The following is a 51,534-nucleotide window of genomic DNA, read 5'->3' as shown; positions in this document are numbered from 1 at the left end:
CATGGTAGTTGGTGAAAGCTACGTACTTACGTTTCAAGAAGCCGATGGTGATGTTTTTGATGAATTGCGAGAGCGTATCTCTAACGCTAAAGGTCGTATTAGGTCTCAGGGTTCCGATTATTTAATGTATGCAATTTTAGATGCTGTTGTGGATAACTATATGTCGGTTATTGAAGATTTTGGTGATAGGATAGAGGATTTGGAGACAGATGTTTTTGCTTCGGAATCAAATGGAAGTACACCAAGTCAAATACAAGGGTTAAAACGAGAAATTCTAAAAATTAGACGGTCTATATTTCCGTTTAGGGAAATCATTAACCGTTTAGAAAAATCTGAATGTAAAATCATAGACATTAAAACCCGAAGCTACCTTAGAGATTTGTATGACCATACCATTCAGGTGAGTGAAACCATTGATTTGTATCGCGAAATGATATGGAGTATTATGGATATGTACATGACGCTTATTAGCAATAAGATGAACGAAGTTATGAAAGTGCTTACCATTATTGCTACTATCTTTATTCCGTTAACCTTTATAGCTGGTGTGTATGGTATGAATTTCAATAATATGCCAGAACTACATTACAAATATGGCTACTATGTTGTGTGGGCTGTTATGATTGTTCTGTTTATTTTAATGTTAATTTATTTTAGAAGAAAACGTTGGCTTTAACATAATTTGTGTTAAATATGTCTCTATTCAGTTAACATCTGTTAAAAACTATGGTAATTCGCTCACTGTTTGTAATTTAGAGGTAAATGTTGTTGGTATTATCCGCTTAGCTAACAGTAATTACTTATTCAAGTATTTTCCCCTTTTAAGCTTTATTTTACGTATTTAAAATCTCTAAACGTTAGAGTAGCTTTTTGTATTCACAAAGCTTTTAGTGTAATCATAAAACAATAAAATTATGTTACGTTGGACAATTGCCTTTATTATTATTGCGCTTATCGCTGGATTCTTAGGATTTGGTGGAATTGCAGGTGCATCAGCTGGAATAGCTAAAATATGTTTCTTTATCTTTTTAATACTCTTTGTAGTATCACTACTTAGAGGGCTTATGAAGAAAAGCTAATCAGTACCAAAACAATAAAACAATTAATAACCATTAAAAACCATATCATGAAAAAAATAGTTTTAGCATTAACATTAATGTTCGCATTATCTACAGTATTCACAAGCTGTAGAGAAAAGAAATCAGCAGACGAAACCGTAGAAGAAGCCATTGAGGATGTAGGAGACGAGGTAGAAGATGCTGTTGACGAAGTAACTGATGATAATTAATAACTAAATTGAATTCTCTTATGATCAGTTCAATTAAAGTCCTGCGTTATGCAGGACTTTTTTTGTACTTTTAAATAAAATTTAAGCAATACTAATGAGTTCGATTTCTAAAGACACTTTCGATTTTTTAAACAGATTAGAGCAAAACAATAATAGAGATTGGTTTAACGACCATAAAAAAGAATTTAAAACCATTGAAGCCAATACCAAAAAGGTGTACAACGAATTGTTTGAAGCTTTAAAAACACATGATGAAATTGACCGTCTTAAACTATTTCGCATTTATCGCGATGTGCGTTTTTCAAAAAACAAAACTCCTTACAAAACGCATTTTGGTGGATCATTTCATAGAAAAAAGCCTGAGCTACGTGGTGGTTATTATTTGCATATTGCACCAAACAACCAATCGTTTATTGCTACAGGATTTTGGGAACCTAATAAAGAAGACTTATTGCGTATTAGAAAAGAATTTGAGGCTGACGATACCGAAATTCGCGAAATCATAAACAACAAGTCATTTAAAGCAGTTTGGGGAGATTTTGTTGGCGACGAACTTAAAACTGCGCCTAAAGGCTTTGATAAAGAACATCCTGCAATAGACTTAATACGAAAAAAGCAATACATTTTCACCAAAAACTACACTGATAAAGAGGTGTTAAGCAATAATTTTATAGACGAAGTCAATATAGCTTTTAAAGCCATAAGACCCTATTTTGATTACATGAGCGATGTGTTAACAACCAACATAAATGGAGAGTCTATTATTTAAAAATAAATGTAAAAGGTAAGTATAGGTTTAGAAGAGTTCAGTAGTAAGTATTAGAGTTGTAAATTTTGTGTATAGTGCTCTTATTTCCATTCCCAATTAGATTCATTAATATAATCTAAATCAATGTCAGAAAATAGTTTCTTAAATTTTTCTTGTTCAGATATTGCTCGCTTAGGTATTATTAATGATAATTCGGATTTAAGTCTTAGAAAATAATGGTTTTTTAATTCAATTAGTTTGTCAAATTCTGAATCTTGTATTTTCGTTTGTGTTCCAAAATCAGAAGTCTCTATAAAATCAACTTCTTTATCAAAATTCAGTACTATTTTTTTTCCAATCCTATTTTTATAATTCTCTTTTATATGTTTTTCAAAGTGCTTTTTATATTTCCATTTAGAATATAAAGGATAAAATGAATACCAAAGAATGGCAAATGCAAAAAATGCTATTGCAGATGCACTTTTCGTTATGTATAAAATAAAAAAACCAAGAATGATATATAATATTGGGATTACAATTCTTGATTTATTTCTATTCTTTTTATGCAGTTCAGACTTAGAAGAAGCATAAAGTTGATATTCTAAAAAATCTACAAAGTTTAGTGTGTATTCTATCTTCATTATATATTATACTAACAGTTTAGGCTATGATTTAGTTGCTTGAATTGTAATTATGATTATACATTTTTATAACTAATTTTTTTAAGAATAGAATGTATCATAGGTTATAAAATTAATTTTATCCCCTTTCAAAATCTGATATTCAACCTCAAAATAACATACTTCTTCTAAACCCTCAAAATAGTCCGTTTTAGGTTTTTCTCCCCAGCTAATCACAAAATCAACAGAAGTATTGTTTTCGTCAATTTCATAAACTCTTATATTATAGTAAACAATATTTATAGGTTTATTTGTATTTACTAAATATTCTTTTGTTTCATCATTACTAATTCTACTTGACGCATATACTTTAAAAACACCATCATGTAATTCTTCACAATGAGATTTTAATTCTGAAATTAATTCTTGAGAGACTTTTTCAATAGGTATTTTGGAAAAAATCAAATCCTTAAGTTCTTTATTAAAATTGTTCATTTTCTCATTCTTAATTGTCAAAATTATCTACAAACTCAAGTTCAAATAAAAGGCAAACACCATCTGTTCCATCTAAAAATTTTATTCCAACAATGTTTTGATCACCAACTTGTTCGCCTTGTATTACAACTACAGGTAATTTTTCATTAGTTTCTTGATTGATATGATATGCTAATGCAGGAATTTTTATATCTAAGACTTTGTGTTCTTGTTCTATATTTTCGATTCTAAAAGTTGCACTCCCACTTTTTACATCTTCATCTGTAGCTAATCTTCCAGATACGTGCGGAATGTCCTTCCAGTTTTTCAAATCAACTGGATTTATTTTATTCAATTTGGTTACTTGGCTTTGTTCAGGAGCAACTCTCTTTTTTGTCTGATTACATCCAGTGGAAATCATGAAAATAAGTACGTAAAATATCTTATGTTTTATTGTATTCAAATTCACTTTCTCAAATATCAACTAACCTCAGTAATGGTATATGTGGTTCCGTTAAAGCTAATAACATCGCCTTTGGTTTTTCCCATCAAGAGTTCACCAATGGGTGAAGACTTAGAAATCACAAAAAAGCTATCATTGGCAAGTTCAACCTTACCAACGCTTACAGCAATAAAAAAAGAAGTGCTTGAGGTTTTCACTAAGCTGCCTAAAACCACATAGTCATTTACCGTTTTTGGGTTAATAAGTTTTAAGATGTCTAGCATTTTGGTAGCATCACTAAGGTACTGAGCATTTTTTTCTAAGTCGTTAAAAAGCTTTCCGTTACCTGAGTCGTCATCCTCATCATTGCTTTTGTCATTATTTTCAATAGACTCTTTTATGGTCTCTATCTCGTCTTTATAACTCGATATTCGCTTGTTAACGTAGCTAAAACAAGCGTCTAGTAATTCGTGTTTAATCATTATATAGCCTTAGCAATAGGATGCTGAAAAAGTTGAATATTATTTATAAAACCTTCTTTTACAATGTTCATCATGCGCTTGTTTAAAGCTGAAGAGTTTTGAATATAAATACGGTACTCTTCAATTGTAAACTGTCCTATAATCATACCCTTTAAGGAGTTTCTAAACTTCATATCCTTGTGTATGGCATTTTCTATATAGTCCAATTGTTTAGTATGCGACAAGTCGTAAAACACATTTTTGTGTTTTGAAACATAGTTTTTAAACACTTCAATAAACAAGTCACTTTGCAATTTTATTACTGGTCGTAAAGTGTTGTTTTGGAAGCGTTCATCGCTACTCATATTATCATGTACTAAAGCCGAAGAAATAACAGGACGAATCTGTTCTAATTGTGTAGATCTGTTTGACATGGAACTTTTGTTTTATTAAAAATATAAATTAAGACTCTGCATAAGAGTGTCTTTGAAATATGTTGTTAACTGCGTTATTAACAATATTGATTCTACTGATAATAATATAAGTCTTTGATATGGATTGTAATAAGCGGTATGCCTGCTTTTACGTATCTTTGAATGCATTTAAAAAAAGAGTTCAATAATGAAATTTGGAAGTGTTAGCAACCCTCAAGATATAGACTTTACCTTTCCTAACGACCACATAGATACACTAAGAGTACTAAACGCAGTAAAGGATGATAATTTTCCAAGCGTTTATGTAGGTTGCGCAAAATGGAATAGAGCAGACCTTAAAGGTTTTTACCCAAGAGGTACAAAAGATGAACTGGCGTATTATTCTACACAGTTTAACTCTATAGAGCTTAATGCAACATTCTATCGTATTTTTCCTGCGGAACAGTTTGAAACTTGGTATGAGAAAACACCTAAAAACTTTAAATTCTTTCCAAAACTAAATCAAGAAATTAGCCATTGGAAACGTTTAAACGAGGTTAAAACTGTTGTAGAAAACTATTTGTATAATGCGTCTAACTTAAAAGAGAAGTTAGGAACTATCTTTTTACAAATGCATAATAATTTTGCACCAAAAGATTTTGACCGAGTAGTTCATTTTGTTGAAAGTTGGCCTAAAGAAGTCCCTTTGGCTATTGAGTTTAGACACACCAATTGGTACAACGACGAAGTGGTGGCAAATCAATTATACGATTTGTTGGAATCCAATAATATTTCAAATGTAATTGTCGATACTGCTGGTCGTCGCGATCTTATGCACATGCGATTAACCAACGCTACAGCTTTTGTACGTTATGTAGGAGCCAACCATGAAAGCGATTACACACGATTAGACGATTGGGTAAAACGTCTCAACGAATGGAAATCACAAGGCATTAAGGAAATAGACTTTTTTGTGCATCAAAACATTGAAAAAGCATCCCCTTTATTATCAGCATATTTTATAAAACAATTAAACGCCACATTAGGAACCGATTTAGTCGTTCCGCAAATGGGTAATCAAAGTACAAACACATTATTTTAATAGATGAGATTTCACACACGCAAATGGGTTAAACCCGAAGACCTAAACCCAAACCAAACCTTATTTGGAGGACAGTTACTAGCTTGGATTGACGAAGAAGCCGCATTGTATACTATCATTCAGTTAGAAAACTCTAAAATTGTAACTAAATACATTTCTGAAATCAATTTTATGTCATCAGCAAAACAGGGTGATATTATCGAAATTGGTATCGAAGTCCTAAAATTTGGTAGAACTTCTTTAACAATGAAATGCGAAGTGCGTAACAAAATGACTAGAGAAACCATTTTAACGGTTGATAACATCATTATGGTAAACCTTGGTGAAGACGGTAAACCTGCTCCTCATGGTAAAACCAAAGTAGAGTTTGTAAAAGATAGGCTAGAAGAGTAGTGTTTACTCGTTAATAATCCCTGTTGTTAGTTCAAACAGTTCTAAGTCAAAATAAGGTACTGCTGCTAAAGCATGGTCAAAAATATCAGACATGATATACTCATAGTTTTGCCAGCGTTTATCACTACTAAAACAATAGATTTCTAATGGTAAACCTTGTGGTGTTGGCGCTAATTGGCGTACCATAATAAACATGTCTTTATTAATTGCCGAGTGACCTTCAATATACGATTGTAAATACTTTCTAAATACACCTAGGTTTGTTAAGTTTCTACCATTAATTAAAACCGATTTATCTGCTCCACGTTCTTCATTAGACTTTAAAATATCATTTTGACGCTGGTTTAGGTAGTCCGTAATCAATTGTATTTTTTTAAAACGTTCTATTTGCTCATCAGTAAGATAGCTAACGCTTTTTCCTTTTAGTAGTATAGAGCGCTTTATACGTCTACCACCTGAAGCTTGCATACCTCTCCAGTTTTTAAACGAATCAGAGATTAGTGCATAGGTTGGAATATTAGTGATGGTCATGTCAAAGTTCTGCACTTGTACAGTAGACAGGTTAATTTCAATCACATCACCATCAGCGCCATATTTTTCCATAGTAATCCAGTCACCAATACGTACAGTATCGTTTATGGCTACTTGTATACTAGCTACAAAACCTAAAATAGTATCCTTAAAAATTAAAAGCAATACTGCCGAAGCTGCTCCTAATGTGGTAAAGAACTTAATAAACGACAGGTTGATTAATATTGCAAGAATAGAAGCTACACCTATAATCCAAATAAACAGCATAGCTACTTGTATGTAGCTGTCAATAGGCTTGTCTTTTAGTCTTGGTAATGTTTTAAAGTATGATTCAAAAGTTTTTAATACACTTCTTATAATCCAGATGGTAAGTAAAATACCATACACCTTAAGAATCATTATGATGTATTTTTCAAAATGTGGAAAATCTTGAAAAACAATAGGAAACAAATTAATGGTAAGCACTAACGGAACAAGGTGTGCAATGCGTCTTGGTGCACGATGACTTACTAAAAGGTTGTCAAAATCGGTTTTAGTTCTTTCTGAAAAAGCAGTAGAAAACCGAATAATAATTCTGCGTGCTATTCTATCAGCAATAAACAAGAGTATTGATAATATAATCAATAAACATAACATGTTTAAATACTTCGCAGCAGTTTCTGAAACTCCAGAGGCTACAAAAAGATCATAAAAAAAGCACTGAATGTCTTGCATTACTTAGCAGTCTTTAAATATTTTTTTTCAATGTAAAAAGTACCAAATGGTATAATTGAAGCTACGAGTACTATTGCTGATGTTTTCTTGCTCCAGTTCATTTCACTTCCTACCATTATCGCTAGGATAATATAAGCAATAAATAATAAACCATGAGGCATACCCAATAGTTTTACATACTGTGGGTCGTCAGCAAGATACTTTATAGGAGTTGCAATAAATAATAATAAAATGTAAGAAAGCCCTTCTAAAAAGGCGACAATTCTAAAGGTGTTAAACAATGAAAACATAAGGTACTTTATTTTACTACAAAAGTACCTTATGTAAAGTGTTTTATCTAGTTTTTAACAATTTTTTTAACGTCTACAATGTGGTTGTTGGCATCAATAAACTTTGCTACATACACACCAGTTGATAAATTGTTTAAGGATAGGGAAGTACGACCATTATTAGTAACGGTAGTATCTAGTATTTGCTTACCATCTAAGCTATACAATGACAACTGTAAAGCACCACTAAAATTATGAGATACGTGTAATTCTTCTTTGAAAGGAACAGGATAAAGCTTAATACTACTAGTCTCAAATTCCTGTTCTTGAGTGTTAAGCGTTCCGTTAAAATACTGAGTAGCTAAATTGTAAGCTTCTATGCCAATTTTATTACCTATAATTCGTCCTCTAATATCATCAATAGGTGGATGAATTCCACCCCAAATACGAGACAAACTACATTGGTCTGATGCATCTTTATAGGTTGCCCACTGTAGCTCAATGTTTTGTGACGGACCTTCTTCGAACACTAAAAATTGGTTTTGGTCAGCATCAAAAATCCCCATTCCTCCAGGAAAATAAGCGTCACCAGTAAATAAAGTCAAAGTTTCTGCTGCAGCTCTTGAAAATGTGGAGTGACCAGATAAATACCCAGCAAATGGAGGAGATACAAAACTAGGTCTTTGATAGGGCCACCAACGTGTACCTAATATCCAATCTACATGTGCAATATCAGTTTCAGGATCACTAATATAATCAGGTCCTTTCCAAGCATATATTTTAATCTTTCCTACGTTCTCATCTCCCGAACCAGCTAGCGGATCTCCAGCTTCAATAAGTTCAATGCGTCCAGGTATTAATGGTAAGCCATGTGGATCGTAACTTGGTAACGACATATCACTACTTTGTCCTTTCCAAGCCATATAACGAATAGCAGATACTGGTCGTACATAGTCATAATAACCTTTAATTCCCCAAATATTTACTGCGCAATCGTGTACTGCACCACCAAGAGCTAAATAACTCTTTACATCCCATTCTAGGTCATCTACAATTGGGCCTACACCTCCTATACGTTTTTCTAATTCAGGATGGTCACTTACATAATTTAATATTGTAAACCAGTGTCCTGGTGGTGTTTCAGAGTCTGGTCCATCTGCCCAAAACTCAGCAAGTATACGTCCATAATCACCTCGTTTTACCATTTGTGGTGTATAGGGTAATCCTGTTGACGGATTTACGGTATATCCTGGGCTTGGGTCACCACCTTCCATAAAGTCATAAAATACTTTATATTCTTCAAAAGTAGTTGGTAAGCTTGCAAAATCAATATTACCTATAGATGCTGGTGATATATCAATTAGTGTTGGGTCGTCAGGGTCTAAATGAGAAGACCATGAAGCTACTAATGAAAAGTTCCATTTGTAAGGGTCATCAAATCCATCTTCATTAGAATTTTGAATATAAGCTGGTGGTCCTGGGTCGTTATATACATAACAATCAAAACCATCGTTTAAAATATCAAGATCGGTTGGTTTTAAGCAAAATGGTGTAACTGCTCCCCATTCAGGACTTAAAAACGAAGGTGTATCTACAGGATACACATTACCACTTTGGTCTATAAACGTGTCAAACGATAAAGGTTGCCAGCGGTTTGGGTCTTGCATATCGTTCATGTCATCATAATAACCAGACTGCATAATTAATGGTGTGTTGCTAGGTGTGTAATATACATTTGCATAGCCACCTTGCTCATTGGCACCATCTTGCAATCCAAAAGCTATAAGTTCTTGTGCTAAATAATTACCAAGTGCAGCATAAGAACCTGTTGAATAGTCAGTAGAAGTAAAGCTGCTATCATATCCTAAACTAGAAAAATGATCATCAAACAATTGTTGTGTTGTTCCTGGGTTAGGTGAATTGGCAAATCTATGGGTTAACAATCGGTACATAGCATAACTCATCATTTCATGGCGTGCAGCAGCAACGTCTGTTGGTGTTGTTATGCCATTAAAAGCACAGTTATAGCCACCAAAGACTTTTCCTAAAAATACTGTTTCAGCAGTAGTATCAAAAATAGCCCAAGAGTCATACATAGCTATTGAAGTATGAAATAAGTTACGAGCATGTACAGTAGGTCTTGCAAAATCTAGTCGTATAGCGCTAAGTAAAGTCTCGTTCCATTCTCTAGCAACAGATTCTTGAGCACGAGTTGTGCTAAATGATAATACAAAAACTAATAAGAGTAAAGTAATGTTCTTCATAAGCAAATACGTTAGGGTTTGGTAGTGAAAGTAAACCAAATGTAAAAAGTTTTTTAACAAAACCCTAACATTTAAGAAGAACTAACAAAAAAGACCGTTAAACTAATAACGGTCCTTTTATTAAATGGAATAATTAACGTGGTTAAGTTTTAATATGGTTTGAGCTATTAGTTGCTAGCCATAAGTGCAAAAAACTTATCAAGATTAGGTAAAATCACAATACGTGTTCTACGGTTTTTAGCTCTATTTTCTTTGGTGTCGTTAGCAGCAATAGGTTGGTAAAAACTTCTACCTGCAGCAATAAGCTTCTCAGGTGCAATATTAAAGTCGTTTTGTAATTTTTTTACTACCGATGTAGCACGCAATACACTTAAGTCCCAATTATCTTTTACCGATGCGTTTTGTACCATTGCTTTATCATCAGTATGTCCTTCAACCATAACGTCTAAGCTCTCTTCAGAGTTTATCACATCAGCAATCTGTTGTAAAATAGCATCAGCTTTATCGCTAACTTTATAACTTCCCGATTTAAATAACATCTTGTCCGAAATAGAAATCATCACTACAGTTTCTTCTATATTAATGGCAATATCATCACTTTCATCAATAGTATCTACCGAGTTTTTAAGGTTATAGGATATTGCAGCATTCATAGAGTCCTTTAAAGTTTTTGAACCCATTAAGTAAGCAGGAGGGACGCTCTTTAGTGTTTCGCGCATTTGCGCTTTAGTGTTTTCAGACATTACTACGCCATCTACATTCACTAGTTTAGAGTCGTTGTCTTTGGTAAGGGAGTTTATTTTTGAGTTATACTGGTCTACACGTGCTTGTATTGCTGCAAACTTTGCTTCCAGTTCTTCATTCTCTACTTTGGTTTTGGTCAGTTCGCTTTTTAGTTCGCCATTGTCTTGCTCTAGAGCTAAATATTTTTTCTTCGATACACAAGAAGCTAATACTAAAGCGCTAAAACAAATAATTGCTGTTTTTTTCATAATTGAATTGTTTATCGTTTTTGGTTTATATGTATATGTACGCACAAACTCAGGATATAGACTTTAGGCATCCCAATTTTATATTTTTATGAAGATAATTTGTGAGTCCTAGTGTACAAAAATTAGTTAACAAAAAAGCTGTTAATTGATTGATAAATATGAAGTTGATAAAAGGTGGGAAAATGAAAACCTGTTACTACAAATAGTTTTCGCGTAAGGCTTCGTCTTTAAGCGCCTTGGTGTTTGTTAAAAACTTGGTAAGTAAGTATAATGACAATGAATGACAAATAATAATCAATACTGTAAAGGTGGAGTCGAAATAAAGAAATTCATTAATAATACTTAGTGCTACTTGAAATAAAGAAAAAATACCTGAAGCTAACAGTATTGTACCTGTGTCATAGTAATCACTCAAATAAATTTTTCCAATAGGGAATAAAAATAAAAGCATACTTAGCTCACATAAAACAGCAAAATACACCTCTATACCATACACTTCAGTAATAATTAAATTAAAAACAGTATATAAAATGTAAACAACAAAAGCGATACTTATAAATACTGAAATAGTCATCGAAGCTCTTGTTTTTCCATATTTTACATAAGGCTTTAATACTAGTGCAGAGCATATTAAAAAAAATGTATTAAGTAACGAAATCCATAAAAGATAATCTTTAAAAGAAGTAAAGACCAACACATCAGAAACAAGAATACACAATAATGCAATTAAAAATAAGACCTTAAACTTCCGTTTAGTTTCATACATATATTTCCCTATTATACTTAATACAACAAGCGGCATAGTATATATTAAATCTTGCATTTCTGCAACTATACCAATAACAACCGACACAACAAGTAGCAATAAAAAAAGCAGGTCAAAAAGCTTCAACCTGCTTGCGAAATGTGTATGTTCGTTGGTGTTTTTCATTTACAAAACTACATGTACATAAATGTAGGAAAAATTTTATAAAATTACCTAACAATTACTTCTATTCATAGTCATTATAAATACGAAAACAGCAATTCTAAAGTTCTGTAATTCTGAATATAACATAACATTTATCTTTATTATAATACGTCTTGTCACCCTGAACCTGTCGAAGGGTAGAACTAGGTAGCAATCTGATAAGCATCATAATACGTCTATAAATATCACTGATTTGGTGGGAATATATACCGTTTTTTTCTTTAGCTTTGGAAGCCATAACTATTAACCTAATTATTTTATGAAAAAAACATTACCCTTTCTATTATTCTTATTGGCATTTAGTATAAATGCACAAGTCACATTAACTAACAATACTAACAATAGTAGTAACTGTGATTTCCCTAACACAAGTCCAATAGATACTTACTCTGTATCTGGTACAGTAAATGGCCGTAACGCATACGTATCAGACTATGTTTATGATTGTAGTGAAAATTCAAATCAAGCGTACTGTCTTAGCTATCTTCAATACAGAATAGAATGGACTGGAACCGAATGGGAACTCAGAGCATTTTTACTGTGTGACTGGGAATTGGGAGAAGCATGTGTGCCTGCTAGTGTTGCTTATGAAGGCGCTGTATATGCAACTAATGGTGCTAATACTTCATTACCACCAAATGGTGAGTGGGTTACTTCAGATTACCTTGCTGGATCTTATGATTGTAACTTCATTCTTTCAGGTGGTGAAGACCCAATTACGCTTTCTGGAACCTGCACAAACTTTACTGGAAATAGCCCTATAGATACATATAGCGTAACTGGTACATTAAATGGACGCAATTTATATACCGCCAGCCAGATAGTTGAGTGTGATCCAAACTACTCACAAGCAACATGTGTTACTAGATTTGAGTATAATATTTCTTGGTCAGGAACAGAGTGGCAATTAACAGGTACTTCTATCTGTATAATGGAACTTGGTGAAACTTGTATTTATTCAAATAATGGTACTACTTTAATGGCATCAAATTCAGCAAATACAACACTACCACCAAATGGAGCTTGGACAATTAATAATTATTGTGATACTATTACGCTTTCAGGTGGTGAAGATGCAGTTTTAAGCATTAACGATTTAGAAAAAAAGGATTCAATTGTTTCTGTGTACCCAAACCCAACATCTGGGGCTATTGCCATAGATTTTAAAGAAGCTGTTACTGATGCTACGTTAAGAGTATTTAATGTTAAAGGGCAAACCATTATTACAAAAACCATTACAGCATCTAATAGAGAAACCATAAACATCAGCCAACCTGCAGGTATTTATTTTTTAAATGTAACGTTGAGCAATGGCAGACAGTATTATGAAAAAATCATCAAAAACTGATGTTTTAAAACTATAACTAATGTTCTAAACATAAAGCTGTACCTAAAATGTGCAGCTTTTTTTTGTGAAAACAACATCTTTCCTCAATGTCATTGCGAGTGCAACTTTCCTCAATGTCATTGCGAACACAGTGAAGCAATCTTACACAGGTCTTGTCACCCTGAGCCTGTTCGAAGGGTCTTTATTTTATTTGCCCAATGTCACCCTGAGCCTGTCGAAGGGTAGAACAAACAACACTACTTAACCATCCCTTACAAAACAACAGCACCCAAATACGTACTCGTTGCACTTAACACCTTAGTAGCATTATTAAAAGTAGCCCAAAGCTGTAGCGTATGCCCTTGAAAATGCTCAGGAAACACAAGTTCACATTGACTAAGTTCCCTAAGACTACACTCAATAAAAAACTCAAAAGCCTCCAGTTGTGGTGCATAAGCTATAACAATAAGGCTATCGTTTGGGTAGGCTAAACCTTCGTTACTATTGTTTTGCCATGTTAATGAAAGTGTAGTAGGGTTGGAGTGGGTAACCACAGCATTACTGATACCACACAAGCCTCCCATACCAATCAGCACTTTAGAGTATAACAGCTCAAAACCTGTATCGGTAACAGTTATAGCCTCTTTAAGATGGTAGGACAAGGCATTGTTAAAAGGCGTTTTGCTACCTGTATTATCACCAAACGTAATGGAAAGCAACCCTTTAATAGGATTTAAAAAACGAAGCGCAAAACTAAACTTAGCACGTTGTTGCAGTTGAGCTGCACTTGGAGCCTTCTTGGACGCTGTTGGTACACTGCGCATTACTTGTTTACCACGCCATTGGCTGCCTACTACAGTACCAACCTTACCAGAAAAACTACCCAAAACACCATTGTTATACGTTCCCATAATAGTTGTATTTAAAACATTGACTATCACTAAAGTAGTAAAAAAAATGTAAAATATCGATAAAATGTATAAAAATACCGATGAAATACATTGTTTTAAAGATATAGTAGTTTGAGAATCCTTCGGGAATGCTTCGGGATTTCTTTGTAAAATAAGGTGTTTGCCGAAGAAACCTCGAAGGAAAGTAGGAGGATAGTGGGAGAGATTGTCTATTTGACAAAAGTGTATAAGGTGTTTTTTTTGAGACGTAAGAGAGTAGTGTAATGGGTGTAGAATGGCTTTAAATTTAATAATATTCAAATATTTACGGTTTTCCTTTAATTAAATTCCTACAATATTTCGTAGATTTAAAATCTCCCTTTTAATTAAGTTAATAGATAAATAACAATGCCATATTTATTCGGCAATAGTTGTTTGTATTTTATAATTTAAAATAAATTTATATGATAAATAAAATTAAACGCTTAAAAAATCTTGCTGTTTTTAAGGATTTTAATTGGGATGCGGAAGTTAAAAATGAAAGCGATGAAGTTATTGAGTTAAAAAAAACTAATATAATTTATGGTAGAAACTACTCTGGAAAAACAACTTTGTCTAGAGTGCTACGAGCAATGGAGACAGGCGAAATTTCTGATAAGTATGAAAATCCTGAATGTTGTATTTGTATTGCTGAAAATGATGATGTCCTAGAAACAGATTTTACTTCACATGAAAAAGTCATTCGAGTCTTTAATGATGATTTTATAAAACATAATTTAAAGTTTATTAATAATTCAAATGAAGATGTACAACCGTTCGCAATACTTGGAGAAGACAATAATGTTATAGAAGAAGAGATTAGAGTATTAAAAGAAAAATTAGGTAACGATGAAGAAGAGCACGAAACAGCGTTATATAAAGATTTAAAGACACTTGAAACTATATATAATACTGCAAATCAAAGTCATTCAAGAGCTGAAAGTACATTAGCTGGACAATTAAATGATAAAGCTATTGGCAATACAAATGGAATAAAATATAATTCTGAAAAATTTGGAGACATAAATTATACTAATGCTAAACTTATAAGGGAGATTAATATTGTTAAAAGTGAAAGTTATACATCTATTTCTGATGAAGAAAAAACATTGAACGAAAAAATCCTTTTAGAACAATCTAAAGATGATATTCCAGAATTAGAAGAAATTAAATTATCGTTTGAAGAGTTTGCCAATCGAGTGAAAGAATTAGTTACAAAACCTATTGCTCAATCTAACAAAATAGAAGATTTAGTTAAGGATGCTATTTTAAATAAATGGGTTAAAGAGGGTCGTGAACTTCATAAGAATAAGTTAGATATTTGTGCTTTTTGTAATAGCGAAATTACTGAAACTCGTTGGGAAGAATTAGAAAAACATTTTGATGAAGAATCCGATAAGTTAGAGAAAGAAATAATTAATTTAATTACTAATATTAAAAACGAAATTGAAATATTTAATTCTATTGAACTAATAAAAAAAGAAGATTTCTACACAAAGTATAATGATGAATTTGATGCGCTAAAAGTAACATTTGATAATAGCATTGCTGAATATCAAGACAGCCTTGGCTCATTAATTAGTCAATTAGAAAAAAGAAAAAATGACATAATTAATACGAAATCATTCGAACTACCAACAAGCGCAATATCAAAAATTGAAAAAGCTATAGAAAACATTGAAGAGTTACGTTTAAAATCAAATAAATATACCGATAAGTTAAGCAAGGAGAAAAATGAAGCAAAAGAAAAACTTCGATTACGTGAAATCTATGACTTCATTGATACAATTAACTATGATGAGCAAAAAACAAATATAGCTACCCTTAAAACTGCACTAACAAATGAAAAAAAGAAAAGAGATGATAAAGTTGAAGAAATCAAAGAAATTCTTGAAGCAATAGCTACAAAACAAAGAGAATTAAAAGACGAGAGTAAAGGTGCAGACAAAGTAAATGAGTTTTTAAATAGTCATTTTGGACATAAGTATTTAACTCTGAAAGCAATTGAAGTAGAAGATTCTGAAACTGGAGTTAAGCAATATAAATTTGAGGTACACAGAGAAAATACAAAAGCACATCACTTAAGCGAAGGTGAGATTAGTTTAATTGCATTTTGTTATTTCATAGCTAAGCTTCAGGATATTGACACAAAAGGTAAAAAACCAATTATATGGATTGACGATCCTATTTCAAGCCTAGACAGTAATCATATTTTCTTTATTTACACATTAATAAACACTCAAATATATAAGGATGATGATTTTGAACAGTTGTTTATATCTACACATAATTTAAATTTTCTTAAATATTTAAAAAGACTACCAAAGGCAAATTATGATGATAGGAATCCAGAGACAAGAAAACTCTACAGATATTTAATAATTGAAAGAAATGATAAAGAATCGACTATCAAAATGATGCCAAAGTTTCTCAAAGATTATGTTTCTGAATTTAATTATTTATTTAATCAAATATATAAGTGCTCAACATTAGAAAATGTTAATGATGAAAATTATACAGCATATTATAATTTTGGAAATAATGCACGTAAGTTTTTAGAGTTATTTCTCTATTACAAATATCCTGATAACACTAAACATATCGAAAAAATGAAAAAGTTTTTCGGTGATGAAGCAATACCGACAGTACTAACAGATAGAATAAATAATGAATATTCTCATTTGAGTGGAACATTTGAGAGAGGCGAAGCAGTTGTAGAAGTTCCTGAAATGAATACAGCAGCAAAATTAATTATTGAAAGAATAAAAGCTCAAGATAATGAACAATATGAAGCTTTATTAAGTAGTATTGGAGTCTCTTTACCAGAAGAAACTGAAGCAAGTACAACTTAAATAGCTATAGTAAATAATATTAAAATGAATAGTGAAACTCAAATAAAATGCCCAAACTGTGGCACATCAATAGATGTACAAGATATATTAACTCATCAACTTGAAGAAGAAATAAAACAAAAATATCAAACTCAAATTGCTGAAGAAAAAAAGAAATATGAAGCAGAACAAAAGAAGTTAAATGAAGATAAACTTGAGTTTGAAAAAAAGAAAAAACAAGAAAATGAGCTATTTCAAGAACGATTAGAAAATCAGTTAAAAGAAGAAAAGAAAGAAATAGAATTAAAACTAAAACTTAAATTAAAAGAAGAACAATCTGAACAATTTGATGCTTTACAGAAAGAATTGAATGAAAAGTCAGATCAAGTAAAAGAATTGAATCGTTCTAAAGCAGAGATTGAAAAGTTAAAGCGTGAAAAAAATGAACTAAAAGAAGCCGCTGAAGCAGAAGCACAAAAGAAGCTAAATGAAATACTAATTGCTGAAAAGGAGAAGATTAAAAAATCTGAAGAAGAAAAGAATGAATTACGTTTCAAAGAAATGCAAAAGCAACTGGAAGACCAGAAAAAGCTTACTGAAGAGATGAAACGTAAGCAGGAGCAAGGTTCGATGCAACTTCAAGGAGAAGTTCAAGAGTTAGCAATAGAAGAGTGGTTACAATCAAAATTCCCATTAGATACAATTGAGGAAATAAAAAAAGGAGTTAGAGGAGGAGATTGTATTCAAATTGTCCATACAAGAACAGAACAAAATTGTGGTTCGATATATTATGAAAGTAAGAGAACTAAAGATTTTCAACCAAGTTGGATAGAAAAATTTAAAGCTGACATAAGAGATAGAGGAGCAAATATTGGAGTTTTGGTAACAGAGGTTATGCCATCTGATATGGATAGAATGGGATTAAAAGATGGTATTTGGATATGCAATTATGAAGAGTTTAAAGGGCTTTGTGTTGTTTTAAGAGAAGGTATTATACAGGTAAATAATGCTGTTATAACTCAAGAAAATAAAGGAGATAAAATGGATTTGCTTTATGACTATTTAACAAGTAGTACATTCAGAATGCAAATAGAAGCTATTGTTGAAGGATTTACACAAATGAAATCAGATTTAGATAGTGAGAAACGTTCAATGCAAAGAATTTGGAAACAAAGAGAAAAGCAAATTGAAAAGGTTGTAACCAACACAATTGATATGTATGGTTCAATTAAAGGAATAGCTGGAAACGCTATACAATCTGTAAAAGCATTAGAGCTACCAGGAACTGATGATGAGTTAGAATTAGATTTATAGAAATATGTCTTTAAAAAAGAAAGAAGATTTTATTAAAGAAATAGAATTGAATGAAGATTTTCAAAAGACATTTAAATTATTGATTGAAAATGAAGTCGAAATTGTGGAGCGAATTTATAAGAATAGTGCAGAATGGGATAAAGCTTTTTTAGCCAAGTATAAAAATAATATTATTGAATTTAGTTTTTCAACAGGTGCTGACAAAAGAGAAACTAAATGGTTGATTTCAAAAGTATGGGAAAGTTTACAAGAGAATAACTAAGTATTATATGAAATAGAATTTCGATGTTAAACTCGGCCTCATATATATTTCACACATATTACTATTGTCTTATAATTTATATTATGTAAAATAAAATTTTATAAAGTCTACTCTGTGTAACGAAATAATGATACACAATAAAAAAAACGTTAGTTGGTATTCTCTAACTGGTTATGATTTATACTTGTATTTACAGTGTTATGACTTTAAAGATTTCATATCAATTACAAAGCGATACTTCACATCGCCTTTTAGCATACGCTCGTAGGCAGTATTTATCTCTTGGATGTTAATCACCTCAACATCTGAAGTAATATTATGCTTTCCACAAAAATCCAGTAACTCTTGGGTTTCTGCAATTCCACCAATTAAAGAACCAGCAACCGATTTACGTCCCATAATCATTGGAACGGTTACCAACATTGGGTCTAATGGTCCTAAATAACCAACAACTACTAATGTGCCATTGGTATTAAGTGTACTGATGTATGTGTTTAAATCATGTGCATAAGGAACTGTGTCAATAATAACATCAAAAGCACCTGCAACACTTTGCATTTGAGCGTCATCTGTGGAAATAACAACCTGGTCTGCTCCTAGACTTTTAGCGTCTTCTATTTTATTAGTAGACCTTGAAAATAATGTAACGTGCGCACCTAAAGCATGTGCTAGTTTAATAGCCATATGGCCCAAACCACCAAGCCCTACAACAGCTACTTTACTGTCTTTACCAACATTCCAATGTCTTAAAGGTGACCATGTAGTAATACCTGCACACAATACTGGAGCAATTCCTGCTAAGTCTAAATTCTCAGGGACCTTAAGTACAAAGGCTTCATCAACAACTATAGTTTCTGAATAGCCTCCATGTGTATTGGTTTGCAAGTGTTTGTCAAAACCTCCATACGTACCAACCCATTCAGGACAGTATTGTTCTAAGTCATTTTTACAATTATTACAGGTTCTGCAAGAATCTACCAAACAACCTACAGCTACCAAATCACCTACTTTATAATTGCTAACCTTGTCTCCTACTTTGGTTACTTTTCCCACTATTTCATGACCAGGTACTACTGGGTACTGTGTCATTCCCCAATCATTTTTAGCAAAATGGAGGTCTGAATGACAAACACCACAATACAAAATGTCGATTTCAACATCAGTTGGTGTTATTTCTCTTCTATCTATTTTTAAAGGTTTTAAATCGGCTTCAGGAGATTCTGAACCATAAGCCTTAACTACTGTTGCGTTCATAATACAATGGATTATTAGTGAGTACTAAAAATACAAAATATCAATCAAACAACTTGTCTTTACTATAAGAATACTAAGTTTTGAAAAAGAACAATTTGCTAATAAGCAGCAGCATCTGCTTTTAATATAATATCTTTTGTAGCAACTAGCATATCGCCTTCTTGAGTGGTAGTCAATAAACAATCAATACCTTTACGTTTTAAGCGTTTACGACAGGTTTTCGTGATTAATGGGTCATTGTCAAACATGAACGCAGATAAGTTATAGGCTTTTTCTCCTGGAACTTTAACAATAGGAAAGATTTGCTTTGGGCTTCGTCTTTCAGGTTGTGTTATAGGAATAATGGCTTCTCCAGGCATGAAAGTGTATAAAGTATATGTTCCGTTTGCATCAGTTTTTACCCAACCTCTATGTTCAATATACTTTTTACCATGTTCTTTTTTAATGTCATACTCTCCTGCTTCATCAGCATGTTCAATGTACAACACAACATCTTTTGCAGGTGTAACACCATCACTTAAATAAATGGTTCCTGTAAGCTTAAGTTTGTTGGTTGTAGCGTCAAACCCTGGAATTGTGTCAACATTGTTTAAGTTAACTTCGGTGTAATCGTAAACAGGACTACGCTTTTTATAGTTGGTTGGAATTTCATCTGCAATACTTGCGGTTAATAGTGTGTTTTGTGCAAAAGCAGTACTTGCAAATAACGTTAAAAACAAAAGTGTAAATACATTTTTCATGGGACATCATACTTTTAATCCTTTCAAAATTAACGCACTAACACGCTTTAAACATAAAAATCTTATGAACGTAATAATTTTACGATAAAAGGACACCAAAAACCATTAAAGGAAAAAATCACCGCTATAATGCATTGCCGAATTATTGATAATTGCCCTCTCCATCTACTTTTTGAAACTATTTGCACTTCTTTTACACTTTTTTGACATTTAAAAACACTGCTCCTGCTAGTTTTACTGATGAATTTTAAATCACATCATCATGAAACGAATTGTTATTGCATTATTACTAGTGTCAAGTATTTTAACCCTTAACGCACAAAACAACTTTACTATAGATACTGAACAGAGTGTCATAAACTGGAATAGTTCTATGCTGTTTAGTTTTGGAGGTCATCATGGAACAGTTAAGTTTAAAGATGGCTATCTAGAAAGTGATAAAGGCTATATTACTGGTGGACGCTTTACAGTGGATATGAATACCATTATCAATACCGATGGAGAGTTTAGTCAAAACTTAGTTGACCATCTAAAGAATGACGATTTTTTTGATGTTGAAGTGTACCCTACTTCTACTCTAGTAATTACCAAAGCAAAGTATATGGACAATGGTAAAATACACATGGATGGAAATCTCACTATCAAAGGCATTACTGAGTCTATACGTTTTGAAGCTTTAGTGGAGAACGAGTTTAGCATGATGGGAAATAACAGAAAGCTGGTTACTAAGTTTAAGATTGACCGTACAAAATGGAATATTATGTATGGTGCCAAAAGCATTATAGATATTAAGGATTATGCTATTTCTGATGCTATTGAGTTTGAAGTTGAACTATTTTACTAAATAATTATGCTAAAATCATTTATCCTTATTTTATTTGGTGTTGCCACTTCTCTGCTAGGTTGTGGTAACACCAATAAGACTGCAACACCTATGGTTACAGTTGAAGCTTCAACTAATGATAATACTGAAAAGCGTTCCATTTCTGCAGAATTAAAAGCTAATGGTCATTTGCCAATTGAAGAACAAGTAGCGCTTTACCTAAAGCTAAAAGAGGAAAATCCTACAGCTTATAATTTTGATAATGAAGATGAACTAACCATGTATGGTTATGGGTTTTTATGGAATAATCAAACAAATGCAGCTTTAGAAATATTTAAGTTGATTGCATCTCAGTTTCCTAATTCGTCCAATGCATATGATAGTTTAGGAGAAGCTTATATGAAAAAGGGAAATATGGAGTTGTCACTAAAAAATTACGAGAAGTCTTTAGCTATGAATCCTGATAATTTTAATGCTGAAGACCAGATTGAACGCATTAAGTTTCCAAACAAGAAACCGATTACTCCACAAGAAAAGTTTGTTAAGGTGTATTCGGTTGAAGACTATAAAGCAGACTTAGACCAACTAGGACACAAACTAATAGAGATTAATCCTAATGCACTTAAGTTTATTTCTAAAGAAGACTTTTGGGCTATTATCAATCAAAAAAAGTCACTAATAACACCACAAACTACTTATGGTCAGTTTATATGGCATTGTAGTGAGATTATAGCAAGTATCAATTGTTCACATACTACATTGGGAGGATTTTGGCAAGAGAGTGAAATGCTAAAGGATGTTAGCCTTATTTTTCCATTGCAAACACGTTGGGTAAACGATAAACTCTATGTGGTAGATGCAATGAGCAATTCTGATATGGTAAAACCAAAAGATGAACTACTGAGTATTAATGGTATAACAGTTTCAAAACTTGTTAATGACATCTATAAACACATTGAATCACAAGGATATACAGAGACTACCAAGAAGCATTTCTTTAACAATTGGTCTACTGAACTTATTCCGTATGCACTTAGTTTTCCTAAAACGTATACGATTACTATTAAAGGCAATGAGAATCCAATTATACTAAACAAAGCAAAAGATTTTAAGGCGCCTTACAGAGATAATTCAATTACACCATGTGAAGCTAATTTGTGTTTAGAGTTTTATGATGATACAGCTACTGCACTTATGACTATTAGTTCGTTTAACTATTACCCATGGAATAACCTTCAGGAGTTTAAGGATTTTATAGATTCTAGTTTTAAAAAGATTGAAACCAGAAACATTGAAAATCTAATTATTGACTTACGTTTAAATGGAGGTGGTTCTGCGGAGTCTAGTATTTACTTATTGAAGCATTTAGTGAAAGCACCATTTAAATACTTTGTAAACTCAATGCATTCCTCAGAACATGAAATTCACCAACCAGTTTCCAATACGTTTAAAGGCAACTTGTATTTTATGATTGACGGAAACGGAAAATCAACAACAGGTCATTTTATGGCTTTAGCAAAAGAGTTGAGCTTAGGAACTATAGTAGGAGAAGAATTAGGCTCTAATCAGCTTTGTACAGCAGGACAAACAGTATGCCGATTGAAGAACACAAAACTACAATACTATGTCGCTAATACAGCAAGTAGAGTTGCTGTTAAAACACTACCTGACACAACTGGAGTATTGCCAGATATTGCAGTAATACAACCAATTGAAGACTATTTGAATAATATCGATACCGTTAAAAATCATACTCTAAAACTTACCGAAACAAAATGAAACATTTACTAATATGCTTTGCAATTTTAATAACTACACTAGTTAGCGCTCAAGATGAAACGCATCAAAATCTTTTGGTAACAGATAGTACTTGGGCTAAGGAAGTATTTAAGTTTCCTATTGGTTTTGCTCAGGATATTCCATATTCAGGTTTTGAAGAAGCTCAATTTCCGAAAGGTTAGGGAACTAAAGATAGTCCTACGTTTTGGTCCTATGCTTTTGTTTGGCATATAGAAGGTGAAATTGACATTAAATGTCACTGTAGAAGAGCATTACTGTAAAGAAAAGAATACTACTCTACTCCTTTTTAGGTTTTCACCAAAGTCTTTTGATGATAGCATTTGGAATGAACTGAATACCATAACTCTTAATAACAATGTGTGCTATTAATCACACTTGCTTTCTATTGAATCTAGAAAATAGAACAAGTTTCTTTTTGGTATTGATAAAATACACTCCTGTAAGCAATATTACAGCTGCCAATACTGATTGAACTGTGATCGCTTCATCTAAAAAATACCACCCTAAAAACAACGCAACTATTGGGTTGACATAAGTAGATGTCGCTACTTTTTCAGGAGATACGGCTTTTAATAAATAATTAAACGAGGTAAACGCAACAATACTTCCAAATACAATAAGCAATACCATAGATATTTGAACATCAATACTCCAAACATCTGGTGTGGACCACCTTTCCCCAAAAGCTAAACTAGCAATGAAAAGCATAATGCCTCCTGTAAACATTTGATAACCTGTATTGATAAAATAATTGTTTGGTAAATCGGCTTTACCCACAAACAAACTACCATAAGCCCAACTTAGCATACAAGCAAAAATCATAATCATACCTAATATGGAGTTTTCTTTAGCTATAATTTGTTTTTGACTTACTAAAAGGTAAATACCAACAATACCAAGAGCAACACCTATTAATGACATAGGTTGTATTTTTTTGCCTTGTAAAATTCTCATTAAAATAAGAATAACCAAAGGTTGTGCTGATATTTCTAAAGCTGCAAAACCACTATCTACATATTTTAAAGCCCAAACCACTACTCCATTTCCAAAAGTTAGAAACAAAAAGCCAGCAACCATTGTATTAAGCAGTTGCTTTTTGGTTATTTTTATAGAGATACCCATAGTTTTTGCAATCCCAAAAATTAAGATGCCTGCAACTGTAAATCTAATTGATGCTAGCATAAATGGTGGTAACTCCATTACTGCAATTTTGTTAAGTAAATAGGTAGATCCCCAAATGACGTATATAGAAAAGAACGCCAATACAATGAGTAATTTGCTTTTAGGTTGGCTCATTTAATGTGTTCGGTAACTTTATTTAGTTAAATAGTTATATAAAGATTCTTTAATAATGTGTTTCCAACCTCCAGTAAAATTAGATTTTTCAAAATCTGGATGATCAGGAAACGTTTCAATACCTTCATGCGTTACAGTAATAGTAGTAGATTTAGCATTGCCATCTAAATAAAACGTTACAAAGGACTTCCCTACATAACCTTTATATTCCCAACTATACTGTAGCTTCTTTAAAGGAATAACTTCGGTAATTTCACACAGGTGATTAAATTGCTCACCTGTGTGTCCATAACCTATAAATTCAAATTTAAACCCTTTTTCAGGTAAAAACTCTTCAAGTTCAAAATACCAGTTTTTCATCTGGTCTTTATGTGTTATTGCTTTCCAAACACGTTCAATTGAAGTGTTTACTTTTTGCGAAACAGTAACGATTTTATCTGACATTGAAATTTAAGTTTTAGTCTTCGTTTTCGTAACCACGACCAGGAGTATATGGAGCTCCTGATTTTATGAGTTGCTCTTCAAGTTTTTTAATATCAACATTGTAAATCACTTCTAACTGTTTCTTTATAGCATCAATTTGTTTTTTTGCAATTGCATAGCTTGTTTTGTGAGTTTCAGTAGGTGTTGATGTTGAATACTTTTGCTCATAACTTATGGTTCCTAATCGGTTTGCAGGACTTAATAACTGGTCAATATCTAACTTAGATTTTACACTATCTCCATAAAGGCTAGTGCTAATCGTTTCTAAGTTCTTTTCTATAGCATTAATAGAAGCGGTTAATTGTGCAAATGGTAATTCTGAACGTTTAACAGCTTTCTTCATGTATCTAATTTTGTTGTTCATTTCACTCATCATACTTTGGCAAGTTCCTAAGTCTGATTCCAATTGAGAAATCTGCTTTTGAAAAGCAACTTTAGACGCTCGGTCTTCTGCAGGTAAAATAGTATTATTTAAAGGCTTAACCTTAAAAGTTACAGGGTTAACTAAGCTAGTCATTTCTCCATCTTTATATAGTTGCATGTCAACAGTATAATTACCAGGTTTTACTAAAGTACCTTCGTCTTTATTTGCCCAAGGATTGTAAAAATCGGAACTATTAAAATTAATAGGATCTTGTAGTGTGTATCTCAAATCCCAGTGAAAACGTTGCAATCCTTTGCTTGGAGCTACAAACTCTTTCTTTACTACATTACCCATTTCATCTTTAATAGTGAATACAAGCTGTACTTCCATTTCATCACGTTCAGCTTTTAACTCGCTGTATGTAGGATAAGGTGTGTTGCTTTTTGACTCAATAAGCTTCTTCTCCTTCGCTTTTCTTTGGTCTTCTAAAGATTTGTAATCGTCATTATAATAATAGGTTATCATAACTTCAGGACCTAAGTTTGGAGCGCTAAAAAAGTTATCTCCTTGAAATGCTTTTCCTGGTAAGCCTAAAGGTAAACTCTTTTCCCACATATAAGCATCGCGTATTGGGTAAATGGTAGCAGTTTCAGTTGGTGTGCTATTTTTTACTTCTCTAAGTGACGAATAATCATCTAACACATAAAATCCACGACCAAAAGTACCAAGTACCAAATCGTTTTCACGTTCTTGAATTGCAATATCTCTAACAGCAATAGTAGGTAGTCCGTTAGCTAGTTTTTTCCAACGTTTACCACCATCTGGAGAGAAATATGCTGAAAACTCCGTACCACAAAAAATCAAGTTGCTGTTAACATGATCTTCTTCAATAGCATACACGCTACCACGTTCTGGTAAGTTATTGCTTATGCTAAACCATGTTTTTCCTTTGTCGTTTGATCTAAATATATAAGGCTTAAAATCACCATATTTATGATGATTGAATGCTGCATATATAACATTTACATCATGTCTTGATAAATACACATTGTTGACATAAGACTGTTTTGGCGCTCCTGAGATGTTAGATACTTTTCGCCATGTGCGACCACCATCTTCAGTGATTTGGATTAGACCATCATCAGTTCCAATAGCAATAAGGTTTTCATCAATTGGAGATTCTGACAAGGCAACAATAGTTCCGTAAGGTGATGTTGAACCATTTTTAGCAACTGCATCTATACTCACCACTCTATCATACACTTTTAATGTGTTTCTGTCAATTTGTTGTGTTAAATCGTCTCCTAAAACTTCCCAGCTATTTCCATAGTCGTTAGATCTAAACACCTTATTAGCTGCAAAATACACACGACCTTTAGCATGTTTGCTTACTGCTAATGGAGCATCCCAATTCCAACGGTATGCATTTTCATTTTCACGCTCTTTAGGTTGAATACCAACAATTTCACCACTCTTTTTATCGTATCGTACTAAAAACCCATATTGTGATTGCGCATAAACTAAATCTGGATTGTAAGGATCTATTTGAGATTCAAAACCATCTCCTCCATTAGTGATAAACCAATCAAAATTTGTAATACCATGATCTGTAACTACTCTTGATGGTCCTCCAAGACTAAAGTTATCTTGAGTACCACCATACACATTATAAAAAGGTTCAGCATTATCAACTGCTACTTTGTAAAATTGCGTTACAGGAAGATTTTCTTTAAAATCCCAGTTGTTGGCAGCATCAAAGGTTTCGTAAATTCCGCCATCACAACCTACAAGCCAGTGCTTGTTATCGTTAGGGTCAATCCAAATACTATGGTTATCAACGTGCTTAGTCACTTCACCAACCATATTAAAGGTTTTACCTCCATCTCTAGTTGCACTCATCCAAGTATCCATAGAGTATACTGTGTTCTCCTCTATTGGGTCTGCTATAATTTCTTGATAATAGTTTCCGCTTGTAACGTGGTTGGATTGCTTTTCCCAGCTTGCACCTCGATTTGTAGATTTAAAGAATCCGCTTTTTCCTTCTGCAGCTTCAACAATGGCATAAATAATTTCAGGGTTTGCAGGAGAAATAGCTAAACCAATACGTCCTAATTCAGTTTTAGGTAATCCGTTTTCAACTTTTTGCCATGTTTTTCCACCATCTGTAGTTTTGTGTAATCCAGATCCTGGACCACCACCAACATAGGTATAAACGTGTCTTCTTCTTTGAAGTGTTGCTGCATAAAGCACATCAGGATCTCTTGGGTCCATTACTAAATCGGTAACACCTGTATGTTCGTCAATAGTAAGCACAGCTTCCCAGTTTTCACCACCATCGGTAGACTTGTACAAACCTCTGTCTCCTCCTTTACTCCAAAGCGGACCAATTGCAGCCACGTAAATAATGTTAGAATCGTCTGGATGCACAATAATTTTACCAATGTGTTCAGAGTTTTTTAATCCCATGTGTTTCCAGCTTTGACCTCCATCAATAGACTTGTAAACACCATCACCATAAGATACAGATCTTTGGTTGTTATTTTCTCCAGTACCAACCCAAATCACATTAGTATTGTTAGGATCAATGGTCACGCAACCTATAGAATAAGACCCTTGACCATCAAAAATTGGTGTGTAATGGTTACCAGCATTAGTAGTTTTCCATACACCACCAGAAGATGAAGCTACATAGTATTCAAAAGGATTATTAGGATTTACAGCAATATCTGATATTCTACCAGAAGTTAATGAAGGTCCTATATTCCTCCACTTTAATCCACTTATAGTAATTTCGTCAAGTGGCTGTTTGTCTTCTTTTTTGTTCTTTTGGGCATGCGTAAATTGTAAGCCTAAACTCAAGCCTACAATCATTAAAATGGTTGATTTTTTCATGAAGAAAATAACTTTAAATTTTTGGTTAGTGAATTTATAAAAAATAAAAGCGAATACCTGTTTTAATCTTATAAATTTATTAATAGATTTCAGCAATAAGTTTTTAAAAAAAAATATTAGATGTCTTCGGATAGAGTTAAACATTTTCATTATAAGTTATTTAAACCGTATGGTTACCTTAGTCAGTTTATGAGTAATGCAAAACATGAACAGAAGAAAAAGTTTTTAGGGGAACTATATGATTTTCCTAAAGGTACCATGGCTGTTGGTAGATTAGATAAAGATTCAGAAGGGTTGTTACTCTTAACTACTGATGGACAAATTAGTTATACAATAACTAGTACAGCTGTTGAAAAAGAATATTATGTACAAGTTGATGGAGATATTACTAACGACGCGCTAGAGCAACTTAAAAAAGGTGTCGACTTGAGTCACAAAAAAGACATTTATACTACCCAACCCTGTAAGGCTTACAAACTAATTGAAGTCCCTGATTTTCCTGAACGTAGTAAAAGTATACGTGATGATAGGCATGGTAAAACCTCATGGGTTTCAATAACTATAACAGAAGGTAAATTTAGACAAGTAAGAAAGATGACTGCTGCAGTTGGTTTTCCTACGCTACGATTAGTTAGAGTTAGAATTGGAGCTATAACACTTGAAGGACTTAACTATGGAGAAGTTAAAGAAATGGATAGTTTGGTATAAGTTTACTCTTCAGCTTCTTTGGTAACAACAATTGTAGCTTTAACGCCTGTGAGTAAGTTCCATTGTTTTGATGACACTAAATTACCTTTATCATCATAAACCTGAAATTCTGCAGTATTTGGACCAGATTCTCCTTGGTTTAGGGCTAAGAACACGACTTTGTTAAACCCTTCAACTAGAGGAATATTAAAAGATTTATAATTAGAAGTCAATACTAAACTTGGAATAATAATGTCGTCGTTAACATAAACTCTTACTCTGTCTCCATCAGGAAACTGGTGGTCTCGACAAATGATGTTTACAAATTTTCCGTTAACCCTAAAATCACCTAAAAAAACATCATCCATTGAAGCTGGTTTTATCGCTTGGTCAACTGCTGTTTTGTTCCAGCGTTTTTCAAAAATGGTTCCAGGATTTAAAAGTTTATTGTCGTCAATCATTGAAAACTCGTTTTTCAACTCTTTAACTTCAACTTTACTTTTATACGGAATTCCGCTAATGTGCTTTTCGCCTTTGGTAATGGATGCCTTCTCGTTTGGTTTTATCTTTAAATCAGGAGGTAATGAATCTTTTTTCTTGGTTTCTTCAGCAGGAATAGGTATTGATTTCTTCTCGTTATCAACTTGTGCATTAAGCTGAAACGAGAACAACATACATAAAGCTATTACTAATTTAAGATTCACTTTGGGCATATGATAAATGGGTTTATCTCTAAAAATCAAAAACTATACCTATTTTCGAAAATAACGACTTTTAATAAGATAAATTTTAAAAAAGAGTTAAAACTTACCATTAAAACTTAAGCGTAGCTTACGGTTGTACTCTTCCATTAGCCAATCTTTATAGTTTTGCGTGCTGTTCATTATACAATATGAGTATTGTTTTATGCGGTAAGCAATATCGTCTTGAAGTAGCTTGGTTAATGCTCTAGCTTCAAAAACATCCTCACTGCTTTCAATACACATTTGCGAATGTTGCTCAATAGAACGCTCAATAGCAACAATAGATTTTTGACCTTCTTGAATAACTTCTTTATACACTTGTTTAATGTCAAAGTCAGTCATTTTAGCACCTTTAAAACGAGCTTTTACTACATCTGGCATGACGTAAACAAAATCTCGCTCGATATCTTCGTCGTTTCTAATATTTTCTAAATATAGGTCTGGATATTTAAAAATGTGTTGCCAATCAACAGGTTGATTCCATGGTCCAAACCTAATGGCATTGTTACCTAAATCTAAAACCATGAATGTTTTTTTATCTCCAAAAATACGAGAACCACGACCAATCATTTGAAAATAAAGTGTCAACGAACGTGTTGCTCTATTTAAAATTACTGTTTCAACTGAAGGTTCATCAAACCCTGTGGTTAAGATACTTACCGAAGTTAAAATTCCGTCAGGTGTGTTTTTAAACCACTTTAAAATCTCTTTACGTTCTTGCTTAGTATTTGTATTATCTAGGTGTCGAACATTGTAACCAGCTCTTTTAAACACATAATACACTTCTTTAGAAGTATTAATTCCGTTATTAAAGATTAATGTCTTTTTTCCTTTTGACATTTCTTCGTAAGCATGCAGCAATTTACTCTGCATGATGGAATTAGTATATAGTGCTTCTGATGATTTTACAGTGTAATCACCATTAATACCAATTTTTAAAGTATTTAAGGCAACATCATAATTATATACTTCAGCATCTGCTAAAAATCCGTTTTTAATAAGTGTCGCAATATCATCACCAACAATAAGTTCTTGATAATTGTCCTTCATTGGCAATTTAATATTAGAACTTAAAGGTGTTGCTGTTACTCCAAGAATAAAGCACTTATCAAAAAACTTAAATAACTTTCTAAAGGAATTGTAATGTGCCTCGTCAATAACTACTAAACCTATATCTTCAAGCTTTAGCTTGTCATCATTAAGTCTATTGTTTAAAGTTTCTACCATTGCAACAAAACACTTGTACTGGTCTTGGTCTGGTAAATCTTTTACTTTACTGTTAATGATTTTGTTTTTAACATTAAATCCAGAAAGCATTTTAGAGGTTTGCTTACAAAGCTCAATTCGATGTGTAAGTATTACTACTTTTTTGTTGTGATTTTTAATGTAGCGACGCACAATTTCAGAAAATACTACTGTTTTTCCTCCACCAGTTGGCAATTGATACAATAAATTATAGTTATCTGGCGACTTATCCATCACATCAAAAATGCGATTTAAGTCATTTAATTGATAATCGTATAACCGTTTTTTACTCTCTTGTTCTTTTGCTGCTTGTAGCGTCTCAGACATAAATAAATCTCCCTCTTAAAAAATTCGTACAAAACTAAGGTTTTATAAGGTTATAACGCAGTAATCTTTCAACATTTATTAAAAAGATTTTCACAAAATTAGTTTACATTAAGTTAAGCTCCTCTACTCTATTCGTTTGATAGTTATTTGTTTAAACGTTAAAATTTGTTAATTTATTACTTTGTTATGCATAGTACTGTAACAAAAATTAAAAATGCTCGTCTATTAGGTATAAACATCAATCATTTAAAACAAAATATTATGAGAACTTTAAACACAAATCAATTAAGCGGAACTTTAGAGAACACAAGAAGTAATTCTTGGAACAGTAAAAGACGTTTTAGAAGCTAATTCAAACAGTCTTAATTTCATCAATCAAAACCATCAATCAATCATGAAAACTTTATCAAAAATTATCGACACAACACACAGTAGCGACGACGACTTGGAGACGTTACGATAAAAGAAATCATCAATCAATTAGCGAGTTAGAAAAACCAGTATGAATCTTGATCATGCTGGTTTTTCTTTTTAACAAAACTTTATGTTATTGTTTTTGAGAGGACTAGTAAAACTTCTAATCCTTTTATTATGAGAACTTCAAGACACAATTCGCCACAAGTAAATGCTGGTTCTATGGCAGACATCGCATTTTTACTATTAATTTTCTTTTTGGTAACCACAACCATATCAATGGATAAAGGTATTAACCGAAAATTGCCCAAGCCTTGTCCGCCAAACACTGAATGCAGCGAACCCATTAACGAACGAAACATTTTAAGGATTGTTTTAAACAGTAAAGACGAAATCTTTGTTGAAGATGAGTTAGTTACCTTACCAGAACTAAAAGATATTGCTAAATCATTTTTAGATAATAATGGAAATGATAGTTGTACGTATTGCAACGGAAAAGGACTATCATTTTTATCTGACAACCCTAAAAAAGCTGTAATTTCTTTGCAGAATGATAAGCTTACCTCTTATAACTTTTACATTTCAGTACAAGATGAACTTACTAAAGCTTATTATGAATTAAGAGAAGTGTATACAAAAGATGTATTAGGTAAAACTGCAATAACAGTAACTGATGAAGATATTGCAGCAGTGAAAAAAGCGTATCCTTTTATTCTTTCAGAGGCTGTGACGAGATAGAATCTTTTTCTATTTCAACCTGATAGCTAATAGTTACTTTTTTTCGTCCCCATTCTTTGGCAGCTTTTACATCTGTTCCCATGTAAATATCAATCCTGTTGCGCCAACGACGGTTCATTTTGTCTTTTACAAGATACAATCCGTCAAGACCTTTGATGGTAACAGGTGTATTGTGCTCCAACCCTAAAGCTAACAAATCTCTTGAAACAGCAATGTATTTATAACCTGGTTTTAGGCTATCTCCAAAAGCAGTAATATGTGGATTGGTATTGGTTTGATACTCAAAAGAATTATAAGCTGTAGCTGTTACTTTGAGTGTTTTCCATTCGTGAGTAGCAACTTCTTTTTCGTTGCAAGACAAACAGAAAATCATACAAAAAACACAGAATAACTTAAAAGTATTTTGTTGCATCATAATGACTAAGATACAACAAAAAGGATGTTAATACTCAAGCAACTCTTTTAAAACCGTTTCGAATCTACCTTTAGCTAAGTACTGATCTTCCAATTGCTTTACAAAAGGTATTGGTGTTTCTAAGCTCGCAACTCGTTTAACAGGAGCATCTAAAGCCTCAAAACACTCTTCCATTATCAGTGCTGAAATATCACTTGCTATTCCACCAAATAGCGAATCTTCTTGTAAGATAATGGCTTTTCCTGTTTTTCTAACCGAATTAAATATAGCTTCAGTATCTAAAGGCTGTAAAGTTCTTAAATCTAATAAATCTGCTTCTATATCAGGATTTTTATCTAGAGTTTCTAAAGCCCAATGTACTCCTGCTCCATAAGTAATTATGGTTACCGCATTTCCTTCTTTTAGCAATGACGCTTTACCAAATGGTAGTGTGTAGTAATCTTTAGGAACATCTTGTCGTATGCTTCTGTATAAAGCTTTGTGCTCAAAATACAACACAGGATTTGGGTCATTAATTGCTGTAGCTAATAAACCTTTGGCATCATAAGGAAACGCTGGATATACTACTTTTAAACCTGGTGTTTTTGTAAACCAAGCTTCATTGGTTTGCGAGTGGAAAGGACCAGCGGCAACACCAGCGCCACAAGGCATTCTTACAACAACATCGGCATTTTGGTTCCAACGGTAATATGATTTAGCCAAATAATTAACTATTGGGTTAAATCCAGAACTAACAAAATCAGCAAACTGCATCTCTACAACTGCTTTCATTCCTGCAATAGACAGTCCCATTCCTGCTTCAACAATTGCCGATTCACAAATAGGCGTATTTCTTACTCTGTCGTTTCCAAACTCTTTTACGAAGCCTTCAGTAATTTTAAAAACACCACCATATTCAGCAATGTCTTGCCCCATAATTACTAAATCTTTATGGCGTTGCATAGACTGTTTTAAACCTTCAGAAATAGCATCAATAAATCGCAATTCATTAGTTTTACTATTTGGAATAACTTCTTGATAATTAAAATGTTTAAACAAGTCATTTAACTCGTTAGTTGCGCTTGGAGTAATCTCTTCTTCATCGTAAGCTAACTGTAAGTTTTCGTTTATTTCGTTAAGGATATTATCACGTAAAATAGTGTCCTCTTTTTCAGTAAGTATTTTTTGTTCCTTTAAGTAAACTTCAAAATTTCGTACAGGATCTTTTTTAGCCCATTCAGTCATTAATTGCTCAGGAACATACTTTGTACCACTAGCTTCTTCATGACCACGCATTCTAAAGGTTTTAAATTCAACTAAAATTGGTCTTGGTCGTTTTCTTATGCTTTCAGCTAGCTTTGAAATTTTACTATAAACATCAACAACATTGTTTCCGTCTATAATAAACGACTCCATTCCGTAGCCTTTACCTCTATCTGCTAAATCTTTACAGTTGTATTGCTCGTCTGTTGGAGTTGAAAGTCCGTAACCATTATTTTCAATACAAAAAATAACAGGCAAGTGCCACACAGAAGCTACATTTAAAGCTTCATGAAAATCACCTTCGCTAGTTCCGCCTTCACCAGTAAATACTGCTGTTACTTGGTTTTTGTGTTTCAGTACGCTTGCAAGTGCAATACCATCTGCAACTCCTAGTTGAGGACCTAAATGCGAAATCATCCCTACAATATTATACTCTTGCGTTCCAAAGTGAAACGACCTATCTCTTCCTTTAGTAAAACCATTGGCTTTACCTTGCCATTGGCTAAACAATCTGTTTAAAGGTACTTTTCGGGTTGTAAATACACCTAAATTTCTATGCATTGGTAAAATATACTCTTCTTTGTTAAGAGCCATTGTAACACCAACAGAAATAGCTTCTTGTCCAATTCCTGAAAACCACTTTGAAATTTTACCTTGTCGTAAAAGGATAAGCATTTTTTCTTCTACCATGCGTGGTTTTAGCATGTTAGCGTAAAGTTGTAAAAGTATTTTAGAGTCTAAATTCTTTTTGTCGTAAGTAATATTGCTTTTTGATGAAGTTAGCATTTTGTCATTTTTCATTCGTATTTCAAAAGTAACTAAAAATTGAAAGATTTATATCTAAGCAGGATTTTTTTTAACAACCAATCAAAGAAGTGAAATTTTAGCGATGTTTTCGTTATTTTTGTATTATTACTACTTAAAAATACAAACAATGAATTCAATACCTAGTGTAAATCTCGAAGATTTTATTTCTGGAGATCCTGATAGAAAACAAAAATTTATTAAAGAAATTGGTAAAGCTTATGAAGAAATAGGCTTTGTAGCATTGAAAGGTCATTTTTTAGATGATAAACTAGTTGACAACCTATATAAAGAAGTAAAAAACTTTTTTGACTTACCAGTTGACACTAAACAGAAATATGAAATTCCTGGAATTGGAGGCCAAAGAGGTTACGTATCTTTTGGTAAAGAAAGTGCTAAAGGAAAAAAAGAAGGTGACTTAAAAGAGTTTTGGCATTTTGGACAATATGTTGAAGACAATCCGAAACTTGAAGAAGAATATCCAAGCAATGTGACTGTAGAAGAATTACCTAAATTCAATGAAATTGGTAAAGAAGCTTATAGAATGCTCGAAAAAACAGCTAGATATGTTTTAAGAGCGCTTGCACTTCATTTAGATTTAGAAGAAACCTATTTTGACCAATACATCCACAACGGAAATTCTATTTTAAGACCTATCCACTATCCTCCTATTAAAGAAGAGCCAAAAGAAGCTGTTAGAGCTGCTGCTCATGGTGATATTAACCTTATTACATTATTAATGGGAGCTCAAGGACGAGGACTACAAGTACAAAATCATAAAGGTGAATGGATTGACGCCATTGCAGAGCCTGATGAATTAATGATTAATGTTGGAGATATGTTGTCGCGTCATACTAACAACAAATTAAAATCTACTATCCATAGAGTTATCAATCCACCAAAAGAACTTTGGGGAACATCACGTTATTCTATTCCATTTTTTATGCATCCTGTAAGTGAAATGAGATTAGATGTATTGGAGAGTTGTATTGACGAAGACCATCCAAAACTGTATGATGATATCTCAGCTGGAGAATTCCTTCATGAGCGTTTAGTTGAACTAGGTTTAATTAAAAAATAACCAGCAACTGCGTACTGAAAATTAATAAATGGACTTACAAGACCAGCTTAAAAACCTTTTTCCAGACCATGTCCCAGAAGCGTCTGATGACACCAATGACGATGCAGATGGACTATGGATGCAGGACGATCCTATAATTTGTAAATACGAAAAGCGAAAAGGTAAACCTATTACTATCTTAGAAGGTTATACAGGAGCTACCGAAGATTTTAAAGCACTTGCAAAAGAACTTAAAACCAAATTGAGTGTTGGTGGAAGTTTTAAAGATGATAAAATCATTATTCAAGGCGACTATAGAGATAAAATAATGCAAATACTTAAAGACAAGGGATTTGCTGTAAAACGTGTAGGCGGATAATTATGGAAACATTGCATATTACAAATGGAGATAGCCTAACCGAAAGGTTATTAGAACTCTCAATACAAGGTGATATTTTAACTTGGGATGAAATGCTTTGCGAAGGTCCAACTACTGAGCGTATTGATGCTAAAGAGTATTTAAAAATCAGAAAAGACTTTTTTAACGATGTGTATAATCTAGATTTTCATGATGAAAAATTCTTTGAAGACATCAATAAGCTCAATAATGCTGATGCCTACAAAGAAATTGTCCTTTGGTTTGAATACGATTTATTCTGCCATATCAACCTTGTTGCTGTAATAAGCTTAATCAAACAAAAACAAATTAATCTTCCTGTGTATTTAGTGTGTTCTGGTAGAATTGAAGGCGAAAAAAGCCTTAAAGGATTGCCAGAGCTTACACAAAGCCAGCTTTTAAACCACTATAAAAATAAAATAAAGCTTTCTGAAGAGGATTTAGATTTGGCTACAACTGTATGGAAAACCTATTGTGGTAAAGACCACAACCTATTAAAGCCTTATATCACCAAAAAATCATCGTTTAAATATTTAAGCAATTGCTTAAAAGCGCATTTAGAGCGTTTTCCTGATTCAAAAAGTGGCCTGAGTGTTTTAGAGCATAATATTTTAGCTATTGTTAGAGATAATGATATAAAATCTAGACATCATCTTTTGGGTTACACCTTAAATTATCAAGGTTATTTTGGGTTTGGAGATATTCAAATTAACCGATTAATTGATAAACTTTCCATATTCTTCAACGAAGAAGAACAACATATTTCTTTAAACAGAAAAGGTCATGAAGCCTTATTAAATACTACTAATTATTCATCTGAAATAAACAATAACATTTACTATGGTGGAGTAAATAGATTGGATTTTCAGTTTAGTAAACAACAAAACAAACTTATTAAAACACCAATAAATGCCTATTAAAGCGTCTGAACTTATCTTAAATCCTGATGGTAGTATTTACCATTTAAATTTACGACCAGAACATATTTCTGATACTATTATTACTGTTGGTGATCCTGATAGAGTTGACAGTGTTACTAAACATTTTGACACTATTGAATTTCAAACTAAAAAACGAGAGTTTCACACCCAAACAGGAACTTATAAAAACAAACGTATTACAGTAATTTCAACAGGAATTGGAACTGATAATATTGATATTGTATTTAACGAGCTAGATGCTTTGGTAAATATCGATTTTGATAAACGCGAAGTAAAACAAAAACTTACTTCGTTAAATATTGTTAGAATAGGAACTTCTGGTTCTATCCAAAAAGAAATTCCTACTGATTCGTTTTTAATAAGCGAATATGCAGCAGGTTTTGACAGTTTATTACATTTTTACGAAAGCGAACATGTGCAATATCCTGAAATTTCTGAAGCATTAATACAACATTTAGATTGGTTTAAACATAAATCAAGACCTTACATTGTGTCTTGTGACCAAACGCTTTATAACAAACTAAGCTCATCACAAACAGCACAAGGGTTTACAGCAACCAATGTTGGATTTTATGGACCACAAGGACGTGTGCTAAGGTTGCCTGTTCAAGACCCAAAATTAAATGATAAATTAGCATCGTTTAATTACCAAGGAAAAACCATTACTAACCTTGAAATGGAAACCGCAGGAATTTACGGTTTAGCAAAATTATTAGGTCATAAAGCATTATCCATGAATGCTATAATAGCAAACAGAGCATCAGGAACGTTTAGTGAAGACCCAAAAGCAATTGTAGACGATTTAATTCTTTACACGCTTAACAAACTTACAGATTGAATATGAAGAACGTAAAAATTGGAGGTGTACCAGAGCATTTTAACCTTGCTTGGTATTTAACTTTAAAAAATGGTGAATACAAAGACGAAGGGATTAACCTACGTTGGAAAGACTATTATGGTGGTACAGGTTCAATGTGTAAAGCACTTCGTAATGGTGATATTGATATGGCAGTTATTTTAACTGAAGGTATTGTTAAAGATATTGTTGAAGGCAATCCAAGTAAAATAGTTCAGGTGTTTGTGCAATCGCCTTTAATTTGGGGAATCCACGTAGCTAATGATTCTAAATACACATCTATTAACGATTTAAAAGGTACAAAAGCAGCAATTAGCAGATATGGTTCTGGGTCGCACTTAATGGCTTATATCAATGCACAAAACAACGATTGGAATTTAGAAGAAGATCTTAATTTTGAGGTCGTTAAAAATCTTGATGGTGCTGTTGAAGGTTTGGTAGACGGTAAAGCAGATTACTTTATGTGGGAAAAATTTACCACTAAACCCATAGTGGATAAAGGTGTGTTTAGACGTGTAGATAATTGCCCAACACCTTGGCCTTGTTTTGTAATAGCAGTAAGAGATGAATTTATTGAGAATAATCTAGAGGAGTTAAATACCATCTTGGACATTATAAACAACACAACTTCTGATTTTAAGAGCATACCTAGTATTGATAAAACCATTTCCAACAGATACGACCAAAAACTTGAAGACGTACAAGAATGGTTAAATTTAACCGAATGGTCTCAAGAAAACATAGACAAATCAACAATAACTAATGTTCAAAACAAGCTGTTTGAATTGAATATTATCGATAAAAAACTTCAATATCCAGAAATAGTTTACAAATTGTAGTAGGGAAATCGCTACTAAACTTGTTATATAGTTAAAGGTTAAACTTATATTACTTAAGTGTTATTTTTTGGCATTTTTTGTACGTAACTTTCTATATATTAAAATTTTACTTACATTTGCCCATACCCAAACCAAGTTAAATGCTTGACTAAACCGTTGATTCTATGATTATGAAAATTACTTTATTGCTATTTTTTCTAGTTGCTGTTAACTTCTTATTGCTATTCTTTAGCTGCAACAAAACGACTAAAAAAGCACAATCTAAAAGAAAAGTTGTTAGAGACTTTAGAGAGCCAAAAGTGGTTACCAAACAATTGGAACAAACCCAACTTGCTCCAACAGGGAGTTAGTTTTACTAAAGTGTTTGTTACCAAACCAATACCCTCTATTAGCGCTTAATGGCGAAGGATGTCCTGATGTAAGTATATGATGCTTGGTCTTATCAATTAGCGACGCTTTCTTTTTAGCAAACCCTCCCCAAAGTAAAAAAACCACATTCTCTTTTTCTTTACTTATGCTTTGTATTACAGCATCAGTAAACGTTTCCCAACCTTTTTTTTGATGACTTCCTGCTGTATGTGCTTTAACTGTTAAAGTCGCATTTAAAAGCAGCACACCTTGTTTTGCCCAACGTTCAAGATTACCACTTTTAGGATAAGGCGTATTGACATCCGTTTCAATTTCTTTAAAAATATTAATTAATGATGGAGGATGCGGAATACCATCGTTAACCGAAAAACACAACCCGTTAGCTTGTCCTGGACCATGATAAGGGTCTTGACCTATAATAACTACTTTCACTTCGTTAAAAGTACAATGCTCAAATGCAGAAAATATTTGCTTAGCAGGAGGATAACACGTACTTGTAGCGTAAGCATCTTTTACAAAACTAACCAACTCAGAAAAATACGGTTTGCTAAATTCTTCTTGTAAATAAGGTTTCCAGCTTGGGTGTATATTAACGTCCATAATGTATTGCGTGTACCACAAAAATAAAGCTATCCTACTACTCTACTAAATTTATTTTCATGAAATATAACTACGTTCAGAAACCAAACCGAAAGAAATTAAGATATTTTGAAGCAACCTTTTAAGATTTGTAGAGACTATTAAGAAAACACATTAACTAAAAAATGAAATATTATGAATAAACAAACTATCTATTCAGTATTACTTGTTCTTGTCGTAATTGCAACATCTTGTTCAAATGATGATGATATCGAACCTACAATTGGAAACTTAAAAGATGTAACCGATTGTGAAATAGCAATAGAAACAAACACATTAGCATCAATATGTGTAGATGGAACTGATTTTGCTTTACCTAATGAAATCATAAAATTTGTAACAACTTTTTACTCAAAAAACGACAACCCTATTGACACCGAATTTATATGGACTATAGAATCTGGTAATATGGAAATTTTGAATATTGAAAATTCAACTAATGGCTTAATTGCCAAATCGATTGCTTTAATTAAATTTAATACTGACTTTTCAGGAAATGGTGTAATAAAAGGAATGGCTGAAAATAATACTGGAAGCGGATTTGCCACACATAGTATTGAACTGGAGTCTAATTAAAAACAAAGCCATCCCACTACTCTATTACATTTATTTACAGGAAATACAACTATATGCCATATAGTCTGTTTTTCAATTGTTTAATTATATAAATACCACTGTATGAATGATTAAAATAATCGATATATTTTAACGTTAGTTAGTAACATTGCAAAATCTTATGAAAAAAATCACCATCATTTTATTAATTACAATTATCGTTACAAGTTGTAAAAAAGAAAAGGAAATTAACGTTCAATATATAACTGACAAGTTTAACGAAACAATTGAAAATATTGACGAAGTTCAATATGATGTGCAAAATGTAATGATATTTTCTGATGGTAATGTTTGGAATAACAAAGGTTTTGCAGTTCTTGAGAAAGAAACTACTGATACGGTCTTCGGATTTTCATTTTATGGAATAAGAAATGACATTAATAAGTCATCAATTTATAAAGATGGAATTGGATTTAAAATTTCAAATAGTAAAAGAAAATTTGAACAAGAAAAAACCGGATTACACTTTCTAGGAAGTCCAGGAGGACAAATGATTTATCGCGACTTTTTTAAATTGGATTCTGTATATAAAAGCGTTGTATTTTCTAAAACTGACAGTACTTATATTCTCACATATACATTTGAAGATGATTTAAAAAACAAAATCACAGATAAAACTAAAACTGTTGAATTAAGTAAAAACAACTTCCTACCTAAAAAGGTGGTTAATTCATCTCAACCTGATTTCGGAAACAAGCAAACTGTTGAATTTATGTTTGATAATATCAAAATAAATGAAAACATCGATAAAAGTGTTAATTTGTACATTGAAGAATTAAATGAATATGAACAAATAATAGAAGAAGAACCTAAACCAAATCCTCTATTAAAAAAGGCATTACCAGAACTCATTTTAACCGACTTGTTTGATGAGAAAAATAAAGTAAATATTGATACGGATAAATTAACACTAATTGATTTTTGGGAAGTATGGTGTGGTTGGTGTATCAAGTCATTTCCAAAAGTAGAGGAAATTAAAAACAAGTATGAAAACGATTTAAATGTAATAGGAATTGTTTCACAGGATATCGAAAATGCAAGAAAATTAGTAACGAGAAAAGAAACAACTTTTTTAAATTTAATTGGAAACAAAGAACTAAATAAAACCTTTAATATAAATAGTTGGCCAAGGTATTTTTTAGTTGACCAAAATGGGATTATTCAAGAAGAATATCACGGATTTTCCGACCAAATCGAGAAAGATATTAAAAGACTGATTAACAAATAAAAAAAAGTGTTACAACAATAACTATAAAAACTTGTTTGTTCCTGACAACTTCTGATAATTTCAATAAAACTAAATAAGTTTTCTATCATAAAACAAAGCCATCCCACTACTCTTCTACATATATTTATAGAAAATAAATTATGTACCTACAATTCTAGCTTTCAATAATTTAAAAGTATAAATTAGCAACATGAGGATTATTAAAACAACCCATATCTTATAAAGTTGTAGCCCATTTAAAAACAAAATCTTAAAAATGAAACAAACCTTTCTACTGTTATGTATTTTATGTTTTAGCTGTAATACAAAAAATAAACCGAATGAATTAAAAATAGAAGAACAAACTGAACTAAAAAATGATAAAATTAAAGTTTTAAACTTTGGAACATTTCACTTTGGTTTTACACCTGATGCTAACAAAACAGAATTCGACGAACATAGTGAAGAAGCACAAAAAGAAATTAGAGAAATTTCAAAAATGTTAGCTCAATTTAAACCTACAATAATATGTGTTGAAAACCTACCAAAATTTAATACTGAGATTAATAAAGCCTACCAAGATTTTTTAGATAATCCTTCGACATTAAATACTAAATATGGCGAAAGTAGTATGATTGGTTTTGATGTTGGCAGATTGAGTGATGTAAAAAAAATATATGGAATAGATAATCATATGGGATATAATTATAGTGTTGGAGATTTTATTGAAAACAGTCCAGAATATAAAAACAACATTGATTCAAAAACATATTTACAATTAACAAATGAGCCATTTAAAGATTATCCCGAAATGGCTAAACGAGAAAAAAAATATGATAAACTGTCATTACTTGAGAAATTAAAATTAATTAATGAACCCTTGCATCTTGATTATTCAATAAATACGAATGCAGATAAACTACTCTATGTAGGAATAGAGGATGGATTTGAAGGTACTGATAATGCAGCTATCTTCTATCATAGAAATATGAAAATATATTCTAACCTAAACAGAATTCCAATGACAAAAAATGATAGAGTATTTATAATTATGGGAACTGCTCATACTGCTTTTTTAAGAGAATTTATGAAAAGAAGCCCAAAATTTGAAATGGTAAACACATTAGAATACCTAAAATAAAAAACGAACTATAACTATAAGTAATCACTTGTTCTCGTCTACTTCTTAAAAACACAACTATTAGTTACTAACAATTTGTGCATTAAATAATTTTACAAACGCATGTAATGCCTTGATTACTAATGTTTAAAACACTAACTTCGCTTAACAGTAGATATAGATAATTAAAATAATTCATATCTTATAAAGTTGGCAATAATTAGAAAGTAACCGTAAATCCAAAATAAAATGAAAAATTTAACACTTCTTTTAGTGACAATATTTCTTATTTCTTGTAACGAAAAAAACAAGCAAACGGAAATAAAATCGATGGATGAAACCAAAATAGATATTCAAGCCGAATTAGCATCGATTGAGGAAACTCGCGCAGGCTTTCAATTGGCAATTAAAGAAAAACGCTATGCTGATTTAAGGAATTATGGTACTAAAGATATCATATCATTAACACCTATTTGTGGGACTTGGGAAGAATATAAACGTCTACGAAATGAACCTGTGGGCTCTTTTAGTTACGACAGTTTGATTATGAAACCTAAAGAAACAATTATTGTAAGTGATAGTATAGCGTATGACTTTGGAACAAGCTCTGTTTATTATACCAATGAACAAGGTGAACCGATAGAAATTGAGGATACTTTCTTGGCCATACTAAAAAAGGACAAGAGCGATGGAAAATGGAAATTACACAGAGAAGTAGCCACAACTAATAAATTGGAAAAATAACTATTGCCAACAATGTATAACTGCAATTACGGCTGATTCGACTACTTCTGAAAAACACAACTATTAGTTACTAACAATTTGTGCATTAAATAGTTTTATAAACGCATGTAATACCTTGATTACTAAAATTGAAAACTTTAACTTCGCTTAACGGTAGATATAGATAATTAAAACAATCCATATCTTATAAAGTTGTAAGTAATTTGAAAAAAATACCACTAATAAAGAGAATTGTTTAAAACAAAATTGTATATTTAAATATGTCAAAGAAAAGAATATATACAAAAAAACTTGGCACAAGAGTAGCCGTGTCAGCCAGACCAGTTAATTCACGCAAATACCACGTGATAACTGGCGATGGTCAAAAGTGGACTGTAGTTGCTGATGGAAATACCAGAGCAACAAGAGTGTTTGCCACAAAAGTTGGCGCTATCGAATTTGCAAGAGAGACAGCTGACAAAATTGAAGGAGAAATTATAATTCATAAAAAAACTGGAGAAATTGAAGAACGAGTTTCTCTAGCTAAATAATTAAACTTCTTTATGGCATTTGAACAAAATGTTTTTATAAATTGTCCTTTTGATAACGATTTCAAACCTCTTCTCAAAGCTTTAGTTTTTGAATTAATCTATTTAGGTTTTTCACCAAAATTATCTCAAACTTTATCTTCTTCAGCGATTCGTGTCAATCAGATTAAAAATTTAATAAAAACTTGTAAATTCGGAATTCACGATTTATCAAGGAGTAAAGCTATGGCTGTTGGAGAATTGCCTAGATTCAATATGCCTTACGAATTAGGATTAGATATTGGAGCTTTAGAGTATGGAAGTAGAAAGCTAAAAACAAAAAGAATCTTAATTCTAGAAACTGAAAGATTTCATTATCAAAAAGTAATTTCGGATATAGCAGGACAAGATATTGAAAATCATAATGACGACCCAAAAACATTAATCACAAAAGTTAGAAATTGGTTTTCGGCAAATTTTACAGAAGAAACAATTGTCGGTCAAAGTGTAATTTGGATTGCTTATAACCAATTTATTGATGATTTGAACACTAACTTATCTGCAACTTATACTGAAGACGAAATTGAGGAAATGCCAATAGGCGATTTCATTAAATTTGCAAACGATTGGATTAGTGAGTTTAAGGAATAAAAACTACTTACAACAATGGCTATAAGTAATCACTTGTTCTCGCCTACTTCTAAAAACACAACTATTAGTTACTAACAATTTGTGCACTAAATAAATTCACAAACACAGGTAATACCTTGATTTCTAACATTGAAAACTTTAACTTCGCTAAGCAATCATATTTTATGAAGTTGGCAGTAAGTTGAACAAACATCTATGAGAAAAATAACATTTCTATTATTATTGGTAATTGCGTCTTCTTGTGAACATAAGAGTGAACCATATTCTATGTATGGATTATTAATTGAAGAATTCGTTCAATCGAGCGAAATGCTAAAGACTCAAATTGCGGAAAATCTAGCAAATGAAAAGCTGACAAATAATCAATTAGCACATTCGTACGATAGTTTGACATCTGAATACTTAAAGTATTTAGATAATATTTACTCTGAATTAATTAATAATCCGAAAATAGAACAACCATCGAATTACGATGGCGAATTTTCGAAAAAAGAATATATAAACGAGTTTTTCTTTGATGGAGAAAAATACAATCAACAGGGAACTGAATTTATTTCTAAACTGGAAAAATATAGAACGGAAATCTTGAAATTGATAACTGATAAGAATTTAGCAGAACGAGTGAATACAGTATTAAACACGGACTATGTTCTAAATCGCGAAGGGAAGAAATTCGCTTATTTGAATTATATGTATAAAGATTTACCACTAATTAGTGTTTTAGCTCATATGAAAAATAGAGAAAAGACAATCATAGAATTTGAAAATGATTTCTTAAAAAACAGATTATTGAATGAATAAAACCTACTGCCAACACCGTATATAAAAAATTGCTGATGTTGTGCTAAAACAAAGGTCGTTGCACGTTTGTTACGTCTGATTTTCCTTCGGAAAATCCTCGCACGCAAACACGCAACTTTCCATATACAAACCGTTCAAGCACATTCGGCTAAAGCCGACCAATGTTGCTACATTGCTTCGCAATTCTCGCCCCATTGGAAATGTGCTTGAACGCTGCGCTATGCCAAATTGCTCCTAGGTATATCAAATAACATCGACTTTAACCGCACTTCGAGTGAAAACGTGCAAGAACAATAGCTATACGCAATTTGATGTGGTTTAACCTGTATTTTTAAAAATTTGTGAATAAATTCACTATTTTTAAAATCCAAAACCACACTACGCATAGCGCAGCGTTAAGCGCAACTCCAAAAAATTCCATAGTTCAATTGTATTATGTAAGTTTGTACTCCTTTTAAAAAATTAGGTTTCACTACATATAAATAAGCTTCTTGCTGTCGCAGCAAATAGTATGGTTAACATTCATAAAAAGACATTACAAGATTTAGAGTTTCATGTTGTGTTGCAACAGGTTTCAGAGTATTGCATTACCAACTTAGGTAAAACCCAATGTCTTGCAATTACTCCTGTTAGTAATCGTAACGCATTAATGCAAGAGCTACACATGACCAATGAATATCTGGCGTCTTTTGAAAACGAAAACAGAATTCCTAATCATGGATTTGAACCTATCACCAGAGAACTACAATTCTTAAACATTGAAGGTTCGGTTTTGGAAACCCTTAGCTTTAAAAAAATTGTATCCATTTCAACCGTTTGTAATGAGATTATCACGTTTTTAAAGAAGTTTGAAGAGTATTATCCTACTTTATCCACTCATGCGTCCCACATTGAAGTTACTAAAGAGTTAATCAACCAAATCAATGTAATTGTTGATCGATTTGGTGATGTAAAAGATAAAGCATCACAAGAGCTCTACACCATTAGGCAATCTATAAACAATGTAAGAGGAAAAATAAACCAAAGTTTTACTAGTGCGCTTAACAGTTACAGTGCTTTGGATTATCTAGATGATATCAGGGAAACCGTTATTGAAAACAAACGTGTACTTGCTGTTAAAGCTATGTACCGACGTAAAGTAAAAGGTAGTATTCTTGGTAACAGCAAAACAGGAAGTATTATTTACATGCAACCTGAAGCAACGTTTCAACATACCAGAGAGCTCAACAACCTTGAGTTTGAAGAACAAGAAGAAGTTGAAAAAATACTAAAAGCACTTACTGAAGCTACACGACCTTACGTTCAACTTTTGGAGCAATACCAAACCTTTTTAACTAAAATTGATGTGGTTGCTGCTAAAGCAAAATATGCACAAAGTACCAATGCGTTGTTGCCAAATATCAATACCAATAAAACCTATATTGCTAAAAACGCGTACCATCCACTACTCTATTTATCTAATAAAAAGGAAGGTTTAAAGACTTTTCCGCAATCTATAGAACTGCAACCTGAAAACAGGATTATTGTTATTTCAGGTCCAAATGCTGGTGGAAAAAGTATCACTTTAAAAACCATAGGACTGCTTCAAGTTATGCTGCAAAGCGGGATGCTTATTCCTGTTCATGAAAAAAGTGATGTGTGTTTGTTTGATAGAATTCTTACTGATATTGGTGATAATCAATCTATTGAAAATCATTTGAGTACCTATAGCTATCGCTTAAAACAAATGAATTACTTTTTAAGAAAGTGCAATAAAAACACCTTGTTTTTAATTGATGAGTTTGGTACAGGAAGTGATCCTGAACTTGGTGGCGCTTTAGCTGAAACCTTTTTGGAAGAGTTTTACCATAGAGAAGCCTACGGAATTATTACAACACACTACTCTAACCTAAAAATTTTGGCAAACGAATTACCGTTTATGCAAAATGCCAATATGCTGTTTGATGAAAAAACTCTGGAACCGATGTTTAAACTGGTTTTAGGTCAAGCAGGAAGTAGTTTTACGTTTGAAGTAGCGCAAAAAAACGGAATTCCGTATAGTTTAATCAACAGAGCTAAAAAAAAAATTGAACGTGGTAAAGTACGTTTTGACCGAACCATTGCTAAGCTTCAAAAAGAACGTAGTAAACTTGAAAAGACAGAGCGTTCATTAAAAGAAAACGAACAGAAAAAGCAAAATGAAGCTGATAAGCTAGAAGAAATCAATGCTAGAGTTCAAAAGAAACTAGAGAACTATCAAGAGTTATATGATAGTAACCAGCGCTTGATTTATTTAGGACAAAAGGTAAACGAACTTGCTGAAGGTTATTTTGAAAACAAGCGTAAACGTCAACTTATGGACGAACTTTTTAAGCTTGTACAGATAGAAAATTCTAAGCGCAAGAAGATTTCAGCAAAGCAAAAACGTGCTGAAAAGAACAAAGAACAGCAAGTTAAAAAGGAAGTTGAAAAGAAAGTAAACGTTATACGACAAAAGAAAAAAGCAGCTAAGAAAAAGGAAGTTGTGGTTGAAAAACCAAAACCTGTTTTAAAAGTTGGCGATAGAGTTCGTATGGAAGATGGTCGTGCTATTGGTAGTATTGATACTATTGAAAAAGGGAAAGCAACCGTTAACTATGGTATGTTTACTACCAATGTAAGTTTGGACTTATTGGAGTTGGTAGAAGCTAAGAAATAATAAAATACTGTCAATTCGAGTATGCCAACACTTAGTGTTGGTATGTATCGAGAATAAGGATTTTACGTTTAAAGAAGTTCTCGATACAATTTTTTCAAAAAATCACTCGAACTGACTTTTGGAACATAGAGTGATTTAACTCAATTTTTTAAATTCACTACTGTAAGATATTGTACTTTTGTATTGTGAAATACAACTTACCAGAACATAAACAATTAATTCTTTTTGATGGTGTTTGCAACCTTTGCAATAGTTCCGTTCAATATGTTATTAAACATGATAAACACAATACGTTTATGTTTACTGCATTGCAAAACAATACAGGACAAGAAATCATAAAGGATTTTAATATAGATACGTCTAAGATAGATTCTATTTTATTGTTTTCACACGAAAAAGGACTGTATTACAAATCTACTGCTGCTTTAAAAATAGCATCTCAATTGGGTTTTCCTAGAAACTTGATGGCTGTGTTTTTAATCGTTCCTACGTTTATTCGTAATTGGGTTTACGATTTTATTGCCAAAAACCGTTACAAATGGTATGGCAAACAAGAGGCTTGCATGATACCTACTCCAGAGTTACAATCTAAATTTTTAAAATAAAAAAAAGCCCACTTAATCAAGTGGGCTTTTTCTAACAATTAACAACTAATTAAAAACTAATTTAACTCTAAAAATTACTTTAATAACTAAAGGGAATCAATTATAAAAGTTTGATTTATAGCACATTATTTTAATATTGTAAATGTATACGTTACGTGTTAGGGAGCATAAAAATATCGATATAAAGCCTAAAAAATTTGTTCAAAAAGGCATAATTGTAAATAATGTCTATGAACTGCATAAGTTTAATTATCTGTTTGTTAACTAACTCAAAATAGGATTATACTCAAAGAAAGAAGCCTTAAACTCAATAGAGGTTTTAATTTTCGTGGTGTGGTAATAGTTTTACTTAACAAAACTAAATCATCTACAATCATGAAAAACATTCTACTATTATTCTTTATAGTTTCAACTCTTGGCTATGCTAACAAGAAAAATACGTCTTCCACTATTAAAGAAGTCACAGTGTACTTAAATGGAGCACAAATAACACGAACAACTACTGTTAGTCTTCCTGTTGGTACAACCGAATTTGTTTTGGATAATCTCTCACCTAATATTCAAGAGAGTAGCATTCAAGTTTCTGGACTAAAACAAGCCTCTGTACTTTCTATTAATTATGGCATCAATTATTTAACCAAAAAAAATTATACCAAGACGATAGATTCATTACAAACCCAAAAAGATGTATTGTATGATAAAATTCAAATAGAAGACCAATTGATTTCTGGGTATAACGAAGAACTTTTTATAATTCAAAATAACCGAAAATTAAGTAGTGATACTGAAACAGTAAGTTTGGAAAAAGTTAAGGCTTTTGCTAATTACTATCGAACTCGTATTACAGAGATAAATGCGCTTATTTATAAATCTGAAAAACAAAAAAAAGAATACAATGCGTCAATTTTATTAATTCAAAAGCAATTACAAGAGCTTAATGTAGATGATAAAGTGCAAACAGGTGAAATTAGTTTAAAACTCAACTCAGCAGTAACAGAAAAACTAAATTTGATAATTAAATACAATGTAACAAACGCAGGATGGTTCCCTATTTACGATTTAAAAGCTGAGAAAATTGATGCGCCAATTAACCTGCAATATAAGGCTCATGTATATCAAACAACTGGTATTGATTGGGATGATGTAAAACTTACACTTTCTACCAGTGACCCAACAACAAACAATTTAAAACCAGATGTAAACACTAAATTTTTAAATTTTATAAGTCCTTATAGTAATTATCAAAATCAACGTGCAACAAAAAATTATAATTACAAGTACAACCCAATGGTAAAGACTATTTCAGGTACCATAACTTCTTCTTCAGATGGTTTACCACTTCCAGGAGTTAGTGTTATTGAACAAGGTACTACAAATGGTACTCAAACTGATTTTGACGGAAACTACATGTTGAGGGTTACAGGAGAAAGCAATGCTGTTGAATATTCATATGTAGGTATGCAGAGCGAAGTCTTACCAATACATTCAAGCACGATTAATGTTTCAATGCAAGAAGATGTTGCTCAACTTGATGAAATAGTAGTTACTGGTTATGCAAGTACAAGAATACGAGGTAATAATTCGGTTAAAAAAGATAAAGATCCTCTATATATTGTTGATGGAGTTCCAATGGACGCAAAAGACTTTAATCAGCTAGACCAAAACAGTATTTCTAATATTAATATTTTAAAAGATGCAAGTGCTACAAGTATTTACGGTTCTAGAGCTGCAAATGGTGTTGTACTAGTTACCACAAAAAGAACGACTAGTAATGGTGATTTTATTGATGAAGGTATTACAAATACACGATTTGAAATTCAAAAAAATTATAGCATTACTTCAAATGGAGATATAACAGTTATTGAGATTGACACGTATTCAATTGATGCAACATATTCTTATTTTACTGCTCCTGTGATAAACGAAAACGTATTTTTAACTGCAAAAATTGGCAATTGGGAACAGTATAATCTTTTACCTGCTGAAGCCAATGTGTATTTTGAAGGTAGCTATTCAGGAACAACCAACATTAACCCTTACGCTACAACTGACAGTCTTACAGTATCTTTAGGAGTTGATCCTAATGTTGCAATAAAACGTTCTCAAAATAAAGACTTTAAAAAGAACGCTTTTATAGGCAGTAACAAGATTATCACTAAAAATTATGATATTGAATTAAAGAATAACAAACCTACTTCAATTGATATTGTTGTACTTGATAGAATTCCAATAAGTCAAAACAAAGACATTAAAGTAGATGATATTGAAACAGGCACTTCAAATTATGATAAGGACAAAGGAATTATGGAATGGAAGCTTAAACTGTCTTCAAACGAATCTAAAAAGCTGAATTTTGGATATACTTTGAAATATCCAAAGCATAAACGCATTAATATGTGACAAAAAATAAGCCTCAAAACGAAGCGACATCAGTTTGAGCCTAACTTCAGTTAGTTGGGAACTGCTCAAATTCTTTTGTAAGGCATGTCTAACCTTACACAGGTATTAGGAAAACTAATAGATGTTTTTGTTTTGAGGCTTTACTTTGTAGTCAATGTATATAATGATTAGGTTCATATGTAATGTCACTTCGAGTAAAATTCTGAAAGAATTTTGTATCGAGAAGTGCTTTTATGATGGCAATTTTCTTGTTTTCTATACAAATTCCACTCATTTTAATCGTGAAATTCACTCTAACTGACAGAAATTCTTTATTCACTATTCTCGCTAGTTAAGATTTTTTAAATCTTTTCTTAAAAACAATTGGTCTACTTCAAACTTTTTAAAATAAAATCTAGGTTTTTATTAGCGACATCATCGTTAAGATAAGCATCAGTAAAGTGTTTTGAGGTATTAGCTAAACCTAATTCTTGAAGTTTTTTTATGGTATCAATAT

51 protein-coding genes are annotated in these 51,534 nt (G+C 32.2%); 30 read left to right on the top strand and 21 right to left on the bottom strand.

The annotated features are described in order from the left end of the window. The 4 genes from corA to ACQ0RB_RS03375 all read left to right on the top strand — a co-directional run. The coding region (gene corA, locus ACQ0RB_RS03390) for a magnesium/cobalt transporter CorA (protein WP_430496485.1) at positions 1-676 on the top strand (676 nt) is incomplete at its 5' end. A gap of 238 nt (positions 677-914) precedes the next feature. Continuing rightward, complete coding sequence (locus ACQ0RB_RS03385; protein WP_131506716.1) at positions 915-1,079, top strand: DUF1328 domain-containing protein; 165 nt, start codon at positions 915-917, stop codon at positions 1,077-1,079. A gap of 47 nt (positions 1,080-1,126) precedes the next feature. Then, positions 1,127-1,288, top strand: a complete 162-nt coding sequence (locus tag ACQ0RB_RS03380; protein WP_165353676.1) for a hypothetical protein — start codon at positions 1,127-1,129, stop codon at positions 1,286-1,288. Between the two features lie 94 nt (positions 1,289-1,382). After that, positions 1,383-2,057, top strand: coding sequence for a DUF2461 domain-containing protein (locus ACQ0RB_RS03375; RefSeq protein WP_129760076.1), 675 nt, complete (start codon positions 1,383-1,385; stop codon positions 2,055-2,057). An 80-nt stretch (positions 2,058-2,137) separates the two neighbouring features. Here ACQ0RB_RS03375 and ACQ0RB_RS03370 read toward each other — a convergent pair whose 3' ends face one another. The 5 genes from ACQ0RB_RS03370 to ACQ0RB_RS03350 all read right to left on the bottom strand — a co-directional run bounded on the left by ACQ0RB_RS03370 (position 2,138) and on the right by ACQ0RB_RS03350 (position 4,467). Beyond that, positions 2,138-2,677 (bottom strand): YcxB family protein, encoded by a 540-nt coding sequence (locus ACQ0RB_RS03370; protein WP_430496482.1) that lies wholly within the window; start codon positions 2,675-2,677, stop codon positions 2,138-2,140. 81 nt (positions 2,678-2,758) lie between these two features. Further along, positions 2,759-3,151, bottom strand: coding sequence for a hypothetical protein (locus tag ACQ0RB_RS03365; RefSeq protein WP_430496480.1), 393 nt, complete (start codon positions 3,149-3,151; stop codon positions 2,759-2,761). 10 nt (positions 3,152-3,161) lie between these two features. After that, positions 3,162-3,461, bottom strand: coding sequence for a hypothetical protein (locus ACQ0RB_RS03360; RefSeq protein WP_430496479.1), 300 nt, complete (start codon positions 3,459-3,461; stop codon positions 3,162-3,164). A gap of 149 nt (positions 3,462-3,610) precedes the next feature. Beyond that, complete coding sequence (locus ACQ0RB_RS03355; RefSeq protein ID WP_343798033.1) at positions 3,611-4,054, bottom strand: transcription elongation factor; 444 nt, start codon at positions 4,052-4,054, stop codon at positions 3,611-3,613. Beyond that, positions 4,054-4,467, bottom strand: coding sequence for a glyoxalase (locus ACQ0RB_RS03350; protein ID WP_131506711.1), 414 nt, complete (start codon positions 4,465-4,467; stop codon positions 4,054-4,056). The genes ACQ0RB_RS03355 and ACQ0RB_RS03350 overlap by 1 nt, the downstream gene beginning before the upstream one ends. A 187-nt stretch (positions 4,468-4,654) precedes the next feature. On the opposite strand from ACQ0RB_RS03350, the gene ACQ0RB_RS03345 reads away from it, so the two are divergent. Next, entirely contained in the window at positions 4,655-5,548 is an 894-nt protein-coding gene (locus ACQ0RB_RS03345) for a DUF72 domain-containing protein (protein ID WP_430496476.1), read from the top strand. Between the two features lie 3 nt (positions 5,549-5,551). Beyond that, a complete protein-coding gene (locus tag ACQ0RB_RS03340; RefSeq protein ID WP_131506709.1) occupies positions 5,552-5,941 on the top strand; it encodes an acyl-CoA thioesterase in 390 nt (129 codons plus the stop codon). 3 nt (positions 5,942-5,944) lie between these two features. On the opposite strand, the gene ACQ0RB_RS03335 is transcribed toward ACQ0RB_RS03340, so the two are convergent. The 5 genes from ACQ0RB_RS03335 to ACQ0RB_RS03315 form a co-directional block, all read right to left on the bottom strand. After that, positions 5,945-7,186, bottom strand: coding sequence for a mechanosensitive ion channel family protein (locus ACQ0RB_RS03335; protein ID WP_430496474.1), 1,242 nt, complete (start codon positions 7,184-7,186; stop codon positions 5,945-5,947). Beyond that, on the bottom strand, positions 7,186-7,476 hold the full coding sequence (locus ACQ0RB_RS03330; RefSeq protein ID WP_262732818.1) for a DUF3817 domain-containing protein: 291 nt from the start codon (positions 7,474-7,476) through the stop codon (positions 7,186-7,188). Before ACQ0RB_RS03330 ends, ACQ0RB_RS03335 begins: the two co-directional genes overlap by 1 nt. Positions 7,477-7,523: 47 nt before the next feature. Then, positions 7,524-9,719, bottom strand: coding sequence for a DUF6851 domain-containing protein (locus ACQ0RB_RS03325; RefSeq protein ID WP_430496471.1), 2,196 nt, complete (start codon positions 9,717-9,719; stop codon positions 7,524-7,526). A gap of 167 nt (positions 9,720-9,886) precedes the next feature. Beyond that, on the bottom strand, positions 9,887-10,711 hold the full coding sequence (locus ACQ0RB_RS03320; protein ID WP_129760067.1) for an OmpA/MotB family protein: 825 nt from the start codon (positions 10,709-10,711) through the stop codon (positions 9,887-9,889). Between the two features lie 196 nt (positions 10,712-10,907). After that, complete coding sequence (locus tag ACQ0RB_RS03315; protein WP_335975942.1) at positions 10,908-11,642, bottom strand: hypothetical protein; 735 nt, start codon at positions 11,640-11,642, stop codon at positions 10,908-10,910. A gap of 298 nt (positions 11,643-11,940) precedes the next feature. Here ACQ0RB_RS03315 and ACQ0RB_RS03310 point away from each other — a divergent pair, with 298 nt between their 5' ends. Then, positions 11,941-13,029: a T9SS type A sorting domain-containing protein gene (locus ACQ0RB_RS03310; protein ID WP_430496469.1), complete on the top strand. Its 1,089-nt coding sequence runs from the start codon at positions 11,941-11,943 to the stop codon at positions 13,027-13,029. A gap of 251 nt (positions 13,030-13,280) precedes the next feature. Here ACQ0RB_RS03310 and ACQ0RB_RS03305 read toward each other — a convergent pair whose 3' ends face one another. Then, positions 13,281-13,919 carry a DUF6266 family protein gene (locus ACQ0RB_RS03305; protein ID WP_131506677.1) on the bottom strand — a complete coding sequence of 213 codons (639 nt, stop codon included), beginning with the start codon at positions 13,917-13,919 and terminating at the stop codon, positions 13,281-13,283. Positions 13,920-14,362: 443 nt separating this feature from the next. Here ACQ0RB_RS03305 and ACQ0RB_RS03300 point away from each other — a divergent pair, with 443 nt between their 5' ends. Genes ACQ0RB_RS03300 through ACQ0RB_RS03290 form a run of 3 tightly spaced genes read left to right on the top strand, consistent with a single transcriptional unit; the run spans position 14,363 to position 18,344 of the window. Beyond that, entirely contained in the window at positions 14,363-16,789 is a 2,427-nt protein-coding gene (locus ACQ0RB_RS03300) for an AAA family ATPase (RefSeq protein WP_430496466.1), read from the top strand. Positions 16,790-16,813: 24 nt separating this feature from the next. Further along, positions 16,814-18,082, top strand: a complete 1,269-nt coding sequence (locus ACQ0RB_RS03295) for a DUF2130 domain-containing protein (protein WP_430496464.1) — start codon at positions 16,814-16,816, stop codon at positions 18,080-18,082. Positions 18,083-18,086: 4 nt separating this feature from the next. Continuing rightward, positions 18,087-18,344 (top strand): hypothetical protein, encoded by a 258-nt coding sequence (locus ACQ0RB_RS03290; RefSeq protein ID WP_430496462.1) that lies wholly within the window; start codon positions 18,087-18,089, stop codon positions 18,342-18,344. A gap of 198 nt (positions 18,345-18,542) precedes the next feature. On the opposite strand, the gene ACQ0RB_RS03285 is transcribed toward ACQ0RB_RS03290, so the two are convergent. Both ACQ0RB_RS03285 and ACQ0RB_RS03280 read right to left on the bottom strand, forming a co-directional pair. Next, positions 18,543-19,598 (bottom strand): NAD(P)-dependent alcohol dehydrogenase, encoded by a 1,056-nt coding sequence (locus ACQ0RB_RS03285; RefSeq protein ID WP_430496460.1) that lies wholly within the window; start codon positions 19,596-19,598, stop codon positions 18,543-18,545. Positions 19,599-19,696: 98 nt separating this feature from the next. After that, complete coding sequence (locus ACQ0RB_RS03280; protein ID WP_262732839.1) at positions 19,697-20,338, bottom strand: hypothetical protein; 642 nt, start codon at positions 20,336-20,338, stop codon at positions 19,697-19,699. Positions 20,339-20,600: 262 nt separating this feature from the next. On the opposite strand from ACQ0RB_RS03280, the gene ACQ0RB_RS03275 reads away from it, so the two are divergent. From ACQ0RB_RS03275 to ACQ0RB_RS03265, 3 genes are read left to right on the top strand one after another with little or no spacing between them, the layout of a single operon-like run. Further along, positions 20,601-21,182 (top strand): YceI family protein, encoded by a 582-nt coding sequence (locus ACQ0RB_RS03275; RefSeq protein WP_262732840.1) that lies wholly within the window; start codon positions 20,601-20,603, stop codon positions 21,180-21,182. A gap of 6 nt (positions 21,183-21,188) precedes the next feature. Continuing rightward, on the top strand, positions 21,189-22,940 hold the full coding sequence (locus tag ACQ0RB_RS03270) for a S41 family peptidase (protein ID WP_430496458.1): 1,752 nt from the start codon (positions 21,189-21,191) through the stop codon (positions 22,938-22,940). Continuing rightward, complete coding sequence (locus ACQ0RB_RS03265; protein ID WP_430496456.1) at positions 22,937-23,122, top strand: hypothetical protein; 186 nt, start codon at positions 22,937-22,939, stop codon at positions 23,120-23,122. Before ACQ0RB_RS03270 ends, ACQ0RB_RS03265 begins: the two co-directional genes overlap by 4 nt. A gap of 208 nt (positions 23,123-23,330) precedes the next feature. Here ACQ0RB_RS03265 and ACQ0RB_RS03260 read toward each other — a convergent pair whose 3' ends face one another. From ACQ0RB_RS03260 to ACQ0RB_RS03250, 3 genes are read right to left on the bottom strand one after another with little or no spacing between them, the layout of a single operon-like run. Then, positions 23,331-24,257 carry an EamA family transporter gene (locus tag ACQ0RB_RS03260; RefSeq protein WP_430496454.1) on the bottom strand — a complete coding sequence of 309 codons (927 nt, stop codon included), beginning with the start codon at positions 24,255-24,257 and terminating at the stop codon, positions 23,331-23,333. An 18-nt stretch (positions 24,258-24,275) separates the two neighbouring features. After that, positions 24,276-24,701: an SRPBCC family protein gene (locus ACQ0RB_RS03255; RefSeq protein WP_430496452.1), complete on the bottom strand. Its 426-nt coding sequence runs from the start codon at positions 24,699-24,701 to the stop codon at positions 24,276-24,278. A 13-nt stretch (positions 24,702-24,714) separates the two neighbouring features. Further along, a complete protein-coding gene (locus ACQ0RB_RS03250) occupies positions 24,715-27,996 on the bottom strand; it encodes a VPS10 domain-containing protein (RefSeq protein ID WP_430496451.1) in 3,282 nt (1,093 codons plus the stop codon). A 120-nt stretch (positions 27,997-28,116) separates the two neighbouring features. Here ACQ0RB_RS03250 and ACQ0RB_RS03245 point away from each other — a divergent pair, with 120 nt between their 5' ends. Next, positions 28,117-28,704: a pseudouridine synthase gene (locus ACQ0RB_RS03245; RefSeq protein ID WP_430496449.1), complete on the top strand. Its 588-nt coding sequence runs from the start codon at positions 28,117-28,119 to the stop codon at positions 28,702-28,704. A 2-nt stretch (positions 28,705-28,706) separates the two neighbouring features. On the opposite strand, the gene ACQ0RB_RS03240 is transcribed toward ACQ0RB_RS03245, so the two are convergent. Both ACQ0RB_RS03240 and ACQ0RB_RS03235 read right to left on the bottom strand, forming a co-directional pair. After that, a complete protein-coding gene (locus tag ACQ0RB_RS03240; protein ID WP_430496447.1) occupies positions 28,707-29,396 on the bottom strand; it encodes a hypothetical protein in 690 nt (229 codons plus the stop codon). 87 nt (positions 29,397-29,483) lie between these two features. Next, complete coding sequence (locus ACQ0RB_RS03235; RefSeq protein WP_129760050.1) at positions 29,484-30,998, bottom strand: DEAD/DEAH box helicase; 1,515 nt, start codon at positions 30,996-30,998, stop codon at positions 29,484-29,486. Positions 30,999-31,589: 591 nt separating this feature from the next. Between ACQ0RB_RS03235 and ACQ0RB_RS03230 the strand changes: the two genes are divergently transcribed. After that, on the top strand, positions 31,590-32,150 hold the full coding sequence (locus ACQ0RB_RS03230) for an ExbD/TolR family protein (RefSeq protein ID WP_430496445.1): 561 nt from the start codon (positions 31,590-31,592) through the stop codon (positions 32,148-32,150). Here the strand turns inward: ACQ0RB_RS03230 and ACQ0RB_RS03225 are convergent. Next, positions 32,122-32,523: a 3D domain-containing protein gene (locus tag ACQ0RB_RS03225; RefSeq protein WP_430496687.1), complete on the bottom strand. Its 402-nt coding sequence runs from the start codon at positions 32,521-32,523 to the stop codon at positions 32,122-32,124. The genes ACQ0RB_RS03230 and ACQ0RB_RS03225 overlap by 29 nt on opposite strands. 69 nt (positions 32,524-32,592) lie before the next feature. After that, complete coding sequence (locus ACQ0RB_RS03220) at positions 32,593-34,593, bottom strand: alpha-ketoacid dehydrogenase subunit alpha/beta (protein WP_430496443.1); 2,001 nt, start codon at positions 34,591-34,593, stop codon at positions 32,593-32,595. 148 nt (positions 34,594-34,741) lie between these two features. On the opposite strand from ACQ0RB_RS03220, the gene ACQ0RB_RS03215 reads away from it, so the two are divergent. The 5 genes from ACQ0RB_RS03215 to ACQ0RB_RS03195 are packed head-to-tail and all read left to right on the top strand — an operon-like array spanning position 34,742 to position 38,704. Continuing rightward, positions 34,742-35,692: an isopenicillin N synthase family dioxygenase gene (locus ACQ0RB_RS03215; protein WP_129760046.1), complete on the top strand. Its 951-nt coding sequence runs from the start codon at positions 34,742-34,744 to the stop codon at positions 35,690-35,692. A 28-nt stretch (positions 35,693-35,720) separates the two neighbouring features. Beyond that, on the top strand, positions 35,721-36,050 hold the full coding sequence (locus ACQ0RB_RS03210) for a translation initiation factor (protein WP_262732851.1): 330 nt from the start codon (positions 35,721-35,723) through the stop codon (positions 36,048-36,050). A 2-nt stretch (positions 36,051-36,052) separates the two neighbouring features. Beyond that, positions 36,053-36,988: a DUF1835 domain-containing protein gene (locus tag ACQ0RB_RS03205; RefSeq protein ID WP_430496441.1), complete on the top strand. Its 936-nt coding sequence runs from the start codon at positions 36,053-36,055 to the stop codon at positions 36,986-36,988. Continuing rightward, positions 36,978-37,847, top strand: coding sequence for a nucleoside phosphorylase (locus tag ACQ0RB_RS03200; protein WP_430496439.1), 870 nt, complete (start codon positions 36,978-36,980; stop codon positions 37,845-37,847). Before ACQ0RB_RS03205 ends, ACQ0RB_RS03200 begins: the two co-directional genes overlap by 11 nt. Positions 37,848-37,849: 2 nt before the next feature. Continuing rightward, positions 37,850-38,704 (top strand): substrate-binding domain-containing protein, encoded by an 855-nt coding sequence (locus ACQ0RB_RS03195; protein WP_129760042.1) that lies wholly within the window; start codon positions 37,850-37,852, stop codon positions 38,702-38,704. A gap of 303 nt (positions 38,705-39,007) precedes the next feature. Here the strand turns inward: ACQ0RB_RS03195 and ACQ0RB_RS03190 are convergent, their stop codons facing one another. Continuing rightward, entirely contained in the window at positions 39,008-39,673 is a 666-nt protein-coding gene (locus ACQ0RB_RS03190; protein ID WP_430496437.1) for a uracil-DNA glycosylase, read from the bottom strand. Between the two features lie 174 nt (positions 39,674-39,847). Between ACQ0RB_RS03190 and ACQ0RB_RS03185 the strand changes: the two genes are divergently transcribed. From ACQ0RB_RS03185 to ACQ0RB_RS03140, 10 genes are all read left to right on the top strand, one after another. Continuing rightward, complete coding sequence (locus tag ACQ0RB_RS03185) at positions 39,848-40,288, top strand: hypothetical protein (protein WP_262732855.1); 441 nt, start codon at positions 39,848-39,850, stop codon at positions 40,286-40,288. 160 nt (positions 40,289-40,448) lie between these two features. Further along, entirely contained in the window at positions 40,449-41,555 is a 1,107-nt protein-coding gene (locus ACQ0RB_RS03180; protein ID WP_129760039.1) for a TlpA family protein disulfide reductase, read from the top strand. A 256-nt stretch (positions 41,556-41,811) separates the two neighbouring features. After that, positions 41,812-42,675 (top strand): DUF5694 domain-containing protein, encoded by an 864-nt coding sequence (locus ACQ0RB_RS03175; protein ID WP_430496436.1) that lies wholly within the window; start codon positions 41,812-41,814, stop codon positions 42,673-42,675. 228 nt (positions 42,676-42,903) lie between these two features. Continuing rightward, positions 42,904-43,398 carry a hypothetical protein gene (locus ACQ0RB_RS03170; RefSeq protein WP_036119663.1) on the top strand — a complete coding sequence of 165 codons (495 nt, stop codon included), beginning with the start codon at positions 42,904-42,906 and terminating at the stop codon, positions 43,396-43,398. Positions 43,399-43,742: 344 nt separating this feature from the next. Further along, the gene (locus ACQ0RB_RS03165) at positions 43,743-43,928 is read left to right on the top strand and encodes a DUF2188 domain-containing protein (protein ID WP_430496435.1); all 186 of its coding nucleotides are present in this window, start codon (positions 43,743-43,745) and stop codon (positions 43,926-43,928) included. A gap of 12 nt (positions 43,929-43,940) precedes the next feature. Further along, a complete protein-coding gene (locus ACQ0RB_RS03160) occupies positions 43,941-44,555 on the top strand; it encodes a hypothetical protein (RefSeq protein ID WP_430496433.1) in 615 nt (204 codons plus the stop codon). A gap of 195 nt (positions 44,556-44,750) precedes the next feature. Further along, positions 44,751-45,356: a hypothetical protein gene (locus ACQ0RB_RS03155; RefSeq protein ID WP_430496431.1), complete on the top strand. Its 606-nt coding sequence runs from the start codon at positions 44,751-44,753 to the stop codon at positions 45,354-45,356. Positions 45,357-45,867: 511 nt separating this feature from the next. Continuing rightward, positions 45,868-48,033 carry an endonuclease MutS2 gene (locus tag ACQ0RB_RS03150; protein WP_430496429.1) on the top strand — a complete coding sequence of 722 codons (2,166 nt, stop codon included), beginning with the start codon at positions 45,868-45,870 and terminating at the stop codon, positions 48,031-48,033. A gap of 185 nt (positions 48,034-48,218) precedes the next feature. Continuing rightward, positions 48,219-48,638 (top strand): thiol-disulfide oxidoreductase DCC family protein, encoded by a 420-nt coding sequence (locus tag ACQ0RB_RS03145; protein ID WP_335976036.1) that lies wholly within the window; start codon positions 48,219-48,221, stop codon positions 48,636-48,638. A 375-nt stretch (positions 48,639-49,013) separates the two neighbouring features. Next, the gene (locus tag ACQ0RB_RS03140; RefSeq protein WP_430496427.1) at positions 49,014-51,038 is read left to right on the top strand and encodes a mucoidy inhibitor MuiA family protein; all 2,025 of its coding nucleotides are present in this window, start codon (positions 49,014-49,016) and stop codon (positions 51,036-51,038) included. The last annotated feature ends 496 nt before the right edge of the window (positions 51,039-51,534 follow it).

It is taken from the genome of Gaetbulibacter sp. PBL-D1 (genome assembly GCF_050509525.1).
GTDB lineage: Bacteria > Bacteroidota > Bacteroidia > Flavobacteriales > Flavobacteriaceae > Gaetbulibacter_B > Gaetbulibacter_B jejuensis.
Note: the sequence above shows the minus strand (reverse complement) of the source record. Positions and strands in the feature narration are given on the sequence as shown.

Coding starts and splice junctions, on each gene's coding strand:
- ACQ0RB_RS03385 (WP_131506716.1), top strand. CDS start 915: ATGTTACGTTGGACAATTGCCTTTATTATTATTGCGCTTATCGCTGGA.
- ACQ0RB_RS03380 (WP_165353676.1), top strand. CDS start 1,127: ATGAAAAAAATAGTTTTAGCATTAACATTAATGTTCGCATTATCTACA.
- ACQ0RB_RS03375 (WP_129760076.1), top strand. CDS start 1,383: ATGAGTTCGATTTCTAAAGACACTTTCGATTTTTTAAACAGATTAGAG.
- ACQ0RB_RS03370 (WP_430496482.1), bottom strand. CDS start 2,677: ATGAAGATAGAATACACACTAAACTTTGTAGATTTTTTAGAATATCAA.
- ACQ0RB_RS03365 (WP_430496480.1), bottom strand. CDS start 3,151: ATGAACAATTTTAATAAAGAACTTAAGGATTTGATTTTTTCCAAAATA.
- ACQ0RB_RS03355 (WP_343798033.1), bottom strand. CDS start 4,054: ATGATTAAACACGAATTACTAGACGCTTGTTTTAGCTACGTTAACAAG.
- ACQ0RB_RS03350 (WP_131506711.1), bottom strand. CDS start 4,467: ATGTCAAACAGATCTACACAATTAGAACAGATTCGTCCTGTTATTTCT.
- ACQ0RB_RS03345 (WP_430496476.1), top strand. CDS start 4,655: ATGAAATTTGGAAGTGTTAGCAACCCTCAAGATATAGACTTTACCTTT.
- ACQ0RB_RS03340 (WP_131506709.1), top strand. CDS start 5,552: ATGAGATTTCACACACGCAAATGGGTTAAACCCGAAGACCTAAACCCA.
- ACQ0RB_RS03335 (WP_430496474.1), bottom strand. CDS start 7,186: ATGCAAGACATTCAGTGCTTTTTTTATGATCTTTTTGTAGCCTCTGGA.
- ACQ0RB_RS03330 (WP_262732818.1), bottom strand. CDS start 7,476: ATGTTTTCATTGTTTAACACCTTTAGAATTGTCGCCTTTTTAGAAGGG.
- ACQ0RB_RS03325 (WP_430496471.1), bottom strand. CDS start 9,719: ATGAAGAACATTACTTTACTCTTATTAGTTTTTGTATTATCATTTAGC.
- ACQ0RB_RS03320 (WP_129760067.1), bottom strand. CDS start 10,711: ATGAAAAAAACAGCAATTATTTGTTTTAGCGCTTTAGTATTAGCTTCT.
- ACQ0RB_RS03315 (WP_335975942.1), bottom strand. CDS start 11,642: ATGAAAAACACCAACGAACATACACATTTCGCAAGCAGGTTGAAGCTT.
- ACQ0RB_RS03310 (WP_430496469.1), top strand. CDS start 11,941: ATGAAAAAAACATTACCCTTTCTATTATTCTTATTGGCATTTAGTATA.
- ACQ0RB_RS03305 (WP_131506677.1), bottom strand. CDS start 13,919: ATGGGAACGTATAACAATGGTGTTTTGGGTAGTTTTTCTGGTAAGGTT.
- ACQ0RB_RS03300 (WP_430496466.1), top strand. CDS start 14,363: ATGATAAATAAAATTAAACGCTTAAAAAATCTTGCTGTTTTTAAGGAT.
- ACQ0RB_RS03295 (WP_430496464.1), top strand. CDS start 16,814: ATGAATAGTGAAACTCAAATAAAATGCCCAAACTGTGGCACATCAATA.
- ACQ0RB_RS03290 (WP_430496462.1), top strand. CDS start 18,087: ATGTCTTTAAAAAAGAAAGAAGATTTTATTAAAGAAATAGAATTGAAT.
- ACQ0RB_RS03285 (WP_430496460.1), bottom strand. CDS start 19,598: ATGAACGCAACAGTAGTTAAGGCTTATGGTTCAGAATCTCCTGAAGCC.
- ACQ0RB_RS03280 (WP_262732839.1), bottom strand. CDS start 20,338: ATGAAAAATGTATTTACACTTTTGTTTTTAACGTTATTTGCAAGTACT.
- ACQ0RB_RS03275 (WP_262732840.1), top strand. CDS start 20,601: ATGAAACGAATTGTTATTGCATTATTACTAGTGTCAAGTATTTTAACC.
- ACQ0RB_RS03270 (WP_430496458.1), top strand. CDS start 21,189: ATGCTAAAATCATTTATCCTTATTTTATTTGGTGTTGCCACTTCTCTG.
- ACQ0RB_RS03265 (WP_430496456.1), top strand. CDS start 22,937: ATGAAACATTTACTAATATGCTTTGCAATTTTAATAACTACACTAGTT.
- ACQ0RB_RS03260 (WP_430496454.1), bottom strand. CDS start 24,257: ATGAGCCAACCTAAAAGCAAATTACTCATTGTATTGGCGTTCTTTTCT.
- ACQ0RB_RS03255 (WP_430496452.1), bottom strand. CDS start 24,701: ATGTCAGATAAAATCGTTACTGTTTCGCAAAAAGTAAACACTTCAATT.
- ACQ0RB_RS03250 (WP_430496451.1), bottom strand. CDS start 27,996: ATGAAAAAATCAACCATTTTAATGATTGTAGGCTTGAGTTTAGGCTTA.
- ACQ0RB_RS03245 (WP_430496449.1), top strand. CDS start 28,117: ATGTCTTCGGATAGAGTTAAACATTTTCATTATAAGTTATTTAAACCG.
- ACQ0RB_RS03240 (WP_430496447.1), bottom strand. CDS start 29,396: ATGCCCAAAGTGAATCTTAAATTAGTAATAGCTTTATGTATGTTGTTC.
- ACQ0RB_RS03235 (WP_129760050.1), bottom strand. CDS start 30,998: ATGTCTGAGACGCTACAAGCAGCAAAAGAACAAGAGAGTAAAAAACGG.
- ACQ0RB_RS03230 (WP_430496445.1), top strand. CDS start 31,590: ATGAGAACTTCAAGACACAATTCGCCACAAGTAAATGCTGGTTCTATG.
- ACQ0RB_RS03225 (WP_430496687.1), bottom strand. CDS start 32,523: ATGATTTTCTGTTTGTCTTGCAACGAAAAAGAAGTTGCTACTCACGAA.
- ACQ0RB_RS03220 (WP_430496443.1), bottom strand. CDS start 34,593: ATGCTAACTTCATCAAAAAGCAATATTACTTACGACAAAAAGAATTTA.
- ACQ0RB_RS03215 (WP_129760046.1), top strand. CDS start 34,742: ATGAATTCAATACCTAGTGTAAATCTCGAAGATTTTATTTCTGGAGAT.
- ACQ0RB_RS03210 (WP_262732851.1), top strand. CDS start 35,721: ATGGACTTACAAGACCAGCTTAAAAACCTTTTTCCAGACCATGTCCCA.
- ACQ0RB_RS03205 (WP_430496441.1), top strand. CDS start 36,053: ATGGAAACATTGCATATTACAAATGGAGATAGCCTAACCGAAAGGTTA.
- ACQ0RB_RS03200 (WP_430496439.1), top strand. CDS start 36,978: ATGCCTATTAAAGCGTCTGAACTTATCTTAAATCCTGATGGTAGTATT.
- ACQ0RB_RS03195 (WP_129760042.1), top strand. CDS start 37,850: ATGAAGAACGTAAAAATTGGAGGTGTACCAGAGCATTTTAACCTTGCT.
- ACQ0RB_RS03190 (WP_430496437.1), bottom strand. CDS start 39,673: ATGGACGTTAATATACACCCAAGCTGGAAACCTTATTTACAAGAAGAA.
- ACQ0RB_RS03185 (WP_262732855.1), top strand. CDS start 39,848: ATGAATAAACAAACTATCTATTCAGTATTACTTGTTCTTGTCGTAATT.
- ACQ0RB_RS03180 (WP_129760039.1), top strand. CDS start 40,449: ATGAAAAAAATCACCATCATTTTATTAATTACAATTATCGTTACAAGT.
- ACQ0RB_RS03175 (WP_430496436.1), top strand. CDS start 41,812: ATGAAACAAACCTTTCTACTGTTATGTATTTTATGTTTTAGCTGTAAT.
- ACQ0RB_RS03170 (WP_036119663.1), top strand. CDS start 42,904: ATGAAAAATTTAACACTTCTTTTAGTGACAATATTTCTTATTTCTTGT.
- ACQ0RB_RS03160 (WP_430496433.1), top strand. CDS start 43,941: ATGGCATTTGAACAAAATGTTTTTATAAATTGTCCTTTTGATAACGAT.
- ACQ0RB_RS03155 (WP_430496431.1), top strand. CDS start 44,751: ATGAGAAAAATAACATTTCTATTATTATTGGTAATTGCGTCTTCTTGT.
- ACQ0RB_RS03150 (WP_430496429.1), top strand. CDS start 45,868: ATGGTTAACATTCATAAAAAGACATTACAAGATTTAGAGTTTCATGTT.
- ACQ0RB_RS03140 (WP_430496427.1), top strand. CDS start 49,014: ATGAAAAACATTCTACTATTATTCTTTATAGTTTCAACTCTTGGCTAT.